This is a genomic window from Actinomycetes bacterium, from assembly GCA_022396035.1.
In the GTDB taxonomy this organism is placed as follows: Bacteria; Actinomycetota; Humimicrobiia; order Humimicrobiales; family Humimicrobiaceae; genus Halolacustris.
In genome coordinates this window covers 1-57,671 of the sequence record JAIOXO010000009.1, presented here as the reverse complement: position 1 = coordinate 57,671, position 57,671 = coordinate 1, and the positions used below count along the sequence as shown (strand labels likewise).

Genomic DNA, 57,671 nt, shown 5'->3' with positions numbered 1-57,671 from the left:
TTGACAGTAACCGTAAAGATAGCCCCTTGATGGTTCCCGAGGGGGGGATAACCATGGACACTACCGGCATGAGCATAAGGGAGGTTGTAGATAATATTAAGCAGCTGTACCGGGAAAGAGTAAATGTTAAGAACTAAGCATGGAAAGTTATACAGATTCTTCTATATTTTCGTTTTGTTTTTTATAAAATGGTTTTTCAGGCTTCCTTTCAGGGTAAAAAAGTGTAATTTTGAAAAGATACCACTTAACGGCAAGCTTTTAATCTGTTCAAACCATATCAGCTACATCGATCCGTTAGTAATAGGGTCAAATATAGGCAGGTACGTTTATTTTATGGCCAAAAGAGAATTATTCAGTAACCGGTTTTTGGCACGACTGGTTACCTTTTTTAATTCTTTTCCGGTTAACCGCACTTCCGGGGATACCAGCAGCATAAGAACTTCCTTAAAGATACTGGAAGACGGGCAGGCACTGGGTCTGTTTCCGGAAGGCACAAGATCGGTGGATGGTCAGGTTAAAGAGGGTAAAAGAGGGGTAGGAATGCTGGCTGTTATGTCTGATGCTCCCATAATACCGCTGGCTATAGCCGGGGCCAATAAAATTATCCAGAAACCCCATAAGAGACTTTTTTTTCCACAGATAAAAATGATTGCTGGTGATTTGATTGATGTTAAAGGCATAAAACAGGAATATGGCCGCAAACAGGCCAGTCAGGTAATAGTGGACCAGGTTATGGATTCTATTAAAAAATTACTGAAGGAAATAAATGAAGATTGAGATCGCTGATTTGGCAGGATATTGTTTTGGAGTAAAAAGGGCCCTGTCTATGGCTGAAGATACCCTTAAAAATGAACCAAGAAAAGTTTTTACTCTGGGGCAAATCATACACAATCCTATAGTGGTAGAGGAACTGGACCGGAAGGGTATCCATTCGGTAAGCAATATCGAACAGATACCTGAGGGCAGTCTGGTAGTTATAAGGTCACATGGGCTGCCTCCTTCTGCCATAAAAAAACTAAATGAAAAGGGCATTTCCACTGTAGATGCCACCTGTCCTTTTGTAAAAACAGCACAGCAGAAAGCAAAAGATTTAAGTAATCAGGGGTATTTTGTGGTGCTGGTGGGGACCAGGGATCACCCTGAAGTAACAGGCATTAAAGAACAGGTTGAATCTGATAAAATTATTGTGGCCCAGACCAAGGCAGATCTTGCGCGGATTCCTTCCAGTCGAAAAAAAATAGGGGTAATTGTCCAAACCACCCAGACCCTGGAAAAATTAAAGGAAATTGTGGATCCGCTGCTGGATTTTGCCCAGCAGCTAAAAGTGATAAATACTATATGCAATACCACCAAACGCCGTCAGCAGGAAGCCAGGAAACTTGCGGCCGGAGTTGATCTAATGCTTATAGTGGGAGGGAAAAATTCTGCAAATACCACCCATCTTGCTGATATTGCCAGGGAAGTTAATCCCAATACCAGACATATACAGAGCTACAAAGAAATTGATAAAAAGTGGCTAAAAGGGGTTAAAAAAGTAGGCTTGAGTGGAGGAGCTTCTACTCCCCATGACCATATATTAGAGGTTAAAAAATTTCTTGAGGCCTGCTAGATGGAGAAGATTAGAACCTGTAATAACCGATGCATATTCTGTTTTGTAAACCAACTTCCCCGGGGACTGCGTAAAACCCTTTATGTAAAAGATGATGATTTCCTGCTTTCCTATATGTACGGCAACTTTATAACCCTTTCCAACCTTAGTCAGGCAGATATAAAAAAAATTATTGCTTCACGGCTGGAGCCTTTATACCTGTCGGTGCATAGTCTTAACCATAAAATAAGAAAATTAATTTTTGGCACCGACAATCATTTAACCGGGCTTCAAAATTTTAAAACTCTGGGTAAAAATTCAATAGATATGCATGTCCAGGTAGTACTATGTCCCCATATAAATGATGGAAACGCTCTTATTGAAACCCTGGAGGAACTGATATCCGGTTACAGAAGTGTAAAATCTATAGGCATAGTTCCAGTAGGGCTTACCAGATTTAATCATAACCCCCGGCTTATGTCTGTGGATTACAGTTTGGCGACAGAAACCATAGGGCTGGTAGATAATTTTAACCAGCAGCATAAAAGTTACCACCGGGTTTTTCTTTCTGATGAGTTCTATATAATTGCCCGCCGGGGTTTCCCCGGGTACCGGTCATATTATGATTTCTGCCAGATAAATAACGGGGTAGGCAAGAGCAGAGAATTCATACATGCCTTTAAAAAAGAGGTAAAGGGGAAATATGGGGCCGGTATGCTGCTGGTTACCTCTGAATACGGCAGCTATGTTTACAAGCAGCTTGCCCTGGAACTGGGATATGATTCAGGTTTTAAACTGCTAACGGTAAAGAATAATTTTTTTGGTACCACCATCAAGGCTACAGGATTATTGAGCGGCAGCGATATTTTAAAGGAATTAAAAACCATTGATTTTAAAAATTATTCCCGGATAATTATATCTGATTGTATTTTTAACCAGGACGGCCTGACATTGGATGGCTATAAGAAAGAGCATATTTTGGGTATTAATGCTAAACTAATAAGTATTGAAGAAAATGCTAATAAATTAACAGGAGTATTACATAAATATGGATAAAAATATACCTAAAATTGCAGTGGTGGGTAAGCCGAATGCAGGAAAATCCACTTTAATTAATCGTATCTGCCAGACCCGGGATGCTATAATATCCCATCAACCCATGATAACCAGGGACAGGAAATACTATTCTACAGACTGGAATGGAGTAAGTTTTTATATCATGGATACCGGAGGAATTGACCCTGGGTCCAAACAAAAACTGGCCCTTCAAATATATGTACAGACCAAGCAGGCTATAGATGAAGCCAATATAATAATGTTTGTGGTAGATATAACCCAGCCAGTATCTGCCCTGGATCAGGAAATTGCCCAGATTTTAAGAAAATCCGGAAAAACAATAATTATGGTGGCCAGTAAATGGGATAATCCTCAGGGTTCATATTTTACTGAAGATTACCTGAAGTTTGGATTTGGATACCCCTTTAAGGTTTCAGCCATACAGGGGATAGGAATAGGAGATTTACTGGATGAGGCAGTGGAGGCCATACTGAAATTCTATCCGGACAGGCAAGAGGTAATATGCGAAGATAATATTCCCCGTATATCCATACTGGGCAAGCCCAATGTAGGTAAATCAACCCTGTTTAACAGCATAATAGGACAGGAAAGAGCCATAGTGGACCAGGTGGAAGGCACTACCAGGGACAGCATTGACAGCATTATTGCCATTGGCGACAGCCAGTATAAATTTATTGACACCGCCGGAATAAAGAAGAGTAAATTAAACCAGGAAGATCTGGAATATTACAGTAAACTGAGAAGTATCAGGGCTATTGAAAACTCTGATATCAGCCTGGTACTTATTGATGCTGAAAATGGTGCCAGCAAGCAGGATATTAAGATAGTTAATTCCTGTATAGAGAAGGGGGTTAGCATCTGCATTGTCATTAACAAAATTGATATTATAGATGACCAGCAGTTAAAGAAGCTTATAACTGATCTGGATAAAAAACTTGATTTTGCTTCTTATATACCTTTCCTGAAAGTCAGTGCTTTAAACAAAAAGGGAATGAAAGATATTATAGATACCATTGACCTGTTGATGGAAGAACGGCAAAGAAGGATAGCCGAGAATAAACTGATGAAGCTGTTTAAGGGCCTGGACCCTGAAAGCACCATATATTCAAAGGGTAAGAAATTCAAGATTAAGTTTATAAGACAGGTCAGGGAGGCCCCGCCGGTGTTTTTTGTTTTTTCTAATATCAATATCAATAAAAAAACTAATATAAAAAGATATATAGAAAATCATATAAGGGAAATTTTTGGTTTTATTGGAACCCCCATTATTATCAGGTCTAAACATTGAATACAGCAAACAGAGACAGGTTAAACATTTTAATTGTGGGAGCTGGAAGCTGGGGTACTACTCTCTCGGTAGTGCTGGCAGAAAAAGGTCATGATATCTGGCTATGGGTAAGAAATAAGGAAACCTTAAACCAGATATTAAAGGAAGGTAAAAATTCCCGGTATGCCCCCGACCTCCAGCTGCCCTCCAATGTAACTGCTTTTCATGATATTGACAACTTTAAACAGACTATAGATGTGGTAATTTTTGCAGTGCCCTCACATGCTCTCAGATCTTCTGTAAAGCTGTTCTATGATTGCCTGGACCGGCAGAGAAATTTAAGGGCAGTGGTAAATGTGGCTAAAGGTTTTGAGCTGGATACCAATCTGAGGTTGTCGGAAGTAATGGGCCAGACTCTTCCGGTTAGATTAAAATCAGCTATTGCCTGCCTGTCCGGACCGAATATATCTTCAGAAATTGCAAAGAAACTTCCCAGCGTATCTACCCTTGCTTCACCCAACCAAAAACTTACCGGCTGGCTGCAGTCAAAGTTTTCAACAGATTATTTCAGGATATATACCAACCAGGACCTTATCGGGGTGGAAATAGGGGCTGCGGTTAAAAACATTATTGCCATTTCCGCCGGCATTTCAGACGGACTGGGATATGGTACCAATACCAAGGCCGCCCTGGTTACCCGGGGTCTTTATGAGATTACCAGGTTTGGGATAAAAATGGGTGCCAGGGCTCTTACTTTTTCTGGAATTTCCGGGATGGGTGACCTTATTACCACCTGTTTTAACTCCAGCAGCAGGAATAGGCTGTTGGGACAAAAAATAGCAGAGGGAAATAAACCCGATCTGGTACGAAAGCAGATGTATATGGTTGCCGAGGGCTATAACACTGCCAAAGTTGTGTACCGGTTATCCAGGCAGATGAAAATAGATGTTCCCATAACTCTCTGTATTTATAATATACTCTACCGGGGTGCTGACCCCAAAGACAGCGTTTTTAGTTTGATGAATAGAAAGTTTAAACCTGAAATTGAGCAGTTTTAAAATTTGGTTTTACTTTACTATTAAACTTATATATTCTAGAATAATTATAAATTTTCGGGACGTGGCGCAGTTTGGCTAGCGCACCAGTATGGGGTACTGGGGGTCGGAGGTTCAAATCCTCTCGTCCCGACCATTTATTTAAGCATAATTTTAAGGGAGCTCATGAACAGTAGCATAAAATTTGGCACCGACGGTTGGAGATCGGTTATTGCTCAGGATTTCACTTTCGATAATGTAGGCCTGGTAACCAGGGCAATCTGCAGGCATCTAAAAAGTCAAAATTCCGGACATAAAGGGATATTTATAGGCTATGACAATCGATTTTTATCTGAAGATTTCGCCCAAAAAGCTGCCGGTATAATTGCTGATGAAGGTATAAAAGTTTTTTTATCTTCTGAATCAGTGCCCACACCGGTGACTGCCTTTATGGTCAGACAGCTGGATTTGGACGGAGCTTTAATGTTTACTGCTAGCCACAACCCTCCCCGATATAATGGAATAAAATTTATCCCTCATTATGCCGGACCGGCTGATGAACAGATCACCGGGAGTATTGAGAAGCATATAGGCCAGCTGGACAATGGTGCCGAAAGCTTAAACCACCGGGACAGGGCAGAATTAGTAACTGTCAGCGACTTTCACTCCTATGTGGATAAGTTGCTGGAACTGGTTGACACTGACCTTATTTTAGAATATAAGCCCGCAGTGGCAGCAGATACCATGTACGGGTCCGGCAGCAGGCTGCTTCCGGAAATACTCAACCAGCATTTGGAGCTTAATGCAACGGTTATAAACAACTTCAGGGATCCCTTGTTCGGCGGCAAGCTTCCTGAACCTTCCAAAAGTAACCTGACCCGGCTATATGAAATTGTTAAAAAAGAAAATCTGGATATAGGGATAGCCCTGGATGGTGACGCCGACCGGTTTGGAGTAATAGACGCCAGGGGAGAATATATAAGCCCCAATAATGTAATTTCCATTATTCTTTTTTACTTAACTGAAACTGGAAAATTCGACCAGGAAGACATGGCAGTAAGAACAGTTGCTACCACTCATCTAATAGACGAAATCTGCAAAAAGAAGGGCCTGAAGGTAAAAGAGACCCCGGTGGGATTTAAACACATAGGAAAAGCTATGCTGGAGGAACAGGTATTAATAGGCGGGGAAGAAAGCGGCGGTTTAAGCATCAAGGGCCATATACCGGAAAAAGACGGTTTACTGGCAAATTTACTGCTGCTGGAGATACAGTCTTTTCTGAAGAAAAATAGAAAAGGCCCCTATCTTTCTGATTATCTTAATGAAATTTATAATCAGTTTGGCACTTTTTACAACCTGAGACTGGATCTGGAAATCCCACAGAACAAGAAATCTGATATCATTAAATTCTTCAGGAGCTTAAAAGATGCCGATATAGGTGATAACCGGGTTACCGAAATTAACACCTTAGACGGGGTTAAACTTATTCTAAAAAAATACAAGGGGTGGCTGCTTATAAGGCCTTCGGGGACTGAACCCCTCATACGATGCTATATTGAAACAACCGACCAGAATGACTTTAATTTAATTAAAAATTTTGTAGAAAAAAAGATTAATAATCTAATAAAATAAATTATAGTTTCCGGGCAAAATAATATATAATATATAATAAACATAACCAGATATTATCTATCATGGACAAGGATATAAATAATACAGAATCAATAAGGGAACAGCAGGTTGATCTTTCTGATGAAATAAAGGCCAGAATTATTGAGGACCTGAAAGAAGTGCCCAAGGGCAGAAATGGTTTTCTGGTAATAAAAGGCCCCAATATTGGAGAGAAGTTCTTTATAAATAAAGACTCAATATCCGTAGGCAGAAGTCCTGAATCTGATATATTTTTGGACGATATTACGGTTTCCAGGCAGCATGCCTTTATCAACAGCCAAAAGGAAGGTTTGGCCCTAGAAGATGCCGGCAGCCTTAATGGAAGCTATGTTAACGGTGAAAGGGTGGATAGCTGCTTATTGAAAAGCGGCGACAGGGTTCAAATAGGTAAATACATATTTTTATATTTTACAACCTAAACAATAGGATATGGAAGATAATAAAAAATACTTAACCATTGGCGAGCTGGTAGAAAAATTGAAGGAGGTATATCCGGATATAAGTTCCAGTAAACTGCGGTTTTTGGAATCCAGGGGCCTTATTAATCCCGACAGGGCCGAAAATAAGTACCGGATTTATTCTGCCCTGGATATAAAGAAGATTAACTTTATACTTAAGATGCAAAAAGAATATTATATGCCTCTTGATGTAGTTAAAGAAAAAATTGAAACTGTAGATTTCTCCACCCAGAATGATGAAAACAAGCTGCTAAAGGATATGCAGCTTAAGCTGGGAGAACAATATGAGGAAGCAGAACCCAAATCCCTTACACTGGGAGAAGCTGCCGACAGATACAGTATCAGCGCTTCTTACATAAATGAGCTGGTGGAAGACAATATAATAGAAACTCAAAAAGAAGGGGAACGGGATATGATATCCAGCGATGACCTGGATGTTATAAAAATCGCTGCCCAGCTTGAAAAATATGGAATACATATCAAACACCTTAAAATGTTTGACAATTTTGCCAACAGGCATTCATCTTTCATTCAGCAAATAGTGCTGCCCCTGTTTTTATCTTCCAGTAAAGAATCACATAAAAATGGCCAGAAGATCATGGGCCAGCTGGATTCACATCTTAATAATTTTTATAGCTTACTGGTAAAAAGAAAAAACCGTAAATTTTTGGAACAGCATAAATGATAGGCTACAGGGTACTGCTTAAAAAATTCATTACCAGCCTCTTTTTAGTATTTGTGGTATTGTTTCTTTCTTTTTTATTCTACGGTCAGCTGTATGGGGAACCAGGCCCGGAGATCACCGCAGAATCAGCGCTGGTAATGGAAGCTGAAACCGGGAAAATACTATGGGAGAAGAATAGCTACCGCAGGATGTATCCTGCCAGTACCACCAAGATGTTAACCGCCATAATTGCTATTGAAACAGTAGGCGATCTCAGCCAGGTTGCAGAGATAAGTGAAAATGCCGATGGCAGAAATCATTCTGCTTTCACTTTCAAAAGAGGGGATAAGGTAAGCGTATTGGATCTACTAAAGGCTGCTTTAATCTGTTCCCATAACAACGCTACCATTGCCCTGGCAGAGCACATATCCGGAAGCGAAGAAGAATTTGTAAAAGTCATGAATAAAAAGGCAAAGGAAATAGGCGCCAACAATACTTATTTCCAGAATACCAATGGCCTTGATTCAGTATATCCTTTACATATGTCTACTGCCAAAGACCTGGCGGTTATAGCCAAATACTGCCTGAATAATCCTTTGTTTTCCCAAATAGTGGATACCGACCAGGATACCATAACTGTCAGCGGCAGAGAAATTGAAATAAAAAATACTAATGATCTTCTTCAATTTGATTATATCAAGGGGATTAAAACCGGTTTCACTGCCCGGGCAGGATTCTGTATAGTAACTTATTCGGATTCCGACAGGCTTGACCTTATTACCGTAATCCTGAACAGCACCAGGGAGAGCAGGGAAGAGGATGCAATTTCTTTAATTGAATATGTAAACCAAAATTATAATTTTGAACAGATAGTTGACCACAAACTCAAAATTGATACAGTCAGTGCAGGAGGTCTTAGCCAGGCCAATATAGATGTTTACCCTTCACAGGATTATCATGAATTTATAAACACTGCCGAGGATAAAGTAGATTTTCAATACAGCATTGAAGAACAAATTGAACTTCCAGTACAAAAGAATCAGGATCTGGGAAGGCTTTCTGTCTATATAAATGACCAGATGGTGAGGGAAGTTTCTCTTGTAAGCAATGAATCAGTGGAAAAACCGGTAGTAGAGCAAAATCTTAATCCTGCCAATCAGCAGCGTGATAAAAAGATAATGATTTTTGCACTTGGGTTTTACTTTTTTATATTTATATTTATAATAATTAAGAATTTATTTTTTAAGACCAAATTTTATGTTTAATAAATTGGAGGTAAAAAATTGCGTTCATTTACTAAAAATATCTTTATCAAATTGATAATAGTTTCTATGGCTTTGGCCATGGCTTTAACTTTTAGCATATATGGCTGTTCAGGACAGGAACCAGTAGAGCAGCAGCCCCAGGATGAGCAGCCTGCAGAGGAGGAATCATCCGGAGATAAGCAGCCTGCAGAAGGCCAGGAAGAACAGGAGCAAGAGGAAGGCACTGAAGGGGGCTTGCATCAAAAAATAATTACCGGCAATATAAATATATTATCCGGACTGGAGATTTCGGAACAGATAAATGACAGCAGACCAATAGCAGTAATGATTGAAAATAGCCCTGATTCCAGGCCTCAATCCGGACTGAGTTTGGCTGATGTTGTGTTTGAGATTGTGGATGAGGGAGGAGTTACCAGATATGTGGCCATCTATTCATCCTATGATGCCGAAAAGCTGGGTCCAGTTCGAAGCGCCCGGCAGTACTATGGTGAAGTAGCCCGAAGCTTTGATCCCATCTATGCATTCTGGGGTACCTACCCTGAAGGATATAAGCTGATAGAAAATATGGGAATGGATGTATTAAGCGTTTTGGGCGATCAGAGCGGCAATAGTTCTATTACCGCCCAGGCATCCCACTGGAGAGATGACAGCAGGGTTGCCCCCCATAATGGCTATATGTCAACTTTGCAATTAAAAGAAGATGCCCAGAGACTGGGTTATGCTGTGGATGGCGGCCAGTCTCCATTTATGTTCAAGCTGGATGCACCGCTTTCCGAAAGGGGCACTATAGACCAGGTAACTGTAGATTTTTCATACGAGCAGTATAAGGCGGTATATGAATATGACAGCGAAAACAATAATTACCTTAAGTATGTGGGCAATGCTGCCCATATGGATCGTGAAACAGGCGAACAGATAGTTGCCAGCAACATAGTGGTAATGATAACCGATATCGCTAATTCCGGTGATGATGCCGGCCATATGATAGTAAGAACCACTAATGGGGGTAAAGCCTTTTTCTTTATGGACGGCGAGGTTATTGAGGGAACCTGGGACAGGAAAAGTGTTTCCGAGCCTTTTGATTTTAAAGATGACCAGGGAAATGATATACTGTTTAACAGAGGAACTACCTGGATTTCCATGGTGGAAAGCGTTGACAGAGTAATCTATTAATTAAATTGGAATTACAGCACTTAAAAGTTAAACCCGGTATTGAAGATGTTATAGGAAAAGTAGTGTTTTCCAGTTCAACCATCCAGAATAGGATTGCTGAAATGGGCCGGGAAATTACCCGTGACTATGCTGACAAAAATTTGCTGGTAATAAGCATACTCCGTGGAGGGGTTATCTTTTTAATCGATCTTATCCGGCATATCAATCTCCCTTTGAGCATCGATTTTATGGGTATATCTACTTATGGCATATCCGATACTGGCGGGGGAGTAGTCAGGATAACCAAAGACCTTGAAGAATCCATAGAAGACAAAGATGTTCTTATTGCTGAAGATATTATAGATACTGGACTTACCATCAGCTACCTTCTAAGAAATTTGGAATCCCGGTTTCCCAAAAGCATAGAAATATGCACCCTGCTGGATAGGGATATAAGAAGAATGGCGGATATAAATATTAAATATAAGGGCTTTAGTATAGGGGAAAAGTATATAGTTGGCTATGGTCTGGACTATAAGCAAAAATTCAGGAATCTCGATTCCATTTATGAGTTAAATATAAATACAGTAAAGAAAGATATTGAATCATTAAATGGAGACTCCAGACCTTAATCCCGTACCATACCCGGTATTATAATAAGGGTTTAAGTGTTATAATAATAACAAATAATTGTGACCCAAGTTTATGCAGGAAAAAAATCAAAAACTAATAAAAATGTCTCTGGAGGGAGTAAGAATAGAGCTTCCCTCCCAGAAGCCTATAATACTTTTAAAAGAGGATAAGGGGAACCGCTATCTTCCTATATGGATTGGAGCATTTGAGGCAACGGCTATAGCTCTGGAGATGTCCAGCATTAAAACCCCCAGGCCCATGACCCATGATTTGATAAAAAATATACTGGATAAAATAGCCTGCAAGATTACCAAAATAGAAATCTGTGATATTAAAGAGAACACTTTTTACGCAGTGATTAATATGGAAAATCAAACCTATGGTAAACTTAAAATTGATTCCAGGCCTTCAGATGCCATAGCATTGGCGGTCAGAAGCAAATGTGATATTTATGCCGCTGACCATATAATTCAATCAGCTGGGCTGGAAATACAAACCATAGAGGATGAAGTGGCACAGTTCAAGGATTTCTTAGAGCATGTAACCCCTGACGATTTTAAGCAAGAAGAGTGATGGAAGGAAACCGGCCAGAAGTAAAAAACAATATCAATAAAGCAAATAGTCCCGACTCAGAATTTATTAATGCAGAAAAAATAAAGTTTGCCCATGAAAGCGAAAAGGAGTTTGCCAGGATATTAGATTTTTATAGAATAAAATGGGAGTATGAACCTAAAACATTTCCCTTAAGCTGGGAGGAGGAAGGCAATATACTGGAGAGCTTCACGCCTGATTTTTATCTGACTGATCATGATTTGTTTATAGAGCTAACCACCATGAACCAGAAACTGGTTACTAAAAAGAATAGAAAAATTAAGATGATAAAAAAACTCTATCCTGAGATTAATATAAAGCTGTTTTACAAAAGAGATTTTCACAGTTTAATATTTAAATATATAAACAAGTAATAAATATGGCTAAAACTACACAGGGCGGCCTTATGGGGGATATAAGGCGCCTGTTTAGTAAATATGGAACAATCAAGGGCAAACCTACTATCTGGGGAGCTATAAGGATCCTACTGGTAAAACCAGGGGTTCAAGCATTAATCTTTTATCGTTTTTATCACTGGCTTTACCGTATCAGGCTGGCCCTTATAGCTGAAATATGCAGCAGGTTTAATTACTGGTTAACTGGCGCTGAAATTGACCCAGGTGCCGAAATTGGGTCTGGCTGCAGGATATGGCACCCTTCTGGGGTAGTCATCGGCAGGGGAGTGCGTCTGGGGGACAATGTGAGTATCTTTTCCAATGTAGTGTTGGGAGGCTTGGGCCATTCAATATTTCATCACGGGGAACCAGGCTATCCGGTAATAGAAGATAATGTAATATTGTATACCGGAGTAACCGCCCTGGGGCCGGTTACCATAGGCCAGAATACAACTATCGGAGCACATTCTCTAATCCTGGATTCCATACCTGCCAACAGTCTGGCATTTGGCAATCCGGCCACTGTAAAAAAATCTTTATAACATTATTGATTTCCAATGTTTTTTCTAATATTATGTAAACGTTAACATATTTTAAACTATGAAGAGAATTAACATCAAAACTGTAGCCCAGAAAGCAGGAGTGTCAACAGCCACTGTTTCCAGGGTTATGCATAAATATCCGGGAGTAAAAGAGGAAACCAGGAAAAGAGTATTACGGGTAGCTTCGCAGCTCAACTATGAAATAAATGCGGTAGCCAGCAGCTTGAGAAGCAAAAAAACAAACATTCTGGGTATCATAGTGGGTAATGTACTATCCCAGTTTTATTCCACTCTGGCCAAGGCGGTAGAGGATGTTGCCATAAATGAAGGCTACAGCCTTATATTATGTAATGGCGACGATAACCCACAAAAAGAACTAAAGTATCTAAAGATTCTTAAATCTAACCGGGTAGATGGTATTATCCTTACCCCTACCGGCAAAAATGCGGAGTATATAAGAATGCTAAAAAAATCCGGAATACAGGTTGTATTGGTAGACCGTCTTATCCCCGGCCTGGAAAACGATGCGGTGCTGGTGGATAATGAGCAAGGCTCATATCGGGCAGTAAAATACCTTATAAGCAGGGGATATGAAAGGATAGCCATTATTAACGGCTATCCTGACCGTACCACAGGAGCAGAGAGACTGGAAGGTTACATAAGGGCTTTAACCGAAGCCAAGAAAATAATAAATAATAGTTTAATTAAGACCGGTGATTTTAAGAAAAGAAGCGGGATTAATCTAACCACTGAATTATTAGAAGACAGTCCCGGGCCAGATGCAATTTTTATAACTAATCTGGATATGACTTTAGGATCGGTGCTGGCAATTAAACAGAAAGGGCTGAAGATTCCTGAAGATATTGGAATACTGGGATTCGATAATCCCGATTGGACCCAGATCGCCGACCCACCCATAACTACGGTTAATCAGCCCGTTTACAGTATGGGTAATACAGCTGCTGAATTAATAATAAAAAAAATTGGCCAGAAAAGTTCTAGTGAGGACAGCCTGCCTCTAATTATCAGGCTGGGAACCAATCTGATAATCCGGAAATCTACGATCTAAACTTGACAAAATAATATTTTTTTAATAATGTAAACGTTAACACCAATAGTTGTTTTACATTTATATTATATGTAAATTTATTATTGACTTTTACTCAAATGTTGCCTATATTAAAGTACAATAATACTTGTATGACAGGTATGATGAGTATAAAAAAGAAAGCACCCAGAGTAATAATTGACCATATCCTTGAAGATATTGAACAGGGCAAATTAAGCCCCGGCCAGCTTTTGCCCTCACAGAATGAGCTATGCGACATATATAATACTGGAAGAGGCAGTGTTAGGGAAGCGTTACAGGCCCTGGAGCTGGTAGATGTTATAGAAGTAAAACCGGGGATAGGGGCATATATAAAACCTTTTTCCATTAATTCATTCTTTAATCCAGCCAGAATTAATTACAGGCCGGATGATGAACTGGTCCCGGATTTATTAGAATTCAGAGAATTATTTGAATCGATTGTGGTTCAATCAGCCATAAATAATGCCACCGAACAGGATCTTAAAGATATAGAAGAAAACCTGGAGCTGACTTCTTTTTATATAAAAAAGGAAAATAAGGAAGAATTCGTAAGGCTTGATTACCAGTTTCACCAAAAATTGTCAGATGCTACCCATAATAAGGTAATAAAAAAATATTTTGACGTAATATTCCCTTTACTAAAATATTGCATGACCGAAATACTTATAAAAACTACCGCTATACCGGGAGTTATGCAAAGAACCTACCAGGATCACAATAATGTATTTATATACCTGAAACAGAAGCAAGGGGATAAGGCTGTAGATAGCATAAAGGCACACTTAAAATTTGTAAAAAATAATTATAAACAGATACAGCAATCCAAACCAGACCTGGAGCATCAACCGCTAAGGAATTAAATTGGCAAGATTACTATTTTAATAAATTCTTTAACAAGCAAAGGGGAGTAAGAAATTGAAAAAAAACTATATAAGAGATACCTTGACCAGTGGAAACTTCGGGTTATTCATAGCGGCACTGATACTGTTTGCAATTCTTTCTCTGTTCTCTGACAGTTTCCTCACACCGTTCAATATGTATACCACAGGCCGAACTCTTTCCCTTTATGTGTTTATTGGGCTGGCCCAGGGATTGGTTCTGGTAGTTGGAGATATGAACCTTTCGGTAGGGGCAATAGGGGGCCTGGCTACTATTACTGCTGGATATTTAATGGATGTCCAGGGCATGAATGGAATTGTAGCTACCCTAGCAGCACTAGCAGTAGGCATAGCCTGCGGTGCTATAAACGGAGTTATCACCGCCAAGTTTGGTATAAATGCTTTTATTGTAACTCTGGCCACTTCCTTTATTTTTACCGGTATAAATTTCGGTTTTACTCAAGGTTATTCCTTTGTAGATATCCCTTTAAGCTTTACTGTGCTGGGAAAAGGCAGAGTGGTAGGTATCCCCTTTATTTTTATTTTTGCCCTCTTTGCTTTGGTAGTTCTTTATCTTTTCTTTAAATATACCCTGGTAGGCAGAAGGATTTTGGCAGTTGGTGAAAATTTGGAAGCATCCAAGTTTTCAGGTATAAATACAGATAAAATCAAGATGCTCAGCCACGCTCTATCGGGTTTGGTAGCTGCTCTTGCTGCTGTGCTTTACATATCCAGGATGGGGACAGCACCCCCGGTAACCGGACAGGATTGGCTTATTATATCATTTGCGGTAGCCATTCTGGGAGGTACTGCTCTTAGCGGAGGCTCTATGACTGCATTCGGTTTACTTCTGGGCGCAGCTATAATGGTAATGATTAAAAATGGCCTTATTATAATGCAGACCAATGTTTACTGGGAACAGACATACCTGGGATTATTGATACTTATAGCAGTAGGCATTGACAGGATAAGAAATATTTATAACCAGAGAAGGTTGTTGGAGTAAAAAAAATGGGGGTGATATATGATGTAGTGATAATAAACCTGAACCATATTATTAATGAAACTATGAAGAAAGGTGACAGTAAATGAAAAGACATCTATCAAAAATTATAATAATGCTACTGGCATTATCGTTGGTAGTAGTAGTTCCTCTTAGCGGTTGCGCCGGTACTGCTGAAACTGCTGAAGAAGCTGCTGAAGAGGTTGAAGAAGTGGCTGAGGAAGCTACCGAAGAAGTAGAAGAGGTAGCAGAAGAAGCAGCTGAAGAAGCAGATACCAGCAACTATAAGCTTGCTTCTTACTGGCCAGCAGTTCATCCATACTATGAATCAGTAAAAAAAGGACTGGCAAAACATGCTGAGGACTTCGGTGTGGAGGTTTATTCACAGATTGGTACCGATTGGACCCAGCCAACCGAAAATGAGCAGGTTGAAGCTTTGATAGCCCAGGGATACAACGGACTTATGGTTTTCCCTCTGGATGCTGCTGGAGCCAATGGTCTATATGAAGAAGTGGTAGCACAGGGTGTATATGTTAATAACTATGGCGCTCCCACCCAGGAGCCTACTCCTGCTTCATTTACAGTGGCTACCGATGTAAAAGCTGCTGCTATGGAAGCTACTGAGAGAGTATGCGAAGCCATGGACTATAAAGGCGGCATACTTAATGTTCTGGAAGTAGTAACTGATCCTAACACTATCCTTAGAAAAGAAGGTGTGGAAGAAGTTGTAGCACAGTATCCAGATGTTGAGATAGTACAAACCATAGGTGATATGAACGCTATTGAGGAATGTACAGAAAAAGTTAGTAACGCTCTGGCTGCCGGTGGTGATTCTATCAACGGTATAGTAACCACAGGGTATAATCCTACTGTAGCTACAGCCCAGATACTGACTGAGATGGAAAATGACAGTATAGCTTTTGTAGGCATTGATGATGATCCAGCCGTTCTAAAAGCTGTAGAACAGGGATATATAACCGGTACTTTTGGCCAGAATCCATACTGCCAGGGTTATGTAACTCCGCTGCTTCTTGAATACTTAATAGATGGCATGGAGCCCAAAGCTGACCATACCTTTATTGACACCTTTGGTGTCGTTATAACCCAGGATAACCTGGATACCTTTATGGACGAGCTTTGGCAGGCTGCGTACGATTTAGCAGATAACGCTAAATCAGAGTATTTTAAATAAAACAATATAATTGGTAGGGGGAACTAAAAGGTGTTAAAGTTAGAAAATATAAGTAAGTCTTTTCCTGGAGTAAGGGCCTTGGATGATGTTTCTGTTGAATTTGAACAGGGACAGATACATGCTCTTTTAGGTGAAAATGGTGCCGGCAAATCAACCCTTATTAAGGTTATTTGCGGGGTCCATAAGCCTGACAGCGGCAAGATGTATCTTGATTCTAACGAGCTGGTTGTAGATAACTACATTGATGCATTAAGCAAGGAGATCAGTGTGGTAAACCAGGAGCTACAGGTCCTGGCCAGATACAGCGTTGCTGAAAACATAATGCTGGACAAAATGTCTACCTTTGGCAAAAGCGGTATACTCAACTGGAAAAAGATCAACCAGACAGCCTCAAAATACCTGGATATGGTAGGTTTGCATGTTCCCCCTACCAAACCTATAGGCGAGCTAAGTGTAGCCCAGAAACAGATGGTGGAGATAGCCAAATCACTGGCATCAAAATCAAAAATACTGCTTCTGGATGAGCCTACATCTTCCATATCTGAAAGCGAAGTAGAAACGCTTTTTTCCATACTGAAAGAGCTTAAAGAAAAAGGAATAATAATATTATTCGTTACCCATAAGCTGGAAGAAGTATTCAGAGTATGCGAGATGGTAACTGTGCTTAGGGACGGTAAAAAAATTGATACCAGACCAATAAATTCTGTAGATAAACAGGATCTGGTGAAGATGATGATAGGAAGAGAAGAAAAAATTGAATCTTATAAATTTGATTCATTTGACAAAGAAATTTCAATACTTGAAGCCAAAAATATTTATAAAGAGCACAAAGCAGAGAATGTAAGCTTTAAGCTGCACAAGGGCGAGGTTTTAGGGTTTTATGGATTGGTCGGAGCGGGTAGAACAGAGTTGGCCAGGTTAATAATCGGAGAGGATAGAAAACAATCCGGAGAAGTATATCTGCGGGGTAAAAAGATTAATCCACGCTCCATAGCTGACAGCCTTTACCGCCACCGTATAGGGTATGTTACCGAAAACAGGAAGGAAGAAGGACTACTCTTAACCAGTACGGTTAAAACCAATATAAGCATTACCATATGGCCAAAGATTGCCAGTAAAATATTAAGGTTTATTGACGGTAATAAAGAAAAAGAGCATGCCGATAATATGGTGAAAAACCTTGATATCCGTACTACAGGACTGAACCAGATTGCAGGTAAACTGAGCGGGGGCAACCAGCAAAAAGTAAGCATCGCCAAATGGCTGGTGGCTGATTGCGATATCATAATATTTGATGAGCCTACTATTGGCGTAGACGTGGGTGCCAAGGAGTATATACATAAGCTTATTTACAATCTGGCCCACAAAGAAGGTAAATCTTTAATCCTTATATCTTCAGATATGCCTGAAATAATAACACTCGCCAACCGTATATATATTTTCAGGGATAAGAAAATCGTGGGAGAGATTGAATCAGTAAACAAAGATGCTGATAGCTACAATATTGTTAGTAAGGAAATAGGAAGCTATTATATTTAAAATATTATGTCTTATGGTTACAATGGCAGAGTACTGCAGATTAATTTAACCAATAAACAGGTAGAATTTATAAAATTAGAAGACAAATTTTACCGCAAATATTTTGGTGGAGCCTGCTTGGCTGCTTATTTTTTACTCAAATATCTAAAGCCTAATACAGACCCATTATCTGAAAATAATCTTCTTATATTTTCCACCTCACCCATCACTGGTGTGGATTGCCCCGGCACTGCTATGCATAATGTGGTTACCAAGTCTCCTTTAACTAATGGGGTAGGAGAGTCTACTACCCCAGGGTTTATGGGTGAAATGATTAAAAAGGCAGGGTTTGATGCCATTATCATAAAGGGTAAATCGGAAAAGCCCTGTTTTATAACTATAACTGGCGATGATATTAAAATACTGGATGCTGATAACCTGTGGGGTCTTTGTACCTCTGACGCCTATAACCTTCTATCCAAAAATGAAGGTTTGAAAGATCATAGTATCGCACTTATCGGCCCTGCGGGGGAGAGGCTGGTACGCTTTGCTTCCATAATTACCGATAACTGTTTTTTAAGCTCCCGATGCGGTGTAGGCGCAGTTATGGGTTCCAAGAATTTAAAAGCATTGTGTGTTAAAGGTCAAAAAAATATTGCTGTTTATAATGATAAAAAATTACAGGATTTGTCTCTTTATTTTAAAAATAATTTTTTAAGCAATCCTTTGAACAAGAATCAACACGGCAGGGCCAGTAATGCCGGATATCTTAGAATGTTGTCTGAACAGGGAATGTTATCTGCAAAAAATTTTCATTTCTCATCCTTTGACGGCTCGGAAAAAATAGATGGTTTTACCATCACTGACAAATATCCGCCAGACAATATTAATTGTGCAAATTGTACTGGAGGTTGCAAGAAAAAAATCCCTGGCCTGAAGGATATCGGCCTCAATCCTGATTTTGGGTTGATAGAGCTGGAAAGCCTGGCCGCTACCTCCTATAATCTTCTGGTTGATGACATGGAATCCACCTTAAAATTATGGAATATGATCTGTGACTATGGAATTGATGGCACATCTCTGGGCAATGTTTTGGGCTATGCTGTTGAGTGTTATGAAAATGGGCTTATCAGTCCGGACCAAACTATGGGTTTGTCTTTAAAATGGGGTGACCCTCAAACTATGCTCAAGCTGACCAGAATGATTGTGGAGAGAAAATCTATTGGAAATATTTTAGCAGAAGGGGTAAGCATTGCTTCTGCCCATATAAAGGGTTCCAAGAGCATGGCAATGCATGTAAAGGGGATGGAACTGCCCTTCCATGAGCCCAGAATCAAACAAATGCTGGGATTGGGATATGCAGTATCACCAATCGGGCCATATTATACGGTGGTAGAGCATGATACGGATTTTGATTTTAATGCAGATCGACTATTTATGGATAAAGTTGCCCCTCTTACCGTATACGACCGGCTTAAAGCTGATAGCTTAAGTCACCAGAAAGTGAGGATGTTTTTCTTGCTTCAACCGGCATTCTCGATGCTTGATGCTTTATGCGCCTGTATCTTTGCTTTCTCTCCAGTCAGGTTTTTTGATTTTCAGCACCTGGTGGACATTGTAAATACAGTTACCGGATGGGAAAGCTCTTTATTTGAGCTTATAAAGATTGGTGAAAAAAGGATAAACATGTACAAACTTTTTGCCCTGAGGGAAAATTCGGAGGAGGATATGCTCCCGGAGAGAATATTTGAGCCTATTGAAAATGGCCCTCTTGAGGGTCTGAAAATAGACAAACAACAGTTTATGGAAGCCAGACAACTCTACTACCAGCTTGCCGGATGGGACCAGGAAGGAAAACCTTCTTACCATAAACTGCTGGAGCTGGATCTTACTGACTTTATCAATAAATAAAAGATATATTGGATAAATTTACAAGTTATAAAAGAGTAAAAGCTTCGCTTGAACATCAGGAACCTGATCGAGTTCCTTTTGATATGGGTGGAGCCCTGGTGGCAGGAATAAATGTTATCGCCTTGAATAAACTCAGGCACTACTTGGGTCTGGAGAGCAAAGCAGAGGTCTGGGATACCATAACCCAGCTGGGTAAAATAGATGAAGATATTATTGAATGCCTGGATATTGATATAATCAATGTGTCTCCAAACCCTCCCGGCAAACCGGGTTTATCCCAACAATTAGGGATAAAGGACGGTTACTGTGGTTTAATAGATGAATTTGGAATTGAATACAGGATGCCGGCAAGCGGCGGGCATTATTACGATATTTATAAAAGTCCTCTCAGGGATGCAGAGACCGTAGCTGATATTGAAAACTATCCCTGGCCTGATCCCACGGATAAAGCCAGGTTTAGAGGTCTCAAGCAAAAGGCTGACCGGGTAGTCGGGAATGATAAGGCTTATTTTCTGGAAAGAATGAGTGCAGGTATGTGGGAAAATGCCATGTGGATGAGAGGTTATGAACAATTCTTTATGGATATGCTCACCAATAAAAAAATGGTTCATGCGATTATGGACAAATTTCTGGAAATAAAAATGAAGTACTGGAAACGGGCACTGGAGGCAGTTGGCGAGAATGTTCTGGTAGTATCCACCGCTGATGACCTGGGAAATAAGGATAGCCTACTGGTGTCTCTGCAATTATATGAGGAACTTATATGGCCTTATCATAAGAAACTTTTTGATTTTATTAAAACCTGCGCAAAATCAAAGGTTTATATATTTTTCCATTGTGATGGAGCCATAAAGGAGGCTATTCCTTTACTGATAGAGGCTGGAGCAGACATTCTTAATCCCATACAGGTAAACTGCAGGGGGATGGAAACCAGGGCATTAAAACAGGAATTTGGACAACACCTTACTTTCTGGGGAGGCTCCTGTGATAATAATATTCTATCCTTTGGAACTCCCCGGCAGGTAGTTGAGGAGACTAAAAGAAGGATAAACGATCTTGCCCCGGGCGGAGGCTTTATTTTTGCTCCTATTCATATCATACAGAGCTCGGTGCCTCCGGAGAATATAATGGCCTGGTGGCAAACCTTAAAGGATTTTGGCAAATATTAGCAGGGAGAAGAAATGAATTCCAGGGAAAGAGTCAAAAAAATACTGAATCATAAAACAGCTGACAGGATGCCCATTGATCTGGGCAGTATGAGATCCTCCGGTATATCTACTATTGCTTATAATAAACTATTAGGTAAATTAGGATTTAAGGGCAAGCTGCCCAGAATGTATGACTTTATTCAACAGCTTTCTTTTCCTCATCCAGAGGTTATGGAACATTTCCATATAGACGCCATAGATGCCGGGCAGGGGTTTTTAAATGATGAAGATGATTGGAGGACCTGGACCTTAAACGATGGTTCAAAATGTCTGATACCAAAATTTCTTAATATAGAAATCGATGAAAAGAACACTGTATTTATACTGGATCAGGATGGAACCAGGCTGGGTAAAAAACCTGCATCTTCTCTTTATGTAGACCAATGTTTCTGGATTTATCAGGATCTTCCATCCATTCCTGAAGAATTTAACCACCAGGATCTGGATAAACATATGTGGGCAGTACCTTCGCCTCCATGGCACCTGGATGTCTTTAATGAGCAACAGTTTGATGTGTTTGTAAAGGGAATAGAAAAGCTGTACCGGGAAACTGATTACTCTATCGTACTTTCTGTTGGATGTAACATGTTTGAAACAGGAACTTTTTTAAGGGGAATGGCCAATTTTATGATCGATATGTACACTGATAAAAAAAATACCATGCACCTATTAGATACTCTGGTTGAGAGAAATTTGATTAAGCTCGAAAAAGTAATTGATGGGGTAGGGGAGTATGTGGATCTATTACAGTTTGGTGATGATCTTGGAGGCCAGGACAGTCCTTTTATGTCTCCGGAAGTCTATGATGAAGTATTTAAGCCCCGTCATAAGAAAATGTGGGATTTTGTACATGAAAAAAGTAATTGTAAGGTATTTTTGCATTCATGTGGTTCCATATATAAGTTACTTCCAGGTTTGATTGAGGCAGGGCTTGATGTGCTTAACCCGGTTCAAACAACCGCCAAGGACATGGAGCCTGAAAAATTAAAGAAGGAGTTTGGAGAAGATATAATTTTCTGGGGCGGAGGGTGTAATACCAGGGATGTACTGGCCAAAGGAACTCCTGACCAGGTAAGAGAGGATGTTAAAGAAAGAGTGGAAATACTGGCAGATGGGGGTGGAGCGGTATTCAACCAGATACATAACATTTTAGCTGATGTGCCTCCAGAAAATGTAATTGCCATGCTGGAAGCAGCCTATGATTACGGAAAATATTAAATAAGAATCAATACATATAAAGGAGCAGAAAAAAATGAGCAACTCATTTAAGAACAGATTGATAGGGACACTTCCCAAAATAGGTATACGTCCCACTATTGACGGGCGCAGAAAAGGGGTAAGGGAATCCCTGGAAGATCAAACCATGAATATGGCTAAATCTGCAGCTAAATTGCTGACAGAAAATCTAAGACATGCTTCCGGCGATCCGGTGGAATGCGTGATCGCTGATACAACTATAGGGGGAGTAGCCGAAGCTTCCATGGCGGATGATAAATTTGCCAAAGAAGGTGTAGGCCTCACCATTACCGTTACCCCCAGCTGGTGTTATGGTTCTGAAACCATGGATATGCATACTACCAGACCCAAGGCTATATGGGGATTTAACGGCAGTGAGAGGCCCGGGGCCGTATATCTGGCAGCAGTATTGGCGGCTCATGCCCAGAAAGGGCTTCCTGCCTTTGGCATATACGGAAAAGACGTACAGGATGCAGACGACACTTCCATACCTGAGGATGTAGCTCAGAAGCTGCTGCAGTTTGCCCAGGCTGGTCTGGCAGTAGCTACCATGAGAGGAAAATCTTACCTTTCCATAGGAAATACCTCCATGGGGATAGCCGGCTCCATTGTTGATCCCCATTTCTTTGAAGATTATCTGGGTATGAGATGTGAATATACGGACTCTACTGAGATAATAAGGAGGGTAGAAGAGGGAATCTTTGACCAACAGGAATACCAGAAAGCTCTAAATTGGGTGAAAAACAATTGCACCGAAGGTACGGACAACAATCCTGAACATATGCAGAGAACCAGGCAGCAAAAGGACGCAGACTGGGAATTTGTAGTAAAGATGACCCTTATAGCCAGGGACCTTATGGTAGGAAACCCCAATCTTATAGATATTGATTATGCTGAAGAAGCTATGGGCCATAATGCTCTGGCAGCTGGTTTTCAGGGCCAGAGACAGTGGACTGACTATTTCCCCAATGGCGACTTTACTGAAACTATACTCAACTCTTCATTTGACTGGAATGGTATCAGGCAGCCCTATATTATGGCCACAGAGAACGATGCTTTAAACGCTGTACCCATGATATTTGGTCATCTTTTAACCGATACCGCACAGGTTTTTGCTGATGTTAGAACCTTCTGGAGCCCGGAAGCAGTGAAAAGGATAACCGGTTATGATCTTGAAGGCAAAGCTGTAACTGGAATAATCCACCTTATAAATTCCGGTTCAGCAGCCCTGGATGGAACCGGCCAGCAAACCATAGATGGCCAGCCGGCCATGAAGCCTTATTGGGAAATAACTGACGATGATGTAAATAATATGTTGTCTAATTCTCAGTTTAGACCGGCTTCAGTGGAATATTTCAGGGGAGGCGGTTTTTCGGCAAATTTTGTAACCCGGGGCGATATGCCGGTAACCATGTTCAGGATTAACCTTATAAAAGGCCTGGGACCTGTGTTGCAGATTGCGGAAGGCTATGCTGTGTCCTTGCCGGATAAGGTGGGCAAGATCTTAAGTGACAGAACCGATCCTACCTGGCCCAATACCTGGTTTGCTCCAAAAATTACTGGAAAAATACCCTTTAATGATACCTATACCCTTATGAACAACTGGGGAGTAAACCATGCTGTATTTAGTTATGGGCATATAGGCAGCCTTCTGATTACGCTTTCTTCACTTCTGAGGATTCCGGTGGCCATGCATAATGTTACCGATGACCAACTATTTAGGCCTGCAGCCTGGTCTGCTTTTGGTACCAAAGAGATGGAAGCAGCAGATTACAGGGCATGCCAGAATTTTGGAGCGTTGTATAAGAAGGTATAACTAATTATATAAATAAAGCATATTAAGAGTGTGAGAGTCAACTCCTGACTCTCACACTCTTTTATTAGTAGTAAGAGTAATATATTAAAAAATGGGCGAGTAGGGTTGACAAATTGGAATAGGTGTTTATAATTAAATAAATGTAATTAAGTTTACATAATATATATTATCGGAACTATTATTTATTCATCTATTGGCTGAGGGCTGTCAGACTTTTCTCTATTAAATGACTTTTGTTGATATTTTTGGTACCATCCTATCTTTAACTGTTTCCCAGTATATGGTTTTGGTTCTCTAATTTATGTATATTCTTTTTGCTTGCTAATTATATTTCCCTATATCCCTATAATGGAATCTCTTTTCTAAATCAGCTATATTTATATGATTGGTTGTTATCCTGGCCGCGTTATAATACCCATAGAGGCCTCAAATATTTAGGAATTTAATTATTAATGGTTGTAGGCAGCATGAATTGATTTAAACAGGTATTTTAATTTTTATATACTTTATATATAATATGTATTTATTAATACTTGCCGGTGGATCCAAAGCCACCCTCTCCCCTGCTGGTAGCATCCAATTCTTTAACTATTGATATGCCAGCTTTTTCCACTTTTTGTATCACCAACTGGCATATTTTATCGCCTTTATTTATTTTAAACTCTTTTTCCTTGTCTAAATTTATTAATATGGCGCATATTTCACCCCTGAAGCCCGAATCTATTAATCCAGGACTATTCACCAGGGCTATTCCGTTCTTAATGGCTAATCCAGACTTTGGCTGAACAAATCCAGCGTATCCACTGGGTATAGCTATTTGTATTCCAGTAGGTATCTTCGATCTTGCAAATGGTTTTAAAATTAAATCAATTCTACTGTACAGATCTAATCCTGCGTCACCACCATGGGCATATTTGGGAATATTTATGGATTTATCCAGTAATTTTATATTAATATTAACCATTTTTTATTTTCCTTCCTTAAAAGTCTGCTTTCTTGCCATGATTATAGCTGTTTTTTTGTATAACTGATACATATTCTACCTAAAATATAAATATTTTAAATATTAAATGTTACGTTTAATGTTAATTTAAACTTAACTATCAGGTATAAATTGAATATAAAACATTAAACTTAAACATTAATTATACCATTATATTCAAACTTTAATGTTTAAAAAATAGAAGATTTATTGATGTAAAGATTAGATAAGTTAATTTGCTTCTAAAATCATAAAAGTGGTGCCTTTAATAGAAAAACACCACTTCTACTTTTCAAGAATAGTTCATTTCCCCTTCGAAAAAACTATACTTTTATTCTTTTTATATGATTTATTAATATTCTACACCCATTGCAGCTATAATTACAAATTATTTTCATGGTTTAATTTAGATATTTTCTATGCAGAGAGAGGGCAGTGACTAAATTCTAAAGATCCATTCCCCTGTTTTTAGCCATGATGGACTGAGCTACAATAAACAGAAATGAAGTCATCATAAAAATTGAAGATATAAGAATGGACCAATTCAAATTATTTTCGGAAATAATCCTGGTTAAAAAAGGAGCCAGTGAAATGCCTATATTGGCTGCCGCAAACAAAATAGTGGCTATAAGGTCTTTACCCCTGGGAAAAATTTTATTGCCTGAAGACACCAATAGCGGAAACAGGCCTGAAAATCCGATACCGGTAAAGAATATACTTATATAAACCATGATCTTTTCCTGCATAAAAACAGCAAATATGATGGATATAGCCGCAATTGCTGCCAGAGACAACATGATAATATAGTTTTTTACCCTACCCGCCAGAAAACCTACCAGAACCCTCCCTACTATTATCGAACCCCAAAATGTTGAGCCTATAAATCCAGCTTCCTGGACATTAAATAACCGGGCCATTCTATAGAATGTGGGAGCCCAGGTAGAAATAACCGCCTCTGCCAGACAATAAGTTATAATGGAGATAGTAACCAGCAGCAAAAGAATATTATTATATTTATTTTTAAATATTTCAGATATGGCCACATTTTTTTCACTTTCCACCATACTGGAGCCCATCTTTTTGCCATTGATTATATAAAGGATTAAAGTTACCACTATAAGTACCAGCAATACTATATATATGCCTTTCCAGTTCAAGTTATTTTTTACTATACTTGAAGCTATCATCGGCGCAAAAAATGCTCCGATGGGATAAAAAGTTAAAGCCACAGTAGTAAGTCTATCTTTATTTTTAACTTTGCTCTCAAATACATTTGCATTAGCCTGTATCCATAACAATCCCAGGATATATCCGGCTAGAAAATAAAGGATGTAAAACAGGATCAGGGATACATTAAAAAATAAAAATATAAGAGTTATGGGTATAAGCGAACCAAAGGCAACAATTATTATGTGTAATCTCTTAAATCTCCTGCTGTAAAATACAGAGGTCAGCTGTCCTGTTATTCCTCCCACTATAAAAAGAGTAAACATCAGGCTTAGATTAGCAGTGCTTAATCCAGTATCTTTGCTTATGTCCAGCAGAATTGGGCTGGGTAAAAGAAAGTACATGGAAAATATTAATATGGCTAAAAAGTTTGGAAATTCAATCCAGTAACCTTTAAACTGCCCCCACCTGTCATTGACCATAAAATTAAAAAAATAGAAAACAATTCAATAAAGTTTATAATATTTACCAGGTAAATAAAAGGAAAACTTACTCAAAAACAGGTATTATTATCGTTTGTCCGCTGATATAACCAGAGGGGCTTATAGTGTTGAGACGCATGGTTTCGTCTATAAATTTATCTTTAATATTGGGATCTGAATAAATGGCAGCTATCTCCTCTACCCTGGCCGGTGAGTCTACTCTTATTTGAGTATATTTAGCTACATCAACACCCTTGATTTTACCAATATTAAAATAAACTGCCACCAGGGTTACGGATGCAGTTATTAAGATTACCAGTACTAAAAAAGTTGTTTTTAAAATATTTATTGCTTTCATCTATACCTCCAAGCGAACATGTGTTTGCTTATAATAATATAGCGAACATATGTTTGTGTCAACAAAATTTTTATTTTTTCTTTCAATTAGGTTTATGTTTTTACATAATTATTTTAAAATGAAGCTAAAATAATATTTGTAGGAGGAGTTATGGTAGAGATATTTTATGACAAGGATATTGACAGCAGTATGCTTGAAGACAAAACCTTTGCAATTATTGGCTATGGCAGCCAGGGACATGCCCATTCACAGAACTTGAGAGACAGCGGAATGAAAGTAATAATTGGTGAGCTGGAAGGAAGCGAGCCTGCAAAAAGGGCTAAAGATAAAGGCTTTGAAGTTTATTCTGCAGCCCAGGCAGCCAAACAGGCAGATATAATAATGATACTTTTGCCCGATGAGCTACAGCCCGGCATCTTTTACAAAGACATAGAACCCAACCTGGAAGCTGGAAACATCCTCTGTTTTGCCCATGGCTTTAACATTCACTACAACCAGATTGTACCTCCGGCCGATGTAGATGTAATAATGATAGCCCCCAAAGGGCCGGGCCATATTGTAAGAAGAATGTTTACAGAAAACAGCGGTGTTCCTTCCATTATAGCCGTTTATCAGGATTATTCAGGCAAGGCCAAAGACTATGCGCTTGCTTATGCCAAATCCATAGGTGCCGGCCGGGTTGGTATAATTACCACCACCTTCAAGGAGGAAACCGAAACCGATCTGTTCGGAGAACAGGCTGTCCTCTGCGGGGGAACCACCGAACTTATAAGGGCTGGATTTGACACCTTGACTGAAGCAGGGTACCAGCCTGAGATTGCCTACTTTGAAGTATTAAGTGAGCTGAAACTTATTGTAGATCTAATCTATGAAGGCGGTATTTCCACCATGAGAGACTCTATAAGTGATACCGCTGAATATGGTGATATGCTGATTGGCAAAAAGATAATAACCGAACAGACCAGAGAGAATATGAAACAGATTCTAAAAGACATACAAACCGGCCAATTTGCTAAGGAATGGATTCTGGAAAACAGAGCAGGAAGACCAGTATATAATGCCATAAAGAAAAGAGAAGAAAACCACCCGGTGGAAGTAGTAGGCAAGAAACTAAGAAAGATGATGACCTGGATAGATAAAGAACAGGACTAATTATAAAAAGCGAACCTATGTTTGCCATAGGTTCGCTTTTTTGCTATAATCCAAAGCAACAGTTAATTTTCATAAATATATATATGAATAAAAATTCTGACATAAGCGGCAAACAAACCAAGATATTAGAGTTTATCTTATCTTCCCTGAAATCAAACGGTTATCCCCCTACAGTAAGAGAAATTGCCAAATCTGTAGGTTTAAGCTCGTCAGCTACAGTATATTCCCATTTAAAGAAACTTGAAAAGAATGGCTATATAAAAAGAGACCCCAGCAAGCCCAGGGCTATTGAAGTTTTGAAGAAAACTACTGCCATGCTAAACCCTGCCCCGGATTTTAAGTCCGATAACAACGTCATGGTTCCCCTGGTAGGTAACGTTGCTGCCGGTACTCCCATACTGGCAGAGGAAAATATTGAAGATTATTTTCCCTTAAGCAGTGACTTCGTTAAAGGAAATAATCCTGTTTTTGTGTTAAGGGTTAGGGGTGACAGTATGATAAATGCTGGAATAATGGATCGGGATTTTATAATAGTTAGAAAACAGGACACAGCTCTAAACGGGGAAATTGTAGTTGCCCTGATGGATGACGAATCTACTGTTAAAAGGTTCTTTAAAACCTCAAAACAAATAAAACTGATCCCTGAAAACGATAATATGCAGCCTATAGTAACCAAGGATGTTTCCATTATTGGTAAAGTAATTGGAGTTGTAAGGAAGTATTTTTAATAATCGCTAAGACTTCCCTTATATATATAATCGGAAAGCTTGGAATAAAACTGGGAATCAGCGCTCAAGGTTAAAAGCACACTATCCTCCAGATATTTTTTATTAAGCACCTGGCAATGTTCAAACACCGATGATATTAATTTGTTTTTGCTGTAAGGCAGCTTGACAGTCAGGGTTATATAATCCTTTTGTAAATTCTGTTCAATTTTATTTATCAAAACATCCAGACTGGTGCCCTTTATTGCAGAAATAAACACTGAACCAGGGTGTTTAAGCTTGGCTCTTTTTACAATCTCTGCATCCACCTTATCTACTTTATTAAATACACAAATAATTGGCTTACGATGAGCCTCTATTTCCCTTAAAACCGATTTTACACTGTTAATATGGTTGGGGTAATTGGTATTGCTTATATCCACTACCATCAGCAGCAGATCCGATTGTTTTACCTCTTCCAGGGTGGATTTAAATGAAGCTATAAGCTGATGCGGGAGTTTCTCTATAAAACCTACCGTATCTGATAATAGCAGATGCTGGTGCGGACCTAATTTTAGCTTCCTCACTGTTGAATCCAGAGTAGAAAACAGCATGTTTTTTGCTTCCACCCTGGATTGGGTTAGAGTATTCAACAAGGTAGATTTTCCACTATTAGTATACCCCACCAGGGCCACCTGCGGTGTCTGATTGGCTTTTCTTTTTTTTCTCTGGGTTTTGCGCTGGGTACCAATCTGATTTATCTTCTTTTCCAGCTGGCTTATTCTCTTACGAATGGTTCTCCTGTCTACCTCCAGTTTGGTCTCCCCCGGGCCCCTGGTACCTATTCCTCCACCCAGCCTGGACAGTTCTATACCCCTGCCCCTGAGCCGGGGAAGCAAATAGTTCAACTGCGCAAGTTCAACCTGCAGCTTTCCTTCCCTGCTGTGGGCCCTCTGGGCAAATATATCCAGTATCAGGGCAGTGCGGTCAATAATTTTAGTTTTAAGCTTATCTTGCAGGTTACGCTGCTGGGTAGGAATAATCTCTTCGTCAATTATTACCAGCCCTATTCCCTTTTGCTCTACTATACCCTTTATCTGTTCCAATTTCCCTGTACTTATATAGTATTTGGGATTAGGCTCATCCTGGGAATGAATAACCGTATCCTCAACATCCGCCCCTGCGCTCAAGGCCAGGTTCTGAAGTTCTTTGACATTTTGGTCAAAGTTTATACGGTTTTTCCTGTTTTTTATGAATATCAGTAATGCTTTTTCCCTACTGTCTCTAATATTTTCCAGATATTTTGTTTTTGCTTTGCCGGGTACTGAGTTCATCTAATAAATATCACCTTTACAGAGCATCTTTAATCCTGTCAAGCGCTTCCTCCAGACTACTATCTTCTATGGTTAGCGAAATCCTGAAATACCCTTCACCGCTATCACCAAAAGCACTGCCCGGAGTTACCACCACGTTTGCCTTATCCAATAACATTTTAGCAAAGGTTTTTGATGTAAATCCAGCAGGAACTTTTGACCATACATATATGGTGTAATCAGAGTCATAGTACTGGATACCAATTTTATCCAGCAGAGATTTTACCTTTTTTCTTCTCAGGTTATAAACATCATTGTTTTTACCAATCAACTCCTGGTAATTTTCAAGAGCCCGGATAGCTGCCACCTGGATTGCATTAAAAATACCCGAGTCTACATTGGTCTTATATTTTCCCAGGCTGCTTATAACCTTGCTGTTACCAACTGCATAAGCAATTCTCCATCCGGTCATATTGAAGCTTTTAGACATGGAGTTAAACTCTACCCCTACCTCATCAGCACCTTCAGCATTCAAAAAGCTTACCGGCTTATCTCCGGGATTTGAAAAGATATCTGAATATGCATTGTCATGACATACAATTATATTGTAGCGTTTGGCAAACTCCACTACTTTCTGGAAAAAGGAAATACTGGCAGCAGCAGAGGTAGGGTTGTTAGGATAATTTAGATACAATATTTTAGCTTTTTCTGCAATTTTTTTATCTATACTGTCCAGATCCATTAAAAAATTATTTTCTTCTTTTAGGGGAGCCATGTATGACTTGCCTCCTGCAAACATAGTGCCAATTTTATACACCAGGTAACCGGGATCGGGAATAATGGAATAATCACCCGGATTGATAAAGGTATAGGCTATATTGGCAATCCCCTCTTTGGAACCCCATAAAGGAAGTACCTGATCAATTTCCGGTGCAACCTTAAATCTGTCCTTATAGAATTTTATAACCGCCTGGTTAAATTCAGGCATCCCGTAACTGGATGGATAGCGGTGGTTTTGGGGATCCCTAGCACCATCACAAAGCCCTTTGATAACTTTATCCGATGTAGGCATATCCGGGTCGCCTATGCCCAGGCTTATGACATCCTGACCTTCCTTTCTTTTCTGTTTAATTATCTGGTCAATTTCTGCAAAAAGATAAGGCGGCAAAGATTTAAGCCGATCCGATTCTACTATATTCATAAATTATTTCCTTCCTTAAATTTCAAATAATTTCCATCAAATACATACTCGGTAGTTCCCTCCAGATAAACGTCTCCGTTTCCGGTCCAGGTAACATACACGGTCCCTCCCGCCAGATCAACCTGAATCCTTCCGGGGACCAGTTTACCCAGTTTTATTGCTGCTACCGCTGAAGCACAGGCACCGGTACCACAGGCCAGGGTCTGCCCTACTCCCCTCTCCCATACTCTCATGCTTATTGAATGTTTATCCTTAATTTTAATAAACTCTACATTTGTCTTTTGGGGAAATAAAGGATGATTCTCCAGCATCGGTCCCCACTTTTTAACTTCAAATCTCTCTAAATCTTCATGGTGGTCCAGCAGTATAACACAATGGGGATTGCCCATGGAAACCAGATTTATATTAAAGGATTGGCTTCCGGTTTTAATGTTGTAACCAAATACCTCCCCCGCCCCTTTTACATCGGCAGGTATGCTCCGGGCTGAAAATGAAGGGGCACCCATATTTACCCTAATATTTTCTGCCTTTTTTCCGTTAACATCTATGGTTATACCCTTTATTCCGGCCAGAGTTTCAATATCTAATTCTGATTTACGGCTGAGACCCTTCTCCCAGATAAATCGGGTCATACACCTTATGCCGTTACCGCACATTTCCGCCACCGAACCGTCTGCATTGTAGTAATCCATTTTAAAATCGGCTACTTTTGAACTCCGTACTACTATAATGCCGTCAGCACCTATACCGAAATGCCGGTCACACATATTAATGATATGATCTCTATCCAGGTTTATTTCCTGCCCTATGCCATCCATCAGTACAAAATCATTTCCCTGGCCGTTTAATTTTGAAAAGGTCCAATCAGTCATTTAACCTCTTTTCAATCACCCTTATAATTTCATCCTGTAGAGAACAAATATTATCATAATTATCTACTCTTATCCAATTAATGCGGGGGTCTTTTCTGAACCAGGTTAACTGTTTTTTGGCCAGCCTTCTGGTATTTCTCTTAACCAGTTCCCTGCATTTATTAAGGTCTATCTGCCCCTTTACATAGCTTACTACTTCTTTGTAACCTACAGCCTGTTTTAAAGGGTAACTGCTATCATATCCCTGATCCAGCAGCGCTTTTACTTCTGAAACCAGACCCCTTTCAAACATCTGGTCTACCCTGTTATCTATATTTTTATACAGCAGCTGCCTGTCCTGGTTAAGCCCAATAAATACACTGTTATAGATAGACTGCCGTTCATTCCAGTTATCCTGAAAAGAAGAAAAGGGCTTACCGCTTAAATAATATACTTCCAGTCCCCTGATAATCCTTCTGGCATCATTGCTGCTGATCTTTTGACTGTAGGGTCTATCTATCTCTTCCAGCAGCTGGTAATATTTTTCCAGGCCATGATGTTTTATCTTCTGTCTCAGCTGTTCTCTCAGCTGGCTGTCTCTGGGGGGTGCAAACTTTAACTTATCCATTACCGCTCTAATGTAGAGACCTGAACCGCCAGCCAGAACAGCTATTTTGCCCTTAGCAAAGAATTCGTCCTCAATTATTTTCCTGCATGTTTTTTTAAATTGGACCGCAGTTACGTGGTGGTCAGGGGTAAAAAGATCGGTCATATATAATTTAAAATCCGGGCTATGCTGTTTATCTGTACCTATATCCATTCCCCTGTATACCTGCATGGAATCGGCTGAAATTATATCTGTCTTCCACTGCCGGGCCAGGATGGCGGCTACCCTGCTTTTGCCCACACCGGTAGGCCCGCATATAACCAGTACATATTTTTTTGAAATCAAGGGTTTTTTTATATGTTCAGAGATAGCTTCCATATCATGACTTAAACCTTGCATAACTTTTTCAGTTTTCCTATGAGGTAAAAATTTTTGGCTTCTGCTATATCCAGCAATACCAGTTTACCTGTAAGCTCGGGCTTACCCTCAAATAAGGCAATGGTATTGTCTTCCAGCCGGCCCTGGAGCATACCCTTGCCTTTAGGGCTGGGACCTTCCACCAGGGTCACAAACCTTTTGCCCTGCATTTTCAGGTTTTCCTCATAACTTATCCTGTTTTGGGCTTCTAAAAGCTGTAAAAACCACTTCTTTTTTTCATCACTGCTTACCGGGTCATCATATTCTGCTGCCCCGGTTCCCTGGCGGGGAGAATATATAAAAGTAAATGCTCTTTTAAACCTTATTTTTTTTATCATATCCAGAGTTTTTTCAAAATCTTTTCTTTCTTCTCCAGGAAAACCCACTATTATATCGGTGGTGAGGGAGCAATCTTCTATATTCTTTCTAATCCGGCTTACAATATCCATATATTTTTCTGCATTATATTTGCGGTTCATCCGGTCTAAGACCAGGTTGGAGCCAGACTGCAGGGGTAAATGAATATGATTGGCAATATTTTCCCTGCTGCCTATAACCTCAATAGCCTTACTGCTGAAATCCTTGGGGTGAGAGGTCATAAACCTTATACGGTTTATGCCGGTGTCGCTAACCCTCTGCAGTAGATCAGAGAAATCAATATCCTGTTTTAAATCATTGCCGTAAGAGTTCACATTCTGCCCCAGAAGAGTAACTTCCATTACTTCATTGGCAGCCAGGTGCTTAATTTGGCCAATTATTCCATCAGGGGCCAGAGACTTTTCTCTTCCCCTTACCAGGGGTACTATGCAGTAAGAGCAGAAGTTATTGCATCCGGTAATAATTGGCACATAAGCCTTAAATGAATAAGTATTTTCCGAATTGCCCAGATGGTAGTCAAACCCGCTGTCCGGTACCCTGCAGATACTGCTGTCAGCTCTTCTGTTTTCTTCAATAAGCTGGGGCAGCTCTGAAATATTAAGAGTGCCAAACACTATATCCACAAAAGGAAAATCATCGGTTATTTCTTGCTTTAGATTCTGGGCTGTGCATCCGCCCACGCAGATGATAAGATCAGGATTTTCTTTTTTTAAAATCTTAAGATTGCCCAGATGGCCGTACAGTTTGTTCTTAGCTTTCTGTCTTACCGCGCAGGTATTAAAAACTATAATATCAGCATCAGACAGCTTCCCGGTCAGGCTGTATCCCTGACCCTGGAGGTAATATGCAATCCTCTCGGAGTCATATTCATTCATCTGACATCCGAATGTTTTTATATATGCTTTCATGGTATTCTTGTCCACATCCAGGGTAAGCTGCTTATTTTGGTTCAACGGTAAGAACAATTGCAGTCTTGGTCTCACCATTTACCTCAATATCCTTAAAAAATGGGGTGCAAATCAGATCCTGGCCGGTAGGCGCAATATAGCCGCGGGCAATGGCAATTCCCTTTATGCTCTGGTTAAGCGCTCCAGCCCCTATGGTCTGGATTTGCACTTTGCCCTCACTCCTTATTATACCGGCTATAGCTCCTGCAACCGAGTTAGGTTTTGAGTTTGAAGAAACCTTCAGAAGTTTCATTCTGTTGCCTTAAATTCAATCTTTTTGCTTTAATTCTATTTCTATAAATATTTTATTGTTTTTCTTCTTGTATTCTACATTTTGTACTGATAAGAAATATTTCTTTCCTATACGGTCAACTTCCTGCCTGACTGTCTCAATTATACCCTTTATTTCTTCTGGTTTAAACCTGTTTACCAGTCCTATTTCATCATATAGTTTGATATTGCGGTTTTTTTTCTCTTCTTTTTTCTCTACTGGTTCCAGATCTTGTACTTTTATGCATTCCAGGGGCTGCAGTTCACCATAAATAGTCCTCTGTATGCTCCTCTGTGAAATATCCATACCCATTATATTGCGGCTGATCTGCTCCAGTATATTATAGTTGTTAGTAAGCAGAGGCATTTCAAATATCTTAATATGGTTGGAATTTATATATTTGACTACCTGTTCCCATTCTCCAAAACTGGGATAATCAGCTTCTATGCTTCTCATGGTTGCCAGTATCTGGGTTGGAGTGCCGTAATAGATATTTATACCTGGGTTCTGGAACTTAAATTCCATTATGGCTTTAATTATATTATTCACTCCCCCAATCAAGGTTAAGCCCTCTTCAGTCTCTATAATCTGCGGCATCAGGGACTGATCTTTTTTTTCTGGGAGATCATTTAAATCCACTGATACAAAAAAACAGGTTCCTTTCAGGTGGTCTGAATAAGTTATGCTTATTTCTTCAACATTAAGTTTTATGGAAAACAGGGCCATACCCCGTCCATGAAACCCATAGGCATCTTTTTTTGCATTTTCCAGCTTGGAGGTAACCCTTGATTCAAAAATAATCCTCTGGAATTTTTCAGGAATGCCGGTACCGTCATCTATAAAATGTATTATCCTTTTACTGTCGCCCAGCTTTTTGGTGCCTATAAAAATATTTTTGGCATCAGCATCCCTGCTGTTTCTTAAAAGCTCAACAATTATGTCTTCCACGCAATTTATGTCCTGGAGAGCCTGTCTTCTTTCTGCCTCAGATATCTTAAGCTTTACAAATCCATTCCCCAGATCTTCTTCAACATTCAGCACATCAGACATATTAAGGTCTGCCAGGAACTTCTTGATATCGGAATTATTTTGCATAATCTACAGCTCTGCTCTCCCTTATAACTGTAACCTTTATCTGTCCGGGATAATCCATTTCACTTTCAATTTTTCTGGCAATATCTCTGGCCAGAACCAGCGACATGTCCTCGTCAACATCATCGGGTTTGACTATTACCCTTATTTCTCTTCCCGCCTGTATGGCATAAGCCTTTTCTATGCCATTAAATTCAGTAGCAATATTCTCCAGTGTCTCCAGTCTCTTGATATAGCTTTCCAGTGTTTCCCTTCTTGCCCCAGGCCTTCCGCCGGATATGGAATCAGCAGCCTGTACTATTACATCCAGCATTGAGGTAGCTTCAATTTCGTTATGATGGGCCTCTAAGGAGTGGCATATCTCTTCATCTTCATGAAGCCTCCTGGCTAGCTCGGCCCCGATCTTGGCATGAGAACCCTCAATGTCATGGGTTAGAGCCTTGCCTATATCATGCAGCAGCCCGGCTCTTTTTGCTTTCTTAACATTATAGCCCAGCTCGGAAGCTATGATCCCTGACACATAAGCTACTTCCTTGGAATGCATCAATACATTCTGACCATAACTGGTCCTGTATTTAAGCCTGCCCAGCACTTTTATAATGCCCGGATTGAGCTCGGAAATGCCGGTATCAAATATCGCCTGCTCACCTTCCAGCTTTATCTCATTATTTATTAACTTAGAAGCCTTTTCATACATTTCCTCTATCCTGGCAGGATGTATACGCCCGTCCACTATAAGGTTTTCCAGAGTTACCCTGGCAATCTCCCTTCGTACCGGGTCAAATGAGGAAAGGATTACTGCTTCCGGTGTATCATCTACAATAATATTGATGCCGGTCAGGTTTTCAAAAACCCTTATGTTTCTTCCTTCCCTTCCAATTATCCTACCCTTCATCTCGTCATTGGGCAGGTTAACCACACTTACCGTGGTTTCCGATACGTGGTCTATGGCACATCTCTGTATGGCCTGGGATATAATCTTCTTGGCCATCTTGTCCGCATCTTCCTTGAGCCTGGTTTCTATTTTTCTAATCTCCTTGGCTGCTTCATATTTGGCCTTTTCTTCCATCTTTTTCATAAGCACAGCTTTTGCTTCATCCCTGGTAAGCTCAGCAATGGCCTCCAGGCGTAATACTTCTTTCTTGAGTATTTCATCAAGCTGTTCATTTTTCTGGTCAATTTCTTTTTCCCTGGAATTTAAGCTGTACTCTTTTTTCTCCAGATAATGGGTTTTCTTTTCATTAGCATCTTCTCTGGATAAAAGGCGGTTTTCCATCTTCTGCATCTCAATCCTCAGGCTTTTTATTTCCTGATCTGCCTGAAGTTTGAGATTCTGTATTTCTTCCTTACCCTCCAGTAAAGCCTCTTTTTTTAAGGTTTGGGCTTCTTTTTCGGCATCGCCCAAAATGCTTGTTGCTTTCTGTTCTGCTGAATTCAGCTTGGAGTCAATAATGAATTTTCGATAAAAGAAACCTATTACAAAACCGATGATAAGTATTACCAGCCCTATGCCGCCAATCCTTAATAATTCTACCACTTCTACCATCCTCTCTCTAATAAAAAAAGCCAAGCATATTGCCTGACTTTAAATATTATTGCCGCTGTATTTTCTATTTTATAAGTATTAGTGCACCCCCGGATATCAAGGAGTTTAGGTATTTAATTTTTTAAAAAATTCCCCTTTCAATTTTGCTACTGATACCCTCATGCTTTCCTATACTTATAAAATTTATCTAAAACTTAAATTAGTTATTCCTGCTGCCAATAATCGAAAATCAAACAATATTTTTAACTATATTAAAAATTTATAATCTGTTAACTATTTTAACTTTACCTAACTTTTAAGTCAACTATCGACAGCAATTTATTTTAAAAAAGGGTCTGCAAAATTACCTCATATGCAGGGCATTACATTGCCTCCAGTAACCGGCAGATAAACCCCAGTAATAAACCCGGCTAAATCCGATGCTAAAAAACAGACTGCATTGGCTATATCCTCATCCGATCCCCTCCTGCCCATAGGAACTGCATCTATATAAGGAAAATCCTGGTTTATATTGGCCTCGCTGCCGTCAGCATCCCTGCAGCTATCGGTAAGTGTCCACCCGGGGGCTACCTGGTTTACAGTAATGTTGTGCGTCCCTACTTCCCTGGCCAGCACCCTCAATACTCCATCCATTCCCCTCTTTCCGGAGATATAGGCAGACTGGGTCCTGAAGGCCTGCATGGAACACTCGGTATTTATGCCTATTACTCTCCCGTATTTCTGTTCTATCATATCCGGCACGAAAACCTGAGCCATAAATACATTATGGAGAACCGATGACCTGAACTGGCCCTCATAACTCTGTATATCCTGTTTTATGACTTCTTTCCATTCATACTGTATTACTGCATTATTGACAATTATGTCTACTTTTCCCATATTCTGGTTAATTAATTTTTTGGCCTGTTCTAAAGAATCTTTATCGGTAATATCTGCTTTGAGAGCCAATACCTGTTGGCCATAACTTGTTTCAATTTCCTGCTTTAGTTTCTCTGCCTGTTCTTTTTGGCTGTAGTAGCTAAAAGCTACCCTGGCCCCGCAAAGGGCCATATGTTTGCATATAGTCCTGCCTATTTGTCCCGATCCGCCGGTAATAAATGACACCCTGCCGCTTAGATCTATAGCTTTCATACAATCCTCCCTTTAAAATTTTCTTATTTTTTCCTTAAAAAACCTTCTGGTTACAAACCGCCAGACTTTCCTAATCACTGGTTTCAACTGAAACTATCTTTATTTCTTCCGGTTGTTCGACCTCTATATCTGTGCTTCCGCAAAGGGGACATTTTACAATGTAGTCCTCTGTCCCGGAAGTTTTTTTACACTCCCTGCAGTTTAACTTTAACTTCTTTTTTATAAAATTTAATTTGGTATCTTTTAAATACTGGTCTTCTGCAGTAAGGGCTCTGAAATAAAAATTAACCGATTCCGGCTCTATCTGGGAAAGGGGGCTTAATTCAAAATTGATCTTTTGGATAGGGCCCAGGTTTTTTTCTTTGATGTTACGTTTAACGATTTCAATGATTGAACTGGTTATTGAATATTCATGCATGGGTTATACCTTTAATTTAAGCTATAGACTTGTAAATAGGATGCTGAACCTTACACCATCAAATGAAGGGCTCAGGGATCTCTTCCAGTTCCTCCAGCGAAAACACCGGGCCGTCGACACATACAAACTTGTGTCCGATATTACATCTTCCACATTTACCCACACCGCATTTCATTCTTCTCTCCAGGGTGGTATACACCGTATCGCTGCCAAAATTCAGCTTCTTTAGAACTTCCAGGGTATACTTAATCATTATGGGAGGTCCGCAGGTTATGGCTATTCTATCCTCCGGCGAAGGCTTCAGTTCTTCCAGTACATTGGGACAAAGCCCTACCTCCTGATCCCATCCGTGGCAGGCGGTGTCAATAGTCTGTACCAGATTAATGTCGCTGGACTTTTCCCATTTTTCCAGATCATATTTATAACACCGGTCCTCAGGGGTTTTGGCTGCATACAGAACTGTCAGATCCTTATATTTATCCCTGTTTTCCAGGATATAAAATATAAGGGGCCTTAGAGGAGCCAGCCCAATTCCTCCACCCACGATAAGAATATTTTTCTGCTCCCACTGCTGGCAGGGAAACCAGTTTCCCAGAGGAGCCCTCAGACCCACCCGTTCACCCTGACTTAAATTACTTATAGCAGTGGTATTTACCCCCGCCTTCATAATCGTAAACTGCAAGTATTCCTTATTACTTACCGGGGAATTTATCACAAAAGTTGACTCCCCTGAACCAAATATGGATATCTGGCCCACCTGTCCAGGCTTAAAATTAAATGATTTTCTTTCTTCGGGGTCCTGTAACTGCAACTGAATAGACAATATATTAGGCGTTTCTTCAATTACTTTTTTAACCACCGCTACCGATGGCAGGTAAGGATTTTCTTTTCCCACTATGTCTTTGCCCTTAACTATATTTGTCTTTTCCATATTCCTTCCAAATTTTTTCTTTTACTTTTCTTTAACTATGGTGCCAACTATCTCTCTTATATCCATGTTAACCGGACAAACATCTATGCACCTGCCGCAACCCACGCAATACAGATGGCCGTGCCGGCGATAATTGTAATTATATTTACAGTTTATTTTATTCCTGTATCTTTGGCTTAATTCTGCCCTTGGATTATGCCCGCTGGCTTCCAGGGTATACAGATAGCTGGTACAGAAATCCCAGCAACGGTATCTCTGCCCCTGCTGATTATCTTTTTCATCCCTGATGTCAAAACAGTAACAGGTGGGGCAAACAAAAGTGCATGCGCCGCAGCCTATACATTTTTTGGATACTTCTTTCCAGGCTTCTGCCCCGAAATTGGCATTCATGATTTCCGGGATATCCTTGTAATCAGTACCCTCCCACAGGGCATTAATTTTTTCAGAAGACTGGCTTTCCCTGTCATCAAGCGCCTTGCTGTAGTAATCAGCATCATTGGGTGCCGGCTTAAGAAAATCACCGTACTTGTCTGCTAGCTGCCGGCCCTTCTCTGTAAATACATTAACCACATAGTCATCATCCAGCTCATACATGCCTATATCCGCATTCTCAAAATTATAGGGGCTACCCTCTACCATGGTGCAGAAACAATCCTCGTAAACAGTGTTACAACCCCTGGCTATCAGTGTGGTGTTATTCCTTCTATCCATATAGTAGCTGTCTTTTACCACCCCTTCTGCAAATACAGCATCCAGCCTGGCTATACCCTGAACATCACAGGGTTTTAATCCGAAGATTATTTGTTTGCCGTCTGTCTTGGATGGGGCTATGGAGATTTCTACATCATCCAGCTGCTCCATATTCTTCTGGTAGCTGAAATCAAGTAAATCTTCGCTCTGGGGATAAATTATTTGCTTGGGGCTCAATCTGGTCTTCTCTTCCAGGTTCAAAGAATATGGTTTATCCTGTTCCCGGCCCCAGCCCAGCTCCGGTTCAATGCGGGACAGGTTAAAAAAATTAATTATGCTGTTTTCCCTGTCTTCTGCAGGGACAAAGACATCAGCATCTTTGGCCATAGCTAAAAGCCATGAGCCCAGATTTTCCTTTTTTAAAATATATGTTTTTTCCATAACTATTGAATTATAATTCTTCCTCTTTAATATTTTTCTCTAATGTATTATAGGTAAGCAATGGAGGCTTTGCCTCCATATCCATACCAGCCTCAAAATCAAACAGTTGTCCTATTATTTGATTCATCTTTTTCATCAGTTTAAGCAGGCTTATATTCTGGGGACAGACCCTTTCACACTCCCCGCACTCTACACATCTTCCCGCCAGATGCATAACCCTTATCATCTGGAAAAACTTATTCTCATCGGTATTTACTTTCTGAGACTGCCAGTTGGGAAAATCCAGATGCACAATACACTGGTCCTGACAAACCTCCATGGGGCAGATATTTCTGCAGGCATAACATCTTATGCACCGGTCAAACTCTTTCTGCCAGTATGAGAATATCTGGTCCAGATCCATCTGCTCCAGTTCCTTTATATCTGCAAACCGGTCTCTTTTTTCTATATCCAGCTTATGCTCATTTTCCAAAAATTCATCATAAACAGGCGGTTTTTCCCATAGTTCGCACCAGTAACATTTATCAGCATAATAATCTTTTTTCTCCAGCTCCCGAGATCCCCGGGCGGTTTCTACTTTTATTTTATCCTGGCCTATATCCAGCCCGGATACTCTGGCCCCGCCTACTGCCCTGCTGATTTTTTTGTAATCCATTACACCATTACATCCTACCGCTATAAGCTTAAACTTGTCTCTTTCTATTAATCCCTCACTGATAAGCTGCGCTACCGCCTTACTGTCACAGGGTTTTACTACCATACCTATATTTCCCTTTACCTGTTTGGATAATTTATAGGCATAGCTGGCCAGGTTATTGATGCAAAGCTGGTTAAATATAAGCTTATTTAAATCTTCCTTTTTATCAATAAAACAGGGGTTTACCTTCAGGGGATGGCTGGACTGGCAATACCCTGCCAGTACCTCTACCTGGTCAAATAAATTCTCTGCTTTTTCAATCAACTTCTGATTCAGGTTTTCTATATTCATAATCAGTTTATACTTTTTATTCTTTTTACAAAATTAGTTACTACCTTCTGCCATTTCTGTCCTTCGGAAGCAGAAACCCACTGGTAGGAGAACCGCCTGTTATCAATCCCCATAAAGGGAAGATACTCTTTTAATGCCTCCAGCCTTCTCCGGGCATAGAAATTGCCATCGGTATAATGGCAATCATTGGGGTGGCACCCGGAAACCAGAACCCCGTCAGCACCCATGGAAAACGCCTTCAGGATAAAAAGAGGGTTTATCCTTCCGCTGCAGGGAACCCTTATTATCCTTAGGTTCTCCGGCTGCCTCAGCCTGGCTGTACCTGCTGCATCAGACCCGGCATAAGAGCACCAGTTACAGAGAAAGGCTACAATCCTTACCTCTCCGTCACTGCTGCTGTTTTTCTGTTCATCATTCATTTTTTATAAATTCCTTAACTGGTTAAATTATTTGGAAAAAGCCTTAATCTCCTCAAGTATCAATTCATCACTGAACCCGTTTAAGGTTACAGCATTAATAGGACAGGTAGCCTCACAGAGCCCGCATCCCTTGCAAACTGTTTCTATTACATTTACTACTTTCCTGCCCCTTACTTCTACCTCTTCAATGGCATTGAAAGGACAGACCAACAGACACTTGTTACACCCGATACACCTTACCTGGTCCACCATGGCCACCAGAGGATCACTGGCCAGCTTATCCTGGGACATCAGGGCCAGTATCTTAGAGGCTGCCCCGCCGCCCTGGGCAACACTTGCAGGAATATCCTTGGGTGACTGGCAGGCCCCGGCTATAAATATGCCGTTGGTATTGGTTTCTACCGGCCGCAGCTTGGGATGGCTTTCCTTAAAGAAGCCAAAGGGACCGGTACTTATATTCAATACCTTGGCCAGCTGTTTTGCCTTTTCGCCGGCTACCATAGCGGTAGCCAAAACCACCAGATCCGCTTCTATTTCAACCATCTGGTTTAAAACTGTATCCACACCCTTAACTATAAGTTTTCCGTCCTTTTCTCTCTTGTAAACCTTGGAAGCCCTTCCCCGTATATATTTAGTCCCATACTGCTTGGCCCGGTCAATAAACTCATCATAATCTTTGCCCGGGGACCTTATATCGGTATAGAACACATAGGATTGAGAGTCTTTTATATGTTCCTTGGTTAAGATAGCCTGCTTGGCTATGTACATGCAGCAGGCACTGGAACAATAATCCAATCCCCTGGATTTATCCCTGGAACCCACACAGGATAAGAATACAATCTTTTTAGGCTCTCTTTTATCCGAAGGCCTGGCTATATGGCCATGAGTAGGCCCGGAAGCACACATCAATCTTTCATACTGAAGACTGGTTATCACATCTTCAAGCTCACCGCCGCCATATTCTCCAAACATATCGGCAGTAAGCACATCTACTCCTACCGTAACCGCTACTGCCCCGATATTCTCAACCAGCATTTCTTCTTTCTGGCTATAATCTATGGCTTTTGCCTCACAGGCTTCTATGCACTGTCCGCACTCCGAACAAATTCCACAATTCAAACAACGCTCAGCCTCTCTTTTGGCTTCTTCCTCAGAGATGTTTGACATCACTTCCTGGAAACCTTTGATCCTGTTCTGAGCATCCATCTTGGCTATCTGCAGCCTGGACTGACGCTTAAAGTCTTTCAGCTCTTTTTCAGTAAATACTTCTTCAGCCTTAAGCCTGTTTTCTGCCTTTTTCTCTTCAGCTACAGCCTTGGATATATCCTCCAGCTTATCTCCCCTGATATAGCGGTCTATTACCCCTGCTGCCAGTTTTCCGTGGCCTATGGCCTCGGTAACCGTAGCCGGGCCGGTAACCGCATCTCCACCAGCAAATATGCCCCTGCTGTCTGCCAGCAATATGCTTTCATCTTCCATCTGTACTGAATCCCACCGGGTAATTTCTAACTTATCCTCACCATTTACCAGATAAGCGGTATCCGGTCTCTGGCCTATGGCCAATATCAACCAGTCCAGTTCACAGCTAAACTCACTGCCCTCAATAGGTATAAAACTTCTTCTTCCGCTGCTGTCCGGCTCTCCCAGCTTGTTCTTAATAAATACTACGCCCTTAAGCCTGCCATCTTCCTTTATAATCTTTACCGGGGTAGTTAAAAAGTTCATGTTTACGCCTTCTTCAACCGCATCCTCATATTCTTCTTCGATAGCCGGCATCTCTTTCTGGCTTCTACGGTAAAATATATCCACCTGGTCTGCGCCCAGCCTCAATGCTGACCGGGCGGAATCAATAGCTACGTTTCCTCCGCCTATGACTGCCACCCTGCCTTCAAGCCTGTCTCCTTTGCCTAAAGAGACATCCTTTAAAAATTTTACCCCTGAAATAACGCCTTCCACACCCTCTTCACCAATATTTATGGGCATATCCTTATGGGCTCCGGTGGCTAAAAATACCGCATCAAAATCTTTCCTAAGTTTCCACAACTGTTCTGTATTTTCAATTTTGTTATTGGTTTTAATCTCAACACCCATACGGTTAATTACATCAATCTCTTTATCCAGTATATCCTGGGGCAGCCGGTAATCCGGTATTTCGGTCCTCAGCATGCCTCCCACCACCGGCATAGCCTCAAATACAGTGGCCCCGTATCCCTTTTTGGCCAGATAATAAGCTGCAGTCAGGCCTGCAGGCCCCGATCCCACAATAGCCACCTTTTCTGATTTCTTCTCTTCCAGCTGGGGTACCGGAATTTCACCCAGCTTTAGTTGATAATCGGCTATAAATCTTTTTAAAGACATTATGGCTATGGGGTCATCTACCAGTTTACGGGTACAGTTTAATTCACAGGGATGGGTACAAACCCTTCCGCATATAGAAGGAAATGGATTGTCTTCCCGGTGAAGTTTTAAAGCTTCCAGGTATTTACCTTCCCTGATTAAAGCAATATAGCCCTGGGCAGCAACATCAGCGGGGCAGCTGCTCCTGCAGGGAGCCTTTCCCCTCTTATGTATGTTGTAAGCAGAAGGAACCGCCTGGGCAAACATCTTGGATATGGCTTTTCTATCCGCTACGCCTGCTTCATAGCTGTTGGGTATAGTAACCGGACAGACTTTTTCGCAATCCCCGCAGGAAGTACAATTCTTCAAATCTATATATCTTGGCCTTTTCCTGATGGTAGCAGTGAAATTACCTACTGATCCTTCCAGTTTTACTATCTCGGAATTGGTTAAAAGCTCAATATTTTCATGGGTTCCCACATCCACCATTTTGGGGGAAAGTATGCAGGCGGAGCAATCAATTGTTGGAAAGGTCTTATCCAGCTGGGCCATCTTGCCGCCGATGGACGCCTCTTTTTCCACCAGTATTACTTTTCTTCCGCCATTGGCAATATCCAGAGCAGTCTGTATACCGGTAATTCCTCCCCCTATAACCATTACCGTTTTATTTATATCAAAGTATTTGGGATAGAGCTTGCCCTGCCGGTAAACCTTGCTAACCGCCATCCTTACCAGCTCGACAGCCTTCTGGGTTGCTTTTTCACGGTCATCATGTATCCAGGAATCCTGCTCCCTCAAATTGGCCATATTAAACAGGTAGGGATTCAGTCCGGCAGACTCTACTGTTCTCATAAAAGTGACATTATGTACCTGGGGAGAACAGGATGCTACCACCACCCGGTTAAGATTATTCTCTTTTACCGCCTTTACAATCTGGAGCTGGCCCGGTTCCGAGCAGGTATAAAGATTGGTCTGGGTAAAAACCACCCCCGGGAACTTCTTTGCTTCTTCGCCTACTTTTTCCACATCCACATTAGCCGCAATATTGGAACCGCAGTAGCAGATAAATACTCCTATTCTCAAAGCCTGTAAGCTCCTTTCTTAAATGGCCGGCTCTACAAAAAGCCGGTCCAGCATTACTTCTTTTTCAGAAAGACCCAGTGCCATTCCCAGCACCTGGGTTAAATATATAACCGGTATATGATAACTGGTTTTAAAGGTACGGTTAATCTGGGATTGTCTTAAGTCCAGGTTTTGCTGGCATAACTGGCAGAATACAACCAGGCTGTTAGCCCCGCAATCATCGGCCATCTCAATTATACCTTTGCTGAGCTTTAATACCGTATCCTTATTGGTTAGCGACAGAATAGCTCCACAGCATTCTGTCTTAAACTGAAACTTCCTGCTTTCTATACCCACATCTTCCAGCAATTTTTCCATGGAAGTCGGGTTTTCGGCCTGGTCAAACTTCAGGGCATCCCTGGACCTGAAAATTACACAACCATAATAGCAGGCAGGATTAAGCTTGGACAGTATTTCCGGTCTCCTGTAATCGGGATCCTGTACTGCCTGTTCATATTTTTGTTTTATCAGCGGCCTGTTTTCTATTAAAAAATTTAGAATGGAATAAATTTTGAAATTATAATTTTCTTCTATCTCCAAACCCATATCCTTAAGATCTGCGATCAGCTGCTTTCTCCTTCGTTGCTCAAATTCATTCAAGCTCTCATTATCAGCATTAAGCAGGTTAGCTGCCTGGGTTAGTTTTATATAACAGGATACACAGGGGCATAAAATCTCCTCATACCCATTTTGCCTGGCTAAAATAAGATTTCTGCCGGACAGTGCTACCGATAACTCTTCATTGGTGTGATGAGCAGGAGTGGTACCACAGCAGTTCCAGTCTTCAATTTCCTCAAACTCAACCCCCAGAACATTTAACAATTTCTTTATGGAAACATTGTAATCTATGGCAGTGGAGTTAAGTGAGCACCCCGGATAATATGCAATTTTTTTGTTATTTTTTTCTCTGGCCATATCCCTACTCATATTTTTTGATTACTTTTCCCAAACCTTTTCTGCCTTTTATCAGCTCGGGCAGTATTTTTATCTTCCTCTTTTTTAAGATATCCACTGCAATATCGGCATCATTAAACAATCTTCCGGTACCCACATTCAGTCCCATTATAAGACCCGGCTCATAACTCCGGCCAAAGAACTGCAATATCTTTACAAACAGCCGGTAAAACTTGGAAATATTCTTATTCTTCCTGGTATCTTCCTGCCAGGTTGCCACCCTTAAATGATTCATGATAGCAGCTATACTTATATCTTCGGGGCATCTGGTAGAACAGATATCGCATTCCACACAAAGCCATATGGTATTGGAATTAACTATCTTCTCCATCTGGCCTGATTGGATCAGGCTAATGATTTGATGAGGCTTGTATTCATAAAGCTCTATCACCGGACAACCAGCGCTGCATTTGCCGCACTGGCAGCAATAGTTCATATTGGGCTCTACAAAATTTTCAAGATCACTGTTTAGTTTCTGGTAATCTATACCTTTTTTTCCCATGAACAAATTTAGGTAGGTAGGTTTATTAAAATTAAAACCATAATACACAATCCATTAATCCTATGCAAGCGTAAATTTAAAAAATACTTATACAGTTTTATAGCCAGAGGTCCAGAATAATTAACTTCAATTGTTTTGCCCTAAAAAAAATTATAAAGCAGTATCTACCACTATGTCCCCTACCTGGTACCGGTTACCCATGCTTTCAGCTATTACCGGGCATTTTACTTTTAGCAGAAAGAAAATATTTTTCTTTTCTTCATTCAAGGCTTCGTAATTACCCTGGCCTTTAGCAATGATCAAATCTGCCTGGTTAAATGCTTCCCTGAACTGGGGAGATGCCAGGCCCACCATTGCTCCCGGAAGATCAGTACCGGTAGTGATAACTTTTACCAGTTTGGTCAAACCCACTTCTTTGGCATCTTCCATGGTCGCATCATTTATGGTTGGGCCACCCCTTACCACAAAAGTTACCTTATCAGGTCCAATTTGTTCTATAAACACCTTGTCAAAAACTATTTCACCGGTGTTATCACCCACATATAAAATATGACCGGCTTTATCTATTTCCTGTTTCAGTAATTTTATTTTTTCCTTATTCAGGGGCTGAACCAGCGCCTGCTCAATAGTTTCCTGCACTATTCCTTCATCCATATCCGGTTGCTGGACAAAGTCTATAATATTTCCGGCAATGGCTATTCTTAAGGCTGTTTCAAACTTATCTTCAGAATCGGCTATCTTTTTTCTTACTTTTGGTTCCAGATGAAGACATATCCGGTTGTATTTTTTTTTCAGTTTCCGGTAAGGATCCTTTTTGGGTTCATGTTTCCTTACCACATCCTGGGCCAGATTAAAGGTATAAAAGGCATGCTCTCCCATTTTAAAATTGGATACTGCCTCCAGAGCCTCTCTGGCCATTTTTTCTTTAGTCTCTTCGTCTACCTGCAGAAGTTCTGCTGCCTGCATTACCTGGTTTACATAACATGGTATACACTTTAGGTTTAACTTCATTGTCCTCTTTCTATCTGCTGTTTTTTTACAATAATTATTGGTACAAGTATTCCTTTAATGTTTCCCACATCCTTTTAATTTCCATAGCTGCTTCACTTTGCTGGTTATCAACTATAAATTTTTTCAGGGATAAATAAATGGAAACCTGATCATCATAGGGTATCTTGCCTATCATTTCTATATCATTTCCCCTGCAGAAATCTTCTATCTGCAAACTGTTCTCCTGGTTCAGATCATATTTATTGATGCATGCAAATACCTTTATGTCGAATATTTTTGCTACCTGGTATACCTTTTTAAAGTCACTGATAGCGGAAAGTGTAGGCTCGGTTACAATCAGGGCTGCATCTACCCCGTTCAGTGAAGAAATAACCGGGCATCCTATGCCGGGGGCGCCGTCAATCATGACCAGCTTCAGGTCTTTTTCATTGGCAATATCCTCGGCCATATTCCTTATTTTGGTTATAAGCAGACCGGAATTTTCAGCACCGGGTACAAGTTTGGCATGAACCATGGGACAGAAATCAGTCTCTGATATAAAGCTTGTACCTTGTACTGAAGGTTTAAGCTCCAGGGCGTCAGTAGGACAGGCATACACGCATACCCCACAGCCTTCACACCTTATGTCATCAATCTTAATATCTGTTTCTGAATCAGTTATGGCTTCAAACCTACACAATTCTTCACATTTCCCGCAATTAATACACTCACCGGTAACAGTAGCTATAGCCCCTCCGCTGAACTCTTCCTGGTTTATTATTTTCGGCTCCAGCAAAATATGCAGATTGGCAGCATCCACATCACAATCTACAGCAATATGGTCATTGGCCATGTTTATAAAATTGGAAGCAACCGTAGTCTTTCCGGTACCGCCCTTTCCACTGATAATGGTCAGCTGTTTCATAATTCCAATTCCTTTTCTATATCCTTTAATATATTCTCAAATACCTGCCTGTATTCCGGATTATAATCAATAATGGAGTCTCCCCTGGAATAATAACGGGCAATTTCAATGTCATTGGGTATTTTAGCCAGTACCTGTATGTAATTGTCCCGGCAATATTTTTCAACCTGGTCATCTCCAATCCCATCCCTGTTTATAACCACACCAAAAGGTTTGCCCATATCTTTGAGCACCTCTACAGAAAGCTGGAGGTCATTAAGGCCGTAAGGCGTAGGTTCGGTTACCAGTATACAGTAATCACAATCCTTTACTGAAAATACCATGGAACAGGAAGTCCCTGGAGGGCAGTCTATAATTACCAGTTCAGACTTGATTATATCCTTATCCAAAGCTGACTGTAACGAAACCGTACGCATGGAACCGGGTCTGAGATCCCCCATATAATAATTAATATTGGGCTTGGCTACTCCCTTTTTTACTTCACCCACCACTACATCCTTTTCTCTAACTGCTTGTTTGGGGCCCACCAGCAGGCAGCCGCCGCAGCCATGGCATAGCTCGGGAAAGAGTATAACTTCCTCTCCTATTACCGCTACCGCATTATAGTGGCAAAATTCTGCACACTTGCTGAAATCAGCACCGGTTTCAGTTAAGAAATAAGGCTGCTTTATGGATACCTTCTGGATATGCTTTATATCCGGCTTGATAAAAAAACTGGTATTGGGAGCCTCTACATCATAATCCATTAACTGGCAGTAACCTACAGCCAGAGCCAGATTGCAGGCAACTGTAGTCTTTCCGGTACCACCTTTACCGCTAGCAACTGATATTATCAATTTAACTTCTACCTCCTCCACCCATGCCAAAGTGTGAAGTAACATTGGGTGCAGTGGTTTCTGTAAGCTGGCCTGCCTTAAATTTTTCTACAGCCTCACTTACCTTTCCTGAAACTCCTGTATAAATTTTTACTTTACCTGTGGACAGTACCCGGAAAGCATTAGGGCCAACATTTCCGGTAATAACCGCTTTGGCTCCTTTATTGGCAATCATTTGACCTGTCTGTATCCCTGCTCCACCCATGGCTCCTCTGGCTTCATTGGATACATGTTCAAAGCTATCATTTTCCGTATCGTAAAATATAAAAAATGGACATCTTCCAAATCTGGCATCAACATTAGATTCCAGACTGGTACCAGTAGACGAAATTGCAATAATCATTTTTTTCCTCCTCTTTTTTTATTTAAAATCAACCAGCTTCTTGCCGCACTTGGGACATTTTATTTTACTGAGCTTGTATTGCTGGCCCTTGAGATCACTTTTCTTTATAAAAAAGTGGTAATTTCCCTTAGTGCATTTTGAGCTTATTATGTTCTCATTGGCTATATAATTTCCACCTTCAAACTTAATGGCTTTGCCTTCCAGTAGAGAATTTACAACCTTTTTCCGGGCAGAATGAAGCAGCCGTTGGAAAGTAGACCTGGATATACCCATCTGCTTGGCTGCTTCAACCTGTTTTAAGTCCTGCCCATCCTTAAGCTTTAAGGCCTCAACCTCTTCCAGGGTCAGGCTTTCAGTTTCCAGATTCTCTTCATCAACCCCCATAGGCTTGTACAGCACATACAGGGGCAGACTATCAACTATTTTTTTTATTCTTGGTCTGGCACTCATTCTCTTACCATACTGGTTCCACATTCAGGGCACTTCAATTCAGTACAGGGTACCCCGGCCTGATGTTCAATTTTATGCCCGCAATCAGGGCAAATACAATAGCCCTGAGCTCCAGCACCTGATCCGCCCATTCTTCCCCTGCCGCCTCCGCGGCCGAGTCCTCTTCCGGTTCCAGGTCCCTGACCTGCCGGTCCTGTTGCATCTCCTCTTGGCATGATTTATTCCTCCTCATGTTCACATTCAGTTTTATCAATTCCGTAACCCCTTCCCGCTCCGGGGCCACATATGCTCTGGCCGCCATTTAAGGTGCCGGCTGCCAGCTTATCTATTACCACGGGAATTTCTCCCTTAACTCCTAATATGGTATCAATACCAGCCTGTTTGAATAATTCTTCGGCTCTGGACCCCATTCCACCAGCCACAATACAGTTAACCCCGGCTTCTGATAAAAACTGCGGCAGATATCCTGGATGATGACCGGGATTGTTGATAGTTGTCCTGTCTTTTACCTTATCATCTTCAATATCTACTATAGTAAACTGGGGGCATCTGCCGAAATGGGGCGACACCATATTATTATCAGTAGAAATAGCAATTTTCATATTTTACTCCTATCTTAATGTAGTTAATAAATCAAAATAAATTTTATTGATAATTTCTCCCATAAAGAAATCATATTTATTAAGATTAAAGCTGGGTGAAGGTACCCACTTGTTGGCAAGATCACATCTACCCTATCATGTCTTCCGGGGTATTTACCTAAGTAAATCCCTTACAGTACTTCGTTCGATGTTTTGATCTTGAAGTGGGGGTTCTAATTCTTAGTTACGGGGTCGTATAAATACGCCCTACGGAGAAACCAGAATCCCCCACCAAGCTCTAATTTTAACCCTAAGCTACCTCTTGGGCAACCATACTTTTTAAAACTTCTTCAGGGTCATAATATTTTTTATGTTTTAAAAGAGCAAACATTATTCTTGCCAGCTTGCACTGCACTGCTATTACCATCTTCATCTTATTTTTTATCTCTGCCTGATAGCAATAGTATCTCTTGAGCTGGCTGTTTTTAGATATTGCTACTATTGCGCACTGGTAAAGAAGACATCTAAGTCTATTATTTCCTCTTTTTGATATCTTCTTTTTGCCTTTCTTTATCCCTGAGGATATCTCAACAAGATTAAGCCCAGCCATCTTTATTATCTCCTTTGCGCTTTTGTATTTTGAGATATCTCCAACCTCGCCTAGAAATCCGGCTGCGGTGACTATGCCGACTCCCGGTATACTCAGTAGATATTTTGAACACTCTATCCTGTCCAGGTAATACTTTAGTTTTTTATTTAAGTGGTCAAGCTTTAACTTCAGGCTTAAAATATCTTTAAGTATATAGGTTTTTTCCAGTACTGCTGCATCTATACCTGTGTTTATCCCTATGGAGCTCCTGGCACATTCTATGAGTTTTAGTACCTTATAAGCACCTATCTTGCCTCTGCTTATCATTTTAATCTTTCCTGTAAGGGATAGGATATTTTCCTTAGCTACAATCTCTGGGAGAAAATAGTTATCTATTATGTACTCTGAAGTTGCCCCTAATATATCACAAAATAAGCCTTCGTATTCAGGAAAATATTCGTCCAGCAGTATTTTTAATTTTGTCTTTTCCTGTACCAGGGATTTACTGACCTTAAGTCTTAACCTGTACATTCTTCTAAGTTCCGCATAGACGCCACCTGCCAGGTTAGGATCAAAGAAGTCCCCGTCTCTTACAAGTTTTGCAATAAGGAGGCTATCCTTGGGGTCTGTTTTAGTCTGGCTGTTATCCTCTATTTCTTTTATCCTTTTTATATGATATGGATTTACCAGAGTTAACTTGTATCCATTTCTGGATAGATAATGGGCCGCGGCTTTCCAGTAATGGCCCGAGGGTTCCATACCTATTACAGCTTTGGCCAGGTTGTTTTGTATTTTTGCTTCTTCAATTTTAGATATTATCTTTTCCATACCATCTCTATTGTTAGAAAAACTAAATCCTTTACCTATCTCATAACCTCTTACATTAATAAACCGGCAGTAATGGTTCCTCTTTCCTATATCGATTCCAACTACTAATGTGTCATCACCAATTAAATCCAGTTTGGCTTTTTTCTTGGCCTTCATATTTTCTCCCATCTGTATAATTTTGCTATTTGAGAGAAATTTATCAATTAAATTCCGTGTTATCAATTTATTTGTTTATTACAGTATTCTTGGTTTAATATAATATTTTTCATTTTTGCTTGTGCTATAATCTATTTTTTCCTCGGACATCAATTTGTCACAAATTTTAATAGCTTCATTTCTATTTATCCCCAGAGCAGAAGATATGTCGGCTATGGTAACCGGCCTTCTTTTTATAAGTTTTTCTATTTCCTGTTCCGTCTGGACCAGGTTGCTGCTGTATTTCCCATAGTTTACTTTGCCAATTATCTCTGCTTTCTGGCCCAAAACATCTTTGATCTGTTCCAGCCTTTTTCTTTCGGGCAGTCTCATATAGCCCTTTCCCGATGGCCTTACTGCTGTATTTAAGTGAATTTTTTCAATGCCCTGTCTAAAATCTTCAATAATGTCCTTAAATTTTTTGGCACTTACCATATCATCATTTATACCTGCCATTATCATTATTTCAAGCCAGATGCTGGCATCAGATATATTGATTAATCTTTTGATTCCTTCCATATTTTTCTCAAGCCGGACCCCTTCCGCAGGACAGTTTATTTTTTCCAGCATTTCCTGGCTGCAGGCATCCAGGGAGACCTTTACTATATCAGCATTCTTTAGGTCTTCTGCCACTCCCTCCAGCCCCAGAGTTCCCCCACTGGTAAGCACTACTACCGGTACCAAGCTGTTTAGCTTTGCTGCTTCTATCAGCCTGTCTATATCGCTGTTTAAGGTAGGTTCCCCTGATCCGGAAAAGGTTACATAATCAGTATAGGGAAATTCTTTAATCTTCTTATTTAAATCCTTTCCAAATTCATCTAAATCTATATCCAGATACCTTTTCCTGCTGGTAGTCTTTTCGGTAGTCGGTCCCAGCTGGCAGTAAATACAGTTATAAACACATACCTTAAAGGGTATAATATCTACTCCCAAAGAGTAACCAAATCTGCGTGATAAAACCGGTCCGTAAAACATAATACTCCTTGTTAAAACCTCATTATTTTTCCGGTGCTGCCATAATTCAGGCTGGATCCGAAGTACTGGCTAAAAAGTCCCAGATGGTTAAGTCCACTGCAATGCAGGGGCATTACTTTATCTATATTAAATTCTTCCATTTTACCCAGGACGTTTTCCACATACTGCCTGCTTTTATCTACCAGATGCATGCCGCCTGCTACCATAAGGAAACCGCTCATGTTCCAGGTCTTGCTAACATGTTTTAAGGTATTAATAATTCCACTGTGGGTACAGCCCAAAAACAGAATATTTTTCTTTCCCTGCTGGACTACCAGACAGTTATCATCAGGTATATCATCTTCAATATAATTTTTGCCAACTTTTTTAAAAAAAGAGGGGCTGACCTGCTCAAATTCTGTGGTTCTGGGTATAAAGCCGCAACTGTATATCTCCTCTCCTATTTGCTGGCTTTTCTCCGATAACATAAATTTAGCTCCCGCTTTTTCATAATCTTCTTTTTTGTACTGCATACCTATATAACGGTAGGAACCATCCATACTTATATATTTTTTTTCAAAAACAGCCGGGTGGCCATATACCCTTATGCCCGGATTTTTGCCTATTATCGACATTAGCCCACCACTATGGTCGTAGTGGCCATGGCTTAAAATGACCGCATCGAGATTATGCAGGCTGAGACCCAGGTTGCTTGCATTTTCCTGTAGTTGATTGGTCTGGCCGCAATCAAATAGAAATCTCTGGCCATCGGTTTCTATTAGCACAGAAAGGCCATGTTCTGCTTTCAGTCCGGCCAGACCAACACAGTTTTCCACCAGTATAGTTATACTTATACTTTCCCGGTTAGCCATCTGTTTGAGAAAAACCTCTCCTGGCTACTGCCTTTCCTAATTTATAGTATGTTTTCTGGGCATATACTATGGGATCCAGTCTGCCATAATCAATATTTCCTTCAGCGTCCAGGATTTCATCATCAATGTGCACTTTTACTATCTCCCCCACAACCATATTACCTGTATCTATGGCATAAGCCTGTTTTAACCTGCACTCCATATTTATGGGACATTCAGATATGAGCTTTGCCCCTACCATACTGGCATGAACAGCAGTAAATCCAGCTATGGTAAATTTATCTACATCCTGGCCATGGGTTTCGCCGCAGATATCCACCTGTTCCAGCCATTTATGGCCACAGATATTAACCACGAAATCTCCTGTTTTTTCAACATTTTTGAAAGATAGCTTATCTTTTCCCATGGATACAGCGATACATGGATTTTTTCTGCTTACATTAGTAGTCCAGGCTGCAGTCATAATATTATTATTACCCTGTTCGTCATGGGTGCTTACCAGCACCACCGGCAGAGGGTAGGCTGCAGTAGTTGCATCAAATTCTTTTTTCAATGTTTACCTCCTTGGTTTTGGGCATATACTCACAATTATATTATCAACTAAATTCCTTCTATTCAAGTGCCAGATATTTAAAATAATTCAATTATTTTATTGGATATATGGCTGTAGGCTTCACTTACCTGGGTACCGTTTTTATAGTCTTTTAGATAGACATGCCCTTCATCGCTCAGGGACATAACTTTGGGATCATAAGGTATTCTTCCCAGGAAATCCACGCCCAGTTCTTTGGCAATCTCCTGTCCGCCGCCGGTCTTAAATATATCTATCCTCTTTCCGCAATGGGGACAGAGAAAACCTGACATGTTCTCCACTACTCCTATATAGGGAAGTTTAAGCTGCTGGGCAAACCTTATGCTCTTTCTGGCATCCATAGTAGCGATTTTCTGGGGAGTGGTAACTACAATACCTCCGGTAATATCGGGCATCAGCTGGGCAATGGAGAGAGGCTCATCTCCGGTTCCCGGCGGTGAATCAATGATCAAATAATCAAGTTTTCCCCATTGGACATCAGTTAAAAATTGCCGGATAATCTTCATCTTTAACGGGCCCCTCCAGATAACCGGGCTGTCTTCGGTCTCCAACAATGAAGCTGTACTCATTACTTTCATATGGGAAAAGACTTCAATGGGCTTTATTTTCTGGCCGCTGCCGGTAAGCTTTTCTTTTTCCAGACCCAGAACCTTTATTACATTAGGCCCATGTATGTCTATGTCCAGAAGTCCCACCTTGTTTCCCTTGGACATCAGGGAATAGGCCAGATTAACCGCTACCGTAGTTTTGCCTACTCCCCCCTTGCCGCTGAAAACCATAAATTTTCTTTTTATCTGTGAAAGATTCTCAGTTAACTGGCTGTCCTGGTCGATATTGTTCATTGCTCCACCTTTTCTAATTTTTAAAAAGGATAGAGACCAAACCTTCATTTAGCCCTATCCTTTTTTATTTTATTATTGCTTAATTATTTTACTCTTCTTTTTTGGATTTGCCCAATTCATCCATTCTGGCCTGTATGTCATCCAGCTGCTGTTTTAATGCATCCGCATGCTGTTTAAGCTGCTCGGTTTCATCTTCAGGCCCAGCTTCAGTCCCATAGTAGGGCGCAGCTCCTGCCGGCGGTGCCGGATACCTGGCCCAGAAAGGAAGCCCGGTAGCATAATAGGCATTTCTGTGTCCTCTGCCTCGTCCAGATCCTCCCATCGGCCTTCCTGCATAACCTCTTCCGCCGGAAGGATTCATAAAACCGGCTACATTGTATCCGGCACAATATCCTGCTGATCTTCCGGTCATGGGACCCATTCCTGCTGGTCCTGTTCCATCTCCTCTTGGCATACCAATCACTCCTTTCCTCGGATAGTAATTTATTATTTTATCTTCTGCCTCTACGGCCTGATCTTATAGGTGCTCTTGCCTGCCAAAACCTTCCCCTTCTTAATCCTGGGCCATACAACCTATATACTGGCGACCTGTTTCCGGTAATATTTACCTGTAGGTTAGGTCTGGCCGGGATAAACCCAGCAGGCATAACACAATAACCGTCACCTCTTCCAGTCATGGGACCCATTCCTGCTGGTCCTGTTCCATCAAAACCTGGCATTGTAAACACCTCCTATAATGAACTATTGTTCAATTTATAATATTATTATAATGAACTATCGTTCATAATGCAAGAGTTTTGAGATATTAATTTTTTTAACTTTTATTAGCTTAAAGAGGGTAAATAGCGCTTTGTTTGAAGGTCTTAAATAGCAAAAGGGGCCGCTAAAGAGCGACCCCTTTTTTTACAGGTTTATTATTTTAGAATCCACAGCAACCACTGCTGCAGCTTCCTCCTCCGCTGTCCTTGTTTACATTGGCATTGAATTCAAAACTTGAATAATTTCTAACTATGTCCTGGCTGCCGCACTTGGTGCAGGCCTCATC

At 40.6% G+C, this 57,671-nt stretch carries 60 protein-coding genes, 1 tRNA gene and 2 pseudogenes (1 of these 63 running past the window's edge); 27 read left to right on the top strand and 36 right to left on the bottom strand.

The annotated features are described in order from the left end of the window. The 25 genes from cmk to K9H14_04380 form a co-directional block, all read left to right on the top strand. Window positions 1-137: the final stretch of a (d)CMP kinase gene (cmk, locus tag K9H14_04500; GenBank protein MCG9479452.1), read on the top strand. The gene continues 556 nt to the left of window position 1, outside the view; the window shows 137 of its 693 coding nt (coding positions 557-693); its start codon lies off the left edge, out of view; it ends in the stop codon at window positions 135-137. Beyond that, window positions 124-777, top strand: a complete 654-nt coding sequence (locus K9H14_04495) for a 1-acyl-sn-glycerol-3-phosphate acyltransferase (GenBank protein ID MCG9479451.1) — start codon at window positions 124-126, stop codon at window positions 775-777. Before cmk ends, K9H14_04495 begins: the two co-directional genes overlap by 14 nt. Continuing rightward, entirely contained in the window at window positions 767-1,609 is an 843-nt protein-coding gene (ispH, locus tag K9H14_04490; protein MCG9479450.1) for a 4-hydroxy-3-methylbut-2-enyl diphosphate reductase, read from the top strand. The genes K9H14_04495 and ispH overlap by 11 nt, the downstream gene beginning before the upstream one ends. Then, complete coding sequence (locus K9H14_04485) at window positions 1,610-2,644, top strand: DUF512 domain-containing protein (protein MCG9479449.1); 1,035 nt, start codon at window positions 1,610-1,612, stop codon at window positions 2,642-2,644. Further along, complete coding sequence (gene der / locus K9H14_04480) at window positions 2,637-3,953, top strand: ribosome biogenesis GTPase Der (GenBank protein ID MCG9479448.1); 1,317 nt, start codon at window positions 2,637-2,639, stop codon at window positions 3,951-3,953. Before K9H14_04485 ends, der begins: the two co-directional genes overlap by 8 nt. After that, window positions 3,950-4,990 (top strand): NAD(P)-dependent glycerol-3-phosphate dehydrogenase, encoded by a 1,041-nt coding sequence (locus tag K9H14_04475; GenBank protein MCG9479447.1) that lies wholly within the window; start codon window positions 3,950-3,952, stop codon window positions 4,988-4,990. The genes der and K9H14_04475 overlap by 4 nt, the downstream gene beginning before the upstream one ends. Before the next feature lie 55 nt (window positions 4,991-5,045). Continuing rightward, window positions 5,046-5,123, top strand: a tRNA-Pro gene (locus K9H14_04470). A gap of 29 nt (window positions 5,124-5,152) precedes the next feature. Then, a complete protein-coding gene (locus tag K9H14_04465) occupies window positions 5,153-6,598 on the top strand; it encodes a phosphoglucomutase/phosphomannomutase family protein (GenBank protein ID MCG9479446.1) in 1,446 nt (481 codons plus the stop codon). A gap of 62 nt (window positions 6,599-6,660) precedes the next feature. Next, entirely contained in the window at window positions 6,661-7,056 is a 396-nt protein-coding gene (locus K9H14_04460) for an FHA domain-containing protein (GenBank protein ID MCG9479445.1), read from the top strand. Between the two features lie 10 nt (window positions 7,057-7,066). Beyond that, a complete protein-coding gene (locus tag K9H14_04455) occupies window positions 7,067-7,780 on the top strand; it encodes a MerR family DNA-binding transcriptional regulator (GenBank protein ID MCG9479444.1) in 714 nt (237 codons plus the stop codon). Further along, window positions 7,777-9,024, top strand: a complete 1,248-nt coding sequence (locus tag K9H14_04450; protein ID MCG9479443.1) for a D-alanyl-D-alanine carboxypeptidase — start codon at window positions 7,777-7,779, stop codon at window positions 9,022-9,024. Before K9H14_04455 ends, K9H14_04450 begins: the two co-directional genes overlap by 4 nt. Window positions 9,025-9,042: 18 nt before the next feature. Continuing rightward, entirely contained in the window at window positions 9,043-10,197 is a 1,155-nt protein-coding gene (locus K9H14_04445) for a DUF3048 domain-containing protein (protein MCG9479442.1), read from the top strand. A gap of 38 nt (window positions 10,198-10,235) precedes the next feature. After that, window positions 10,236-10,808 (top strand): hypoxanthine phosphoribosyltransferase, encoded by a 573-nt coding sequence (gene hpt / locus K9H14_04440; protein ID MCG9479441.1) that lies wholly within the window; start codon window positions 10,236-10,238, stop codon window positions 10,806-10,808. Between the two features lie 73 nt (window positions 10,809-10,881). Next, window positions 10,882-11,382 (top strand): bifunctional nuclease family protein, encoded by a 501-nt coding sequence (locus K9H14_04435; GenBank protein ID MCG9479440.1) that lies wholly within the window; start codon window positions 10,882-10,884, stop codon window positions 11,380-11,382. Further along, window positions 11,379-11,774, top strand: coding sequence for a hypothetical protein (locus tag K9H14_04430; GenBank protein MCG9479439.1), 396 nt, complete (start codon window positions 11,379-11,381; stop codon window positions 11,772-11,774). Before K9H14_04435 ends, K9H14_04430 begins: the two co-directional genes overlap by 4 nt. Before the next feature lie 5 nt (window positions 11,775-11,779). Next, on the top strand, window positions 11,780-12,337 hold the full coding sequence (locus tag K9H14_04425) for a serine O-acetyltransferase (GenBank protein ID MCG9479438.1): 558 nt from the start codon (window positions 11,780-11,782) through the stop codon (window positions 12,335-12,337). 58 nt (window positions 12,338-12,395) lie between these two features. Beyond that, entirely contained in the window at window positions 12,396-13,406 is a 1,011-nt protein-coding gene (locus K9H14_04420; protein ID MCG9479437.1) for a LacI family transcriptional regulator, read from the top strand. A 140-nt stretch (window positions 13,407-13,546) separates the two neighbouring features. Continuing rightward, window positions 13,547-14,287, top strand: a complete 741-nt coding sequence (locus K9H14_04415; protein MCG9479436.1) for a FadR family transcriptional regulator — start codon at window positions 13,547-13,549, stop codon at window positions 14,285-14,287. A 55-nt stretch (window positions 14,288-14,342) separates the two neighbouring features. Then, window positions 14,343-15,311, top strand: coding sequence for an ABC transporter permease (locus K9H14_04410; protein ID MCG9479435.1), 969 nt, complete (start codon window positions 14,343-14,345; stop codon window positions 15,309-15,311). Window positions 15,312-15,393: 82 nt separating this feature from the next. Continuing rightward, the gene (locus K9H14_04405; GenBank protein ID MCG9479434.1) at window positions 15,394-16,500 is read left to right on the top strand and encodes a sugar ABC transporter substrate-binding protein; all 1,107 of its coding nucleotides are present in this window, start codon (window positions 15,394-15,396) and stop codon (window positions 16,498-16,500) included. A 30-nt stretch (window positions 16,501-16,530) separates the two neighbouring features. Further along, window positions 16,531-18,039, top strand: a complete 1,509-nt coding sequence (locus K9H14_04400; GenBank protein MCG9479433.1) for a sugar ABC transporter ATP-binding protein — start codon at window positions 16,531-16,533, stop codon at window positions 18,037-18,039. A 6-nt stretch (window positions 18,040-18,045) separates the two neighbouring features. After that, window positions 18,046-19,929, top strand: coding sequence for an aldehyde ferredoxin oxidoreductase family protein (locus K9H14_04395; protein ID MCG9479432.1), 1,884 nt, complete (start codon window positions 18,046-18,048; stop codon window positions 19,927-19,929). 341 nt (window positions 19,930-20,270) lie between these two features. Next, window positions 20,271-21,098: a hypothetical protein gene (locus K9H14_04390; protein MCG9479431.1), complete on the top strand. Its 828-nt coding sequence runs from the start codon at window positions 20,271-20,273 to the stop codon at window positions 21,096-21,098. Window positions 21,099-21,110: 12 nt separating this feature from the next. Continuing rightward, window positions 21,111-22,355, top strand: coding sequence for a methyltransferase (locus K9H14_04385; protein MCG9479430.1), 1,245 nt, complete (start codon window positions 21,111-21,113; stop codon window positions 22,353-22,355). A 34-nt stretch (window positions 22,356-22,389) separates the two neighbouring features. Beyond that, entirely contained in the window at window positions 22,390-24,189 is a 1,800-nt protein-coding gene (locus K9H14_04380) for an L-fucose isomerase (protein ID MCG9479429.1), read from the top strand. Window positions 24,190-24,715: 526 nt separating this feature from the next. On the opposite strand, the gene dut is transcribed toward K9H14_04380, so the two are convergent. The 3 genes from dut to K9H14_04365 form a co-directional block, all read right to left on the bottom strand. After that, window positions 24,716-25,153, bottom strand: a complete 438-nt coding sequence (dut, locus tag K9H14_04375) for a dUTP diphosphatase (GenBank protein ID MCG9479428.1) — start codon at window positions 25,151-25,153, stop codon at window positions 24,716-24,718. Window positions 25,154-25,617: 464 nt separating this feature from the next. Next, window positions 25,618-26,820 (bottom strand): MFS transporter, encoded by a 1,203-nt coding sequence (locus tag K9H14_04370; GenBank protein MCG9479427.1) that lies wholly within the window; start codon window positions 26,818-26,820, stop codon window positions 25,618-25,620. A gap of 67 nt (window positions 26,821-26,887) precedes the next feature. After that, entirely contained in the window at window positions 26,888-27,178 is a 291-nt protein-coding gene (locus tag K9H14_04365; GenBank protein MCG9479426.1) for a hypothetical protein, read from the bottom strand. Between the two features lie 150 nt (window positions 27,179-27,328). On the opposite strand from K9H14_04365, the gene ilvC reads away from it, so the two are divergent. Next, complete coding sequence (ilvC, locus tag K9H14_04360) at window positions 27,329-28,330, top strand: ketol-acid reductoisomerase (GenBank protein ID MCG9479425.1); 1,002 nt, start codon at window positions 27,329-27,331, stop codon at window positions 28,328-28,330. An 83-nt stretch (window positions 28,331-28,413) separates the two neighbouring features. Continuing rightward, complete coding sequence (lexA, locus tag K9H14_04355; GenBank protein MCG9479424.1) at window positions 28,414-29,058, top strand: transcriptional repressor LexA; 645 nt, start codon at window positions 28,414-28,416, stop codon at window positions 29,056-29,058. Here the strand turns inward: lexA and hflX are convergent. The 33 genes and pseudogenes from hflX to K9H14_04190 form a co-directional block, all read right to left on the bottom strand. After that, complete coding sequence (gene hflX / locus K9H14_04350) at window positions 29,055-30,368, bottom strand: GTPase HflX (protein MCG9479423.1); 1,314 nt, start codon at window positions 30,366-30,368, stop codon at window positions 29,055-29,057. The genes lexA and hflX overlap by 4 nt on opposite strands. A 16-nt stretch (window positions 30,369-30,384) precedes the next feature. Next, complete coding sequence (locus K9H14_04345; protein ID MCG9479422.1) at window positions 30,385-31,548, bottom strand: LL-diaminopimelate aminotransferase; 1,164 nt, start codon at window positions 31,546-31,548, stop codon at window positions 30,385-30,387. Next, the gene (gene dapF / locus K9H14_04340; GenBank protein MCG9479421.1) at window positions 31,545-32,420 is read right to left on the bottom strand and encodes a diaminopimelate epimerase; all 876 of its coding nucleotides are present in this window, start codon (window positions 32,418-32,420) and stop codon (window positions 31,545-31,547) included. The genes K9H14_04345 and dapF overlap by 4 nt, the downstream gene beginning before the upstream one ends. Then, window positions 32,413-33,405 carry a tRNA (adenosine(37)-N6)-dimethylallyltransferase MiaA gene (gene miaA, locus K9H14_04335; GenBank protein MCG9479420.1) on the bottom strand — a complete coding sequence of 331 codons (993 nt, stop codon included), beginning with the start codon at window positions 33,403-33,405 and terminating at the stop codon, window positions 32,413-32,415. The genes dapF and miaA overlap by 8 nt, the downstream gene beginning before the upstream one ends. Then, window positions 33,393-34,754, bottom strand: coding sequence for a tRNA (N6-isopentenyl adenosine(37)-C2)-methylthiotransferase MiaB (gene miaB / locus K9H14_04330; GenBank protein MCG9479419.1), 1,362 nt, complete (start codon window positions 34,752-34,754; stop codon window positions 33,393-33,395). The genes miaA and miaB overlap by 13 nt, the downstream gene beginning before the upstream one ends. Then, window positions 34,741-35,001: a stage V sporulation protein S gene (locus tag K9H14_04325; protein MCG9479418.1), complete on the bottom strand. Its 261-nt coding sequence runs from the start codon at window positions 34,999-35,001 to the stop codon at window positions 34,741-34,743. The genes miaB and K9H14_04325 overlap by 14 nt, the downstream gene beginning before the upstream one ends. A gap of 15 nt (window positions 35,002-35,016) precedes the next feature. Beyond that, on the bottom strand, window positions 35,017-36,114 hold the full coding sequence (locus K9H14_04320; protein MCG9479417.1) for an ATP-binding protein: 1,098 nt from the start codon (window positions 36,112-36,114) through the stop codon (window positions 35,017-35,019). Next, window positions 36,104-37,657 (bottom strand): ribonuclease Y, encoded by a 1,554-nt coding sequence (rny, locus tag K9H14_04315; GenBank protein MCG9479416.1) that lies wholly within the window; start codon window positions 37,655-37,657, stop codon window positions 36,104-36,106. Before rny ends, K9H14_04320 begins: the two co-directional genes overlap by 11 nt. Before the next feature lie 348 nt (window positions 37,658-38,005). Beyond that, window positions 38,006-38,788: an SDR family oxidoreductase gene (locus K9H14_04310; GenBank protein ID MCG9479415.1), complete on the bottom strand. Its 783-nt coding sequence runs from the start codon at window positions 38,786-38,788 to the stop codon at window positions 38,006-38,008. A 70-nt stretch (window positions 38,789-38,858) separates the two neighbouring features. Further along, complete coding sequence (locus tag K9H14_04305) at window positions 38,859-39,206, bottom strand: hydrogenase maturation nickel metallochaperone HypA (protein MCG9479414.1); 348 nt, start codon at window positions 39,204-39,206, stop codon at window positions 38,859-38,861. Window positions 39,207-39,264: 58 nt separating this feature from the next. Then, complete coding sequence (locus tag K9H14_04300; protein ID MCG9479413.1) at window positions 39,265-40,137, bottom strand: FAD/NAD(P)-binding protein; 873 nt, start codon at window positions 40,135-40,137, stop codon at window positions 39,265-39,267. Window positions 40,138-40,158: 21 nt separating this feature from the next. Further along, complete coding sequence (locus tag K9H14_04295) at window positions 40,159-41,268, bottom strand: 4Fe-4S dicluster domain-containing protein (GenBank protein MCG9479412.1); 1,110 nt, start codon at window positions 41,266-41,268, stop codon at window positions 40,159-40,161. A gap of 10 nt (window positions 41,269-41,278) precedes the next feature. Next, a complete protein-coding gene (locus tag K9H14_04290) occupies window positions 41,279-42,256 on the bottom strand; it encodes a 4Fe-4S dicluster domain-containing protein (GenBank protein ID MCG9479411.1) in 978 nt (325 codons plus the stop codon). A gap of 2 nt (window positions 42,257-42,258) precedes the next feature. Further along, on the bottom strand, window positions 42,259-42,675 hold the full coding sequence (locus K9H14_04285; protein ID MCG9479410.1) for a hydrogenase iron-sulfur subunit: 417 nt from the start codon (window positions 42,673-42,675) through the stop codon (window positions 42,259-42,261). Window positions 42,676-42,702: 27 nt separating this feature from the next. After that, window positions 42,703-44,658, bottom strand: coding sequence for an FAD-dependent oxidoreductase (locus tag K9H14_04280; protein MCG9479409.1), 1,956 nt, complete (start codon window positions 44,656-44,658; stop codon window positions 42,703-42,705). 336 nt (window positions 44,659-44,994) lie between these two features. Next, window positions 44,995-45,279, bottom strand: a pseudogene (locus tag K9H14_04275) (hypothetical protein). Between the two features lie 57 nt (window positions 45,280-45,336). After that, window positions 45,337-46,095: pseudogene (locus K9H14_04270) on the bottom strand (FAD-dependent oxidoreductase). Between the two features lie 18 nt (window positions 46,096-46,113). Beyond that, a complete protein-coding gene (locus tag K9H14_04265; protein ID MCG9479408.1) occupies window positions 46,114-47,061 on the bottom strand; it encodes a CoB--CoM heterodisulfide reductase iron-sulfur subunit B family protein in 948 nt (315 codons plus the stop codon). Next, window positions 47,054-47,590 carry a 4Fe-4S dicluster domain-containing protein gene (locus tag K9H14_04260; protein ID MCG9479407.1) on the bottom strand — a complete coding sequence of 179 codons (537 nt, stop codon included), beginning with the start codon at window positions 47,588-47,590 and terminating at the stop codon, window positions 47,054-47,056. Before K9H14_04260 ends, K9H14_04265 begins: the two co-directional genes overlap by 8 nt. Window positions 47,591-47,740: 150 nt before the next feature. Continuing rightward, the gene (locus K9H14_04255) at window positions 47,741-48,601 is read right to left on the bottom strand and encodes an ARMT1-like domain-containing protein (protein MCG9479406.1); all 861 of its coding nucleotides are present in this window, start codon (window positions 48,599-48,601) and stop codon (window positions 47,741-47,743) included. Between the two features lie 34 nt (window positions 48,602-48,635). Beyond that, window positions 48,636-49,505: an ATP-binding protein gene (locus K9H14_04250; protein ID MCG9479405.1), complete on the bottom strand. Its 870-nt coding sequence runs from the start codon at window positions 49,503-49,505 to the stop codon at window positions 48,636-48,638. After that, a complete protein-coding gene (locus K9H14_04245) occupies window positions 49,502-50,341 on the bottom strand; it encodes a (4Fe-4S)-binding protein (GenBank protein MCG9479404.1) in 840 nt (279 codons plus the stop codon). The genes K9H14_04250 and K9H14_04245 overlap by 4 nt, the downstream gene beginning before the upstream one ends. Before the next feature lies 1 nt (window position 50,342). After that, the gene (locus tag K9H14_04240; GenBank protein ID MCG9479403.1) at window positions 50,343-50,723 is read right to left on the bottom strand and encodes a NifB/NifX family molybdenum-iron cluster-binding protein; all 381 of its coding nucleotides are present in this window, start codon (window positions 50,721-50,723) and stop codon (window positions 50,343-50,345) included. Between the two features lie 18 nt (window positions 50,724-50,741). Then, the gene (locus tag K9H14_04235; GenBank protein MCG9479402.1) at window positions 50,742-51,197 is read right to left on the bottom strand and encodes a DUF134 domain-containing protein; all 456 of its coding nucleotides are present in this window, start codon (window positions 51,195-51,197) and stop codon (window positions 50,742-50,744) included. Between the two features lie 10 nt (window positions 51,198-51,207). Beyond that, window positions 51,208-51,405, bottom strand: coding sequence for a hypothetical protein (locus K9H14_04230; protein ID MCG9479401.1), 198 nt, complete (start codon window positions 51,403-51,405; stop codon window positions 51,208-51,210). Continuing rightward, window positions 51,392-51,775 carry a NifB/NifX family molybdenum-iron cluster-binding protein gene (locus tag K9H14_04225; protein ID MCG9479400.1) on the bottom strand — a complete coding sequence of 128 codons (384 nt, stop codon included), beginning with the start codon at window positions 51,773-51,775 and terminating at the stop codon, window positions 51,392-51,394. The genes K9H14_04230 and K9H14_04225 overlap by 14 nt, the downstream gene beginning before the upstream one ends. A gap of 289 nt (window positions 51,776-52,064) precedes the next feature. After that, a complete protein-coding gene (locus K9H14_04220) occupies window positions 52,065-53,327 on the bottom strand; it encodes an IS110 family transposase (GenBank protein ID MCG9479399.1) in 1,263 nt (420 codons plus the stop codon). 78 nt (window positions 53,328-53,405) lie between these two features. Further along, window positions 53,406-54,341 carry a radical SAM protein gene (locus K9H14_04215; GenBank protein ID MCG9479398.1) on the bottom strand — a complete coding sequence of 312 codons (936 nt, stop codon included), beginning with the start codon at window positions 54,339-54,341 and terminating at the stop codon, window positions 53,406-53,408. An 11-nt stretch (window positions 54,342-54,352) separates the two neighbouring features. Continuing rightward, window positions 54,353-55,192, bottom strand: coding sequence for an MBL fold metallo-hydrolase (locus K9H14_04210; GenBank protein ID MCG9479397.1), 840 nt, complete (start codon window positions 55,190-55,192; stop codon window positions 54,353-54,355). Then, the gene (locus K9H14_04205) at window positions 55,185-55,745 is read right to left on the bottom strand and encodes a flavin reductase family protein (protein MCG9479396.1); all 561 of its coding nucleotides are present in this window, start codon (window positions 55,743-55,745) and stop codon (window positions 55,185-55,187) included. The genes K9H14_04210 and K9H14_04205 overlap by 8 nt, the downstream gene beginning before the upstream one ends. A 77-nt stretch (window positions 55,746-55,822) precedes the next feature. Then, on the bottom strand, window positions 55,823-56,626 hold the full coding sequence (locus K9H14_04200; protein ID MCG9479395.1) for an Mrp/NBP35 family ATP-binding protein: 804 nt from the start codon (window positions 56,624-56,626) through the stop codon (window positions 55,823-55,825). An 88-nt stretch (window positions 56,627-56,714) separates the two neighbouring features. Further along, window positions 56,715-57,080 carry a DUF5320 domain-containing protein gene (locus K9H14_04195; protein ID MCG9479394.1) on the bottom strand — a complete coding sequence of 122 codons (366 nt, stop codon included), beginning with the start codon at window positions 57,078-57,080 and terminating at the stop codon, window positions 56,715-56,717. 37 nt (window positions 57,081-57,117) lie between these two features. Beyond that, window positions 57,118-57,345: a DUF5320 domain-containing protein gene (locus K9H14_04190; GenBank protein MCG9479393.1), complete on the bottom strand. Its 228-nt coding sequence runs from the start codon at window positions 57,343-57,345 to the stop codon at window positions 57,118-57,120. Window positions 57,346-57,671 lie beyond the last annotated feature (326 nt).

Bases quoted from the DNA above. Each gene is read 5' to 3' on its own strand.
- K9H14_04495 (MCG9479451.1), top strand. From the start codon at position 124: ATGTTAAGAACTAAGCATGGAAAGTTATACAGATTCTTCTATATTTTC.
- ispH (MCG9479450.1), top strand. From the start codon at position 767: ATGAAGATTGAGATCGCTGATTTGGCAGGATATTGTTTTGGAGTAAAA.
- K9H14_04485 (MCG9479449.1), top strand. From the start codon at position 1,610: ATGGAGAAGATTAGAACCTGTAATAACCGATGCATATTCTGTTTTGTA.
- der (MCG9479448.1), top strand. From the start codon at position 2,637: ATGGATAAAAATATACCTAAAATTGCAGTGGTGGGTAAGCCGAATGCA.
- K9H14_04465 (MCG9479446.1), top strand. From the start codon at position 5,153: ATGAACAGTAGCATAAAATTTGGCACCGACGGTTGGAGATCGGTTATT.
- K9H14_04460 (MCG9479445.1), top strand. From the start codon at position 6,661: ATGGACAAGGATATAAATAATACAGAATCAATAAGGGAACAGCAGGTT.
- K9H14_04455 (MCG9479444.1), top strand. From the start codon at position 7,067: ATGGAAGATAATAAAAAATACTTAACCATTGGCGAGCTGGTAGAAAAA.
- K9H14_04450 (MCG9479443.1), top strand. From the start codon at position 7,777: ATGATAGGCTACAGGGTACTGCTTAAAAAATTCATTACCAGCCTCTTT.
- K9H14_04435 (MCG9479440.1), top strand. From the start codon at position 10,882: ATGCAGGAAAAAAATCAAAAACTAATAAAAATGTCTCTGGAGGGAGTA.
- K9H14_04425 (MCG9479438.1), top strand. From the start codon at position 11,780: ATGGCTAAAACTACACAGGGCGGCCTTATGGGGGATATAAGGCGCCTG.
- K9H14_04420 (MCG9479437.1), top strand. From the start codon at position 12,396: ATGAAGAGAATTAACATCAAAACTGTAGCCCAGAAAGCAGGAGTGTCA.
- K9H14_04415 (MCG9479436.1), top strand. From the start codon at position 13,547: ATGATGAGTATAAAAAAGAAAGCACCCAGAGTAATAATTGACCATATC.
- K9H14_04405 (MCG9479434.1), top strand. From the start codon at position 15,394: ATGAAAAGACATCTATCAAAAATTATAATAATGCTACTGGCATTATCG.
- K9H14_04395 (MCG9479432.1), top strand. From the start codon at position 18,046: ATGTCTTATGGTTACAATGGCAGAGTACTGCAGATTAATTTAACCAAT.
- K9H14_04390 (MCG9479431.1), top strand. From the start codon at position 20,271: ATGCCGGCAAGCGGCGGGCATTATTACGATATTTATAAAAGTCCTCTC.
- K9H14_04385 (MCG9479430.1), top strand. From the start codon at position 21,111: ATGAATTCCAGGGAAAGAGTCAAAAAAATACTGAATCATAAAACAGCT.
- K9H14_04380 (MCG9479429.1), top strand. From the start codon at position 22,390: ATGAGCAACTCATTTAAGAACAGATTGATAGGGACACTTCCCAAAATA.
- dut (MCG9479428.1), bottom strand. From the start codon at position 25,153: ATGGTTAATATTAATATAAAATTACTGGATAAATCCATAAATATTCCC.
- K9H14_04370 (MCG9479427.1), bottom strand. From the start codon at position 26,820: ATGGTCAATGACAGGTGGGGGCAGTTTAAAGGTTACTGGATTGAATTT.
- K9H14_04365 (MCG9479426.1), bottom strand. From the start codon at position 27,178: ATGAAAGCAATAAATATTTTAAAAACAACTTTTTTAGTACTGGTAATC.
- ilvC (MCG9479425.1), top strand. From the start codon at position 27,329: ATGGTAGAGATATTTTATGACAAGGATATTGACAGCAGTATGCTTGAA.
- lexA (MCG9479424.1), top strand. From the start codon at position 28,414: ATGAATAAAAATTCTGACATAAGCGGCAAACAAACCAAGATATTAGAG.
- hflX (MCG9479423.1), bottom strand. From the start codon at position 30,368: ATGAACTCAGTACCCGGCAAAGCAAAAACAAAATATCTGGAAAATATT.
- K9H14_04345 (MCG9479422.1), bottom strand. From the start codon at position 31,548: ATGAATATAGTAGAATCGGATCGGCTTAAATCTTTGCCGCCTTATCTT.
- dapF (MCG9479421.1), bottom strand. From the start codon at position 32,420: ATGACTGATTGGACCTTTTCAAAATTAAACGGCCAGGGAAATGATTTT.
- miaA (MCG9479420.1), bottom strand. From the start codon at position 33,405: ATGCAAGGTTTAAGTCATGATATGGAAGCTATCTCTGAACATATAAAA.
- K9H14_04325 (MCG9479418.1), bottom strand. From the start codon at position 35,001: ATGAAACTTCTGAAGGTTTCTTCAAACTCAAAACCTAACTCGGTTGCA.
- K9H14_04320 (MCG9479417.1), bottom strand. From the start codon at position 36,114: ATGCAAAATAATTCCGATATCAAGAAGTTCCTGGCAGACCTTAATATG.
- rny (MCG9479416.1), bottom strand. From the start codon at position 37,657: ATGGTAGAAGTGGTAGAATTATTAAGGATTGGCGGCATAGGGCTGGTA.
- K9H14_04310 (MCG9479415.1), bottom strand. From the start codon at position 38,788: ATGAAAGCTATAGATCTAAGCGGCAGGGTGTCATTTATTACCGGCGGA.
- K9H14_04305 (MCG9479414.1), bottom strand. From the start codon at position 39,206: ATGCATGAATATTCAATAACCAGTTCAATCATTGAAATCGTTAAACGT.
- K9H14_04300 (MCG9479413.1), bottom strand. From the start codon at position 40,137: ATGGAAAAGACAAATATAGTTAAGGGCAAAGACATAGTGGGAAAAGAA.
- K9H14_04295 (MCG9479412.1), bottom strand. From the start codon at position 41,268: ATGGAAAAAACATATATTTTAAAAAAGGAAAATCTGGGCTCATGGCTT.
- K9H14_04290 (MCG9479411.1), bottom strand. From the start codon at position 42,256: ATGAATATAGAAAACCTGAATCAGAAGTTGATTGAAAAAGCAGAGAAT.
- K9H14_04285 (MCG9479410.1), bottom strand. From the start codon at position 42,675: ATGAATGATGAACAGAAAAACAGCAGCAGTGACGGAGAGGTAAGGATT.
- K9H14_04280 (MCG9479409.1), bottom strand. From the start codon at position 44,658: ATGCCCATAAATATTGGTGAAGAGGGTGTGGAAGGCGTTATTTCAGGG.
- K9H14_04265 (MCG9479408.1), bottom strand. From the start codon at position 47,061: ATGAGTAGGGATATGGCCAGAGAAAAAAATAACAAAAAAATTGCATAT.
- K9H14_04260 (MCG9479407.1), bottom strand. From the start codon at position 47,590: ATGGGAAAAAAAGGTATAGATTACCAGAAACTAAACAGTGATCTTGAA.
- K9H14_04255 (MCG9479406.1), bottom strand. From the start codon at position 48,601: ATGAAGTTAAACCTAAAGTGTATACCATGTTATGTAAACCAGGTAATG.
- K9H14_04250 (MCG9479405.1), bottom strand. From the start codon at position 49,505: ATGAAACAGCTGACCATTATCAGTGGAAAGGGCGGTACCGGAAAGACT.
- K9H14_04240 (MCG9479403.1), bottom strand. From the start codon at position 50,723: ATGATTATTGCAATTTCGTCTACTGGTACCAGTCTGGAATCTAATGTT.
- K9H14_04235 (MCG9479402.1), bottom strand. From the start codon at position 51,197: ATGTGGAACCAGTATGGTAAGAGAATGAGTGCCAGACCAAGAATAAAA.
- K9H14_04230 (MCG9479401.1), bottom strand. From the start codon at position 51,405: ATGAGGAGGAATAAATCATGCCAAGAGGAGATGCAACAGGACCGGCAG.
- K9H14_04225 (MCG9479400.1), bottom strand. From the start codon at position 51,775: ATGAAAATTGCTATTTCTACTGATAATAATATGGTGTCGCCCCATTTC.
- K9H14_04220 (MCG9479399.1), bottom strand. From the start codon at position 53,327: ATGAAGGCCAAGAAAAAAGCCAAACTGGATTTAATTGGTGATGACACA.
- K9H14_04215 (MCG9479398.1), bottom strand. From the start codon at position 54,341: ATGTTTTACGGACCGGTTTTATCACGCAGATTTGGTTACTCTTTGGGA.
- K9H14_04210 (MCG9479397.1), bottom strand. From the start codon at position 55,192: ATGGCTAACCGGGAAAGTATAAGTATAACTATACTGGTGGAAAACTGT.
- K9H14_04200 (MCG9479395.1), bottom strand. From the start codon at position 56,626: ATGAACAATATCGACCAGGACAGCCAGTTAACTGAGAATCTTTCACAG.
- K9H14_04195 (MCG9479394.1), bottom strand. From the start codon at position 57,080: ATGCCAAGAGGAGATGGAACAGGACCAGCAGGAATGGGTCCCATGACC.
- K9H14_04190 (MCG9479393.1), bottom strand. From the start codon at position 57,345: ATGCCAGGTTTTGATGGAACAGGACCAGCAGGAATGGGTCCCATGACT.